This is a genomic window from Autumnicola lenta (assembly GCF_031846515.1).
Lineage (GTDB): Bacteria > Bacteroidota > Bacteroidia > Flavobacteriales > Flavobacteriaceae > Autumnicola > Autumnicola lenta.
The window spans coordinates 115343-173013 of record NZ_JAVRHO010000001.1 but is presented as its reverse complement, the minus strand read 5'-3'; the positions used below and the strand labels follow the sequence as shown (position 1 = coordinate 173013).

The 57671-nt window shown below is 37.9% G+C and carries 46 protein-coding genes, 2 tRNA genes and 1 pseudogene (2 of these 49 running past the window's edge); 28 read left to right on the top strand and 21 right to left on the bottom strand.

All coding sequences use genetic code 11. The features are described from left to right. The 4 genes in view from mutL to RM545_RS00685 are tightly spaced (at most 2 nt apart) and all read left to right on the top strand, a layout consistent with a single transcriptional unit that may run on beyond the window. Window positions 1-370: the 3' end of a DNA mismatch repair endonuclease MutL gene (gene mutL / locus RM545_RS00700; RefSeq protein ID WP_311493342.1), read on the top strand. The gene continues 1484 nt to the left of window position 1, outside the view; 370 of the gene's 1854 nt are visible here — the last part of the coding sequence; the start codon falls outside the window, past its left edge; its stop codon occupies window positions 368-370. Further along, window positions 371-1132 carry a rhomboid family intramembrane serine protease gene (locus RM545_RS00695; protein WP_311493341.1) on the top strand — a complete coding sequence of 254 codons (762 nt, stop codon included), beginning with the start codon at window positions 371-373 and terminating at the stop codon, window positions 1130-1132. Between the two features lie 2 nt (window positions 1133-1134). Then, window positions 1135-2046, top strand: coding sequence for a rhomboid family intramembrane serine protease (locus RM545_RS00690; protein WP_311493340.1), 912 nt, complete (start codon window positions 1135-1137; stop codon window positions 2044-2046). Then, window positions 2047-3093, top strand: a complete 1047-nt coding sequence (locus RM545_RS00685; RefSeq protein WP_311493339.1) for an endonuclease/exonuclease/phosphatase family protein — start codon at window positions 2047-2049, stop codon at window positions 3091-3093. Between the two features lie 7 nt (window positions 3094-3100). On the opposite strand, the gene RM545_RS00680 is transcribed toward RM545_RS00685, so the two are convergent. From RM545_RS00680 to udk, 13 genes are all read right to left on the bottom strand, one after another. Further along, window positions 3101-3736: a WbqC family protein gene (locus tag RM545_RS00680; RefSeq protein ID WP_311493338.1), complete on the bottom strand. Its 636-nt coding sequence runs from the start codon at window positions 3734-3736 to the stop codon at window positions 3101-3103. A gap of 6 nt (window positions 3737-3742) precedes the next feature. Continuing rightward, complete coding sequence (gene lepB, locus RM545_RS00675) at window positions 3743-5311, bottom strand: signal peptidase I (protein WP_311493337.1); 1569 nt, start codon at window positions 5309-5311, stop codon at window positions 3743-3745. Window positions 5312-5367: 56 nt separating this feature from the next. Next, a complete protein-coding gene (gene dapB / locus RM545_RS00670) occupies window positions 5368-6081 on the bottom strand; it encodes a 4-hydroxy-tetrahydrodipicolinate reductase (protein ID WP_311493336.1) in 714 nt (237 codons plus the stop codon). Continuing rightward, a complete protein-coding gene (locus RM545_RS00665) occupies window positions 6081-6665 on the bottom strand; it encodes a DUF5683 domain-containing protein (RefSeq protein WP_311493335.1) in 585 nt (194 codons plus the stop codon). Before RM545_RS00665 ends, dapB begins: the two co-directional genes overlap by 1 nt. Then, the gene (locus RM545_RS00660; protein ID WP_311493334.1) at window positions 6655-7560 is read right to left on the bottom strand and encodes a ParB/RepB/Spo0J family partition protein; all 906 of its coding nucleotides are present in this window, start codon (window positions 7558-7560) and stop codon (window positions 6655-6657) included. Before RM545_RS00660 ends, RM545_RS00665 begins: the two co-directional genes overlap by 11 nt. 3 nt (window positions 7561-7563) lie before the next feature. Next, entirely contained in the window at window positions 7564-8328 is a 765-nt protein-coding gene (locus RM545_RS00655; protein WP_311493333.1) for a ParA family protein, read from the bottom strand. 290 nt (window positions 8329-8618) lie between these two features. Beyond that, window positions 8619-9497 (bottom strand): SDR family oxidoreductase, encoded by an 879-nt coding sequence (locus RM545_RS00650; protein WP_311493331.1) that lies wholly within the window; start codon window positions 9495-9497, stop codon window positions 8619-8621. Between the two features lie 2 nt (window positions 9498-9499). Further along, window positions 9500-10570: a zinc-binding metallopeptidase family protein gene (locus RM545_RS00645; RefSeq protein ID WP_311493330.1), complete on the bottom strand. Its 1071-nt coding sequence runs from the start codon at window positions 10568-10570 to the stop codon at window positions 9500-9502. 304 nt (window positions 10571-10874) lie between these two features. Continuing rightward, window positions 10875-11477 (bottom strand): class I SAM-dependent methyltransferase, encoded by a 603-nt coding sequence (locus RM545_RS00640; RefSeq protein ID WP_311493329.1) that lies wholly within the window; start codon window positions 11475-11477, stop codon window positions 10875-10877. Window positions 11478-11573: 96 nt separating this feature from the next. Continuing rightward, window positions 11574-13703 (bottom strand): methylmalonyl-CoA mutase, encoded by a 2130-nt coding sequence (scpA, locus tag RM545_RS00635; protein ID WP_311493328.1) that lies wholly within the window; start codon window positions 13701-13703, stop codon window positions 11574-11576. Then, entirely contained in the window at window positions 13703-15094 is a 1392-nt protein-coding gene (locus RM545_RS00630) for a methylmalonyl-CoA mutase subunit beta (protein WP_311493327.1), read from the bottom strand. Before RM545_RS00630 ends, scpA begins: the two co-directional genes overlap by 1 nt. 35 nt (window positions 15095-15129) lie before the next feature. Next, window positions 15130-15444, bottom strand: coding sequence for an FtsB family cell division protein (locus RM545_RS00625; protein ID WP_311485456.1), 315 nt, complete (start codon window positions 15442-15444; stop codon window positions 15130-15132). Between the two features lie 18 nt (window positions 15445-15462). After that, window positions 15463-16071, bottom strand: a complete 609-nt coding sequence (udk, locus tag RM545_RS00620) for a uridine kinase (RefSeq protein ID WP_311485457.1) — start codon at window positions 16069-16071, stop codon at window positions 15463-15465. Window positions 16072-16216: 145 nt separating this feature from the next. Here udk and RM545_RS00615 point away from each other — a divergent pair, with 145 nt between their 5' ends. Next, on the top strand, window positions 16217-17365 hold the full coding sequence (locus RM545_RS00615) for a glycosyltransferase family 4 protein (RefSeq protein WP_311493326.1): 1149 nt from the start codon (window positions 16217-16219) through the stop codon (window positions 17363-17365). On the opposite strand, the gene RM545_RS00610 is transcribed toward RM545_RS00615, so the two are convergent. The 5 genes from RM545_RS00610 to RM545_RS00590 form a co-directional block, all read right to left on the bottom strand. Beyond that, a complete protein-coding gene (locus RM545_RS00610; protein WP_311493325.1) occupies window positions 17341-18156 on the bottom strand; it encodes a hypothetical protein in 816 nt (271 codons plus the stop codon). The two genes, RM545_RS00615 and RM545_RS00610, sit on opposite strands and share 25 nt — an antisense overlap. A 118-nt stretch (window positions 18157-18274) precedes the next feature. Then, window positions 18275-19696 carry an MBOAT family O-acyltransferase gene (locus RM545_RS00605; protein WP_311493324.1) on the bottom strand — a complete coding sequence of 474 codons (1422 nt, stop codon included), beginning with the start codon at window positions 19694-19696 and terminating at the stop codon, window positions 18275-18277. A gap of 82 nt (window positions 19697-19778) precedes the next feature. Further along, entirely contained in the window at window positions 19779-20699 is a 921-nt protein-coding gene (locus tag RM545_RS00600) for a hypothetical protein (RefSeq protein ID WP_311493323.1), read from the bottom strand. Between the two features lie 230 nt (window positions 20700-20929). After that, window positions 20930-21388: a c-type cytochrome gene (locus tag RM545_RS00595; RefSeq protein ID WP_311493322.1), complete on the bottom strand. Its 459-nt coding sequence runs from the start codon at window positions 21386-21388 to the stop codon at window positions 20930-20932. Window positions 21389-21393: 5 nt separating this feature from the next. Next, complete coding sequence (locus RM545_RS00590; RefSeq protein WP_311493321.1) at window positions 21394-22578, bottom strand: PQQ-dependent sugar dehydrogenase; 1185 nt, start codon at window positions 22576-22578, stop codon at window positions 21394-21396. 100 nt (window positions 22579-22678) lie between these two features. Between RM545_RS00590 and RM545_RS00585 the strand changes: the two genes are divergently transcribed. The 6 genes from RM545_RS00585 (at window position 22679) to RM545_RS00560 (ending at window position 27674) form a co-directional block, all read left to right on the top strand. Then, window positions 22679-22753 (top strand) — tRNA-Pro (locus RM545_RS00585). Window positions 22754-22950: 197 nt separating this feature from the next. Then, window positions 22951-23160 (top strand): Arm DNA-binding domain-containing protein, encoded by a 210-nt coding sequence (locus RM545_RS00580; protein WP_311493320.1) that lies wholly within the window; start codon window positions 22951-22953, stop codon window positions 23158-23160. A gap of 196 nt (window positions 23161-23356) precedes the next feature. Then, complete coding sequence (locus RM545_RS00575) at window positions 23357-23839, top strand: helix-turn-helix transcriptional regulator (RefSeq protein ID WP_311493319.1); 483 nt, start codon at window positions 23357-23359, stop codon at window positions 23837-23839. A gap of 9 nt (window positions 23840-23848) precedes the next feature. Beyond that, window positions 23849-24505 carry a nucleotidyl transferase AbiEii/AbiGii toxin family protein gene (locus tag RM545_RS00570; RefSeq protein ID WP_311493318.1) on the top strand — a complete coding sequence of 219 codons (657 nt, stop codon included), beginning with the start codon at window positions 23849-23851 and terminating at the stop codon, window positions 24503-24505. Between the two features lie 190 nt (window positions 24506-24695). Then, window positions 24696-25286 (top strand): TOTE conflict system archaeo-eukaryotic primase domain-containing protein, encoded by a 591-nt coding sequence (locus tag RM545_RS00565; protein ID WP_311493317.1) that lies wholly within the window; start codon window positions 24696-24698, stop codon window positions 25284-25286. Between the two features lie 222 nt (window positions 25287-25508). Continuing rightward, window positions 25509-27674, top strand: a complete 2166-nt coding sequence (locus tag RM545_RS00560; protein ID WP_311493316.1) for a DEAD/DEAH box helicase family protein — start codon at window positions 25509-25511, stop codon at window positions 27672-27674. Window positions 27675-27957: 283 nt separating this feature from the next. Here the strand turns inward: RM545_RS00560 and RM545_RS00555 are convergent. After that, a pseudogene (locus RM545_RS00555) lies at window positions 27958-28083 on the bottom strand (ISAon1 family transposase); the annotation flags it as partial. Between the two features lie 267 nt (window positions 28084-28350). Here RM545_RS00555 and RM545_RS00550 point away from each other — a divergent pair. Genes RM545_RS00550 through RM545_RS00540 form a run of 3 tightly spaced genes read left to right on the top strand, consistent with a single transcriptional unit; the run spans window position 28351 to window position 31197 of the window. Beyond that, window positions 28351-28710 carry a response regulator gene (locus tag RM545_RS00550; RefSeq protein WP_311493315.1) on the top strand — a complete coding sequence of 120 codons (360 nt, stop codon included), beginning with the start codon at window positions 28351-28353 and terminating at the stop codon, window positions 28708-28710. After that, entirely contained in the window at window positions 28710-29756 is a 1047-nt protein-coding gene (locus RM545_RS00545; RefSeq protein WP_311493314.1) for a HEAT repeat domain-containing protein, read from the top strand. The genes RM545_RS00550 and RM545_RS00545 overlap by 1 nt, the downstream gene beginning before the upstream one ends. Then, window positions 29746-31197 (top strand): glycosyltransferase family 2 protein, encoded by a 1452-nt coding sequence (locus RM545_RS00540; RefSeq protein ID WP_311493313.1) that lies wholly within the window; start codon window positions 29746-29748, stop codon window positions 31195-31197. The genes RM545_RS00545 and RM545_RS00540 overlap by 11 nt, the downstream gene beginning before the upstream one ends. Here RM545_RS00540 and RM545_RS00535 read toward each other — a convergent pair. Continuing rightward, window positions 31194-32441: a YaiO family outer membrane beta-barrel protein gene (locus tag RM545_RS00535; RefSeq protein ID WP_311493312.1), complete on the bottom strand. Its 1248-nt coding sequence runs from the start codon at window positions 32439-32441 to the stop codon at window positions 31194-31196. The genes RM545_RS00540 and RM545_RS00535 overlap by 4 nt on opposite strands. 188 nt (window positions 32442-32629) lie before the next feature. Here RM545_RS00535 and RM545_RS00530 point away from each other — a divergent pair, with 188 nt between their 5' ends. The 7 genes from RM545_RS00530 (at window position 32630) to RM545_RS00500 (ending at window position 47431) form a co-directional block, all read left to right on the top strand. Further along, window positions 32630-33490 carry an aldo/keto reductase gene (locus RM545_RS00530; protein WP_311493311.1) on the top strand — a complete coding sequence of 287 codons (861 nt, stop codon included), beginning with the start codon at window positions 32630-32632 and terminating at the stop codon, window positions 33488-33490. A gap of 87 nt (window positions 33491-33577) precedes the next feature. After that, window positions 33578-33651: transfer RNA gene (locus tag RM545_RS00525), tRNA-Pro, on the top strand. Between the two features lie 926 nt (window positions 33652-34577). Further along, window positions 34578-37847: a SusC/RagA family TonB-linked outer membrane protein gene (locus tag RM545_RS00520; RefSeq protein ID WP_311493310.1), complete on the top strand. Its 3270-nt coding sequence runs from the start codon at window positions 34578-34580 to the stop codon at window positions 37845-37847. Window positions 37848-37860: 13 nt separating this feature from the next. Continuing rightward, window positions 37861-39654: a RagB/SusD family nutrient uptake outer membrane protein gene (locus tag RM545_RS00515; protein WP_311493309.1), complete on the top strand. Its 1794-nt coding sequence runs from the start codon at window positions 37861-37863 to the stop codon at window positions 39652-39654. A 30-nt stretch (window positions 39655-39684) separates the two neighbouring features. Next, window positions 39685-41241 carry a DUF4957 domain-containing protein gene (locus tag RM545_RS00510; protein WP_311493308.1) on the top strand — a complete coding sequence of 519 codons (1557 nt, stop codon included), beginning with the start codon at window positions 39685-39687 and terminating at the stop codon, window positions 41239-41241. Between the two features lie 140 nt (window positions 41242-41381). Then, the gene (locus RM545_RS00505; protein ID WP_311493307.1) at window positions 41382-45581 is read left to right on the top strand and encodes a T9SS type A sorting domain-containing protein; all 4200 of its coding nucleotides are present in this window, start codon (window positions 41382-41384) and stop codon (window positions 45579-45581) included. Beyond that, a complete protein-coding gene (locus RM545_RS00500; RefSeq protein ID WP_311493306.1) occupies window positions 45578-47431 on the top strand; it encodes a right-handed parallel beta-helix repeat-containing protein in 1854 nt (617 codons plus the stop codon). The genes RM545_RS00505 and RM545_RS00500 overlap by 4 nt, the downstream gene beginning before the upstream one ends. Window positions 47432-48318: 887 nt before the next feature. On the opposite strand, the gene RM545_RS00495 is transcribed toward RM545_RS00500, so the two are convergent. After that, window positions 48319-49359 (bottom strand): LacI family DNA-binding transcriptional regulator, encoded by a 1041-nt coding sequence (locus RM545_RS00495; protein ID WP_311493305.1) that lies wholly within the window; start codon window positions 49357-49359, stop codon window positions 48319-48321. Between the two features lie 153 nt (window positions 49360-49512). Between RM545_RS00495 and RM545_RS00490 the strand changes: the two genes are divergently transcribed. From RM545_RS00490 to RM545_RS00460, 7 genes are all read left to right on the top strand, one after another. Then, entirely contained in the window at window positions 49513-49677 is a 165-nt protein-coding gene (locus tag RM545_RS00490) for a hypothetical protein (RefSeq protein ID WP_311493304.1), read from the top strand. 22 nt (window positions 49678-49699) lie between these two features. Beyond that, window positions 49700-50734 (top strand): pectinesterase family protein, encoded by a 1035-nt coding sequence (locus RM545_RS00485; protein WP_311493303.1) that lies wholly within the window; start codon window positions 49700-49702, stop codon window positions 50732-50734. Window positions 50735-50791: 57 nt separating this feature from the next. Then, window positions 50792-52243 carry a glycoside hydrolase family 28 protein gene (locus RM545_RS00480; RefSeq protein WP_311493302.1) on the top strand — a complete coding sequence of 484 codons (1452 nt, stop codon included), beginning with the start codon at window positions 50792-50794 and terminating at the stop codon, window positions 52241-52243. Window positions 52244-52487: 244 nt separating this feature from the next. Then, window positions 52488-53753 carry a glycoside hydrolase family 88/105 protein gene (locus tag RM545_RS00475; protein ID WP_311493301.1) on the top strand — a complete coding sequence of 422 codons (1266 nt, stop codon included), beginning with the start codon at window positions 52488-52490 and terminating at the stop codon, window positions 53751-53753. Between the two features lie 39 nt (window positions 53754-53792). Next, window positions 53793-54803 carry a DUF4861 family protein gene (locus RM545_RS00470; protein WP_311493300.1) on the top strand — a complete coding sequence of 337 codons (1011 nt, stop codon included), beginning with the start codon at window positions 53793-53795 and terminating at the stop codon, window positions 54801-54803. 41 nt (window positions 54804-54844) lie between these two features. Beyond that, the gene (locus tag RM545_RS00465) at window positions 54845-56059 is read left to right on the top strand and encodes a glycoside hydrolase family 88/105 protein (RefSeq protein ID WP_311493299.1); all 1215 of its coding nucleotides are present in this window, start codon (window positions 54845-54847) and stop codon (window positions 56057-56059) included. A gap of 11 nt (window positions 56060-56070) precedes the next feature. Then, on the top strand, window positions 56071-57671 hold the 5' portion of the coding sequence (locus RM545_RS00460; RefSeq protein WP_311493298.1) for a glycoside hydrolase family 43 protein. It continues 28 nt past the right edge of the window; the window shows 1601 of its 1629 coding nt (coding positions 1-1601); the start codon lies at window positions 56071-56073; its stop codon lies beyond the right edge, outside the window.

Here is a 57671-nt window from a genome sequence, read left to right as displayed (position 1 = left end):
AGAGATGCTTAAAGAGATTAAAGATTCCCTGGAGCAGACAGGATTTATATTTTCAGAAATAGAAAGAGATACTGTTGAAATTTCCGGGATACCGACATTGATTGCTGAAAGTGAAGTAGGGATGTTGCTGGAGCAGTTGTTTTCAGATTTTGAAAATGATGTTCCTGATAACGGATTTTCACAAACAGATCTTTTAGCAAAGTCAATGGCGAAAAGTATGGCGGTGAAGTCGGGAACGGCACTTAATAACAGTGAACAACAACATGTTGCAAACCGTTTATTTGCCTGTAAAGAACCAAGTTTAACGCCATTTAATAAGTCAATCTTTATCACATTGACGGTGGACGAATTAGAGAAAAAATTTACTTAAATGGGAAGAATTACCGAAACTGTAAAAGTATTATTGATTATCAATGTTCTTGTTTTTATTGGTAGTCAATTTCTTGGTAATTATAGTATTCAGCTCTTTGCACTGTGGTTTTTTAAGAATGAAAATTTTGAAGTATGGCAGTTGATTACGCATATGTTTATGCATGGGAGCTTTATGCACATTCTGTTTAATATGTATGCTCTTTGGGCCTTTGGGAGCCCAATTGAACAAATGATGGGACAAAAGAAGTTCCTTTTCTTTTATTTTTCTTCAGGTTTAGGTGCGATCATTCTTCATACGCTGGTAAATTACCTTGCCTATCAAAATGGTTTTAATGAGCTGCTTGATGCCGGCTATAGTGTAGCGGAAGTTAATGATTGGCTTGGCAGTTCGTTTGAAAGTATAATGCGCACAAGCCAGTACGGGATTCCGGAAGGGGTAGACCAAGAATCTATTCAGGCAATGATGCAGGCATATTCAAGTTCTGCTGTTGGAGCTTCTGGCGCTATCTATGGTATTTTGGTAGCCTTTGGAATGATGTTTCCCAATGTAGAGCTGTTCTTGCTTTTTGTTCCGGTTCCTATTAAAGCAAAATATTTTATTCCCGGATTAATTGCACTAGATCTATTTTCCGGTTTTACAGGATATTCTCTCTTTGGAGGAGGAATAGCACATTTTGCACATGTTGGAGGTGCTTTATTTGGATTTATAATGATTTGGTACTGGAGAAAAAATCAGTTTAATCAAAATCGCTGGGATTAATAATGAGACCATCAGATAAGTTTAAATACAAGATCCAGACCGCTACGGTTACAGAAAAGCTTATAGCTGTAAATGTGATTGTCTTTTTGCTTTTCTTTCTATTCAGAACGATTACTTATCTGTTTCAGATACCTTCAGATTTCCTGGTGGAGTGGTTCGCCTTTCCAAAAGATCCAGGTGAGTTCCTGTTTAAGCCATGGTCTATTATTACCTATTCTTTCCTGCATAGCGGTATTTGGCATATCCTGGGGAATATGCTCATTCTTTACTTTTCCGGGGTTTATTTTCTAAATTTTTTCCCCCCAAAGAGGCTTCTTAATTATTACTTCCTGGGCGTTATTGTTGGTGCCCTTATTTACATGCTTAGCTATAACTTATTTCCGGCCTTCCAAGGTACGGGAAAATCCTATTTGATGGGTGCTTCAGCGGGTGTTATGGCAGTTTTAGTAGGGATAGCATCGCATGTTCCCAATATGCGTGTGAGACTGCTTATTCTTGGCAGTATAAAATTCTGGTGGATCGCGGCATTTTTAGTTGCCCTGGATGTTATCCAGATCCCCATGGGTAATGCGGGTGGTCACCTGGCGCATTTAGGTGGTGCAGCACTGGGTTATATTTATACCACCCAGTTGCAGAAAGGCAATGATATTGGAAGTTGGTTTGAAGGTATAATGGATAGTATTGCAAATTTATTTAAGCCTAAAGAAAAGAAAGCCAGAATGAAGACCGTCCACAGAACCACGAAAAAGTCGGCAGGAACATCTTCTTCCTCGCGCAGCCGTTCAGGACGACTTGATAAGGATGAAAAGCAGAAAAGAATTGATGCTATCCTGGACAAGATTAGTAAAAGTGGCTATGACAGCCTTAGCAAAGCAGAAAAAGATTTTCTTTTTCAGGCTGGAAAAGATGATTAAATGAAGAATCTAAATTGGTTTGATAAATTCATTTTTCTTTTAAATTCGCTCCTGGCAGCGGCTTTGCTGTTTTCCTATCTTTTGCCTTTTATTCCTCCCAACAAGTTTGCCCTGCTATCTGTCTTGAGCCTTGGCGTTCCTTTGCTCATTATGATTAATGCGGCTTTTCTGTTTTACTGGTTAGTAAAGCTGAAAAAACAGATCTGGCTGCCAGTGATTACCCTTTTACTCGGCTTTAATCATGTGACTTCCATTTATGAATTTGAAGCTTCTGAAGAGAATGGCGAAGCTGAAGGCCTGGAGGTTTTGAGCTATAACGTCAGGCATTTTAGTCAATACCTCAGTACTCCCGAAGAAAGGGAAACTGTGCCAAAAAAGATCACCTCTTTTATTGCAGGCGAGGATCCTGATATTGTGGCTTTTCAGGAATATTATAACGGAGAGATAGAGGTTGCCAGGCAATTTCCGTATAAATATATTAAACTTAAAACCGAGAGTGCAGAATTTGGATTAGCTGTTTTTTCCAAATATCCGATTATAAATACCGTCTCTCTAAATTTTGACTCTGCCAGTAACAATAATGGAGTTTATGTCGATATTGCGGTTAAAACCGATACGCTGCGTGTAATCAATATTCATCTTCAATCCTTCAGTGTAAAACCAGATATCGGGAATATCGAAAAAGAAAGCTCAAAAAGGGTGTTTTTGGGTATGGGACAAACCTTTGCCATTCAGCAGGAACAGGTAGAACTTGTACTGGAGGTGATAAGAAATACTCCGTATAAGGTCATAGTCATGGGAGACTTCAATAATACGGCTTATTCCTATATCTACCGGGAGCTTCGTTCTGAAGGATCTGGATTAAACGATGCTTATAAAGAAGCAGGTAGCGGCTTCGGAAGAACGTTTGATTTCGATTATTTTCCGTTAAGGATTGATTTTATACTTCCCGATGAGTCTATAGAAGTGCTGTCTTTTAAAACTTCTGAAGTTTTCTTTTCAGATCATTTCCCTATTAAGGCCACATTATCCTTGTCTTCAGAATAATACTTTATTAGTCTTCTTCTTCCAAATATGTGAGACTGTTAGGTCCCTCATTAAACAGTAGGTCGATAATTGCCAAATTTGGAATGAAACCATTTTTAGGTTCAAAAACCTGTGGATAACGGCTATTGCTGAAAGTTGTTCTGGATTTTGCGTCAATAAGATGCCGGTAATCCTGAAGATCTTTTGGATTTAAAATATATTCTGAAGTTTTCTCAATTTTAATGTCCAATTGGAGGCTTTCCAGTACAAAATCGAGGCAGGCATAATTGAAATCCAGTAAATATCTAAATTTTTTGTGGTACAGGGGATATAGATCATCTTCATAAAATTCAAAAAAAGGAGAAGTTTGGTATGACGCTTTTAAAGCTCTCCAGTGCTGCTTCTGCCATTCAAAATCGTTTTCAATAAGAACGTCCCTGTATTTTTGATGTCTGTTATCTTTTGTGTTTAATCCTAAAGAAGAAGAATGTTTTATTGGAATGTTGAGTAGTAGTTTACCGTTGGAATCGTAAATATACATTCTGTTACGGTACGTCTGCTTCTGATAATTATCTTCATTTTCGAAAACCACTCTCTCTGCCCTTACCAGTTGGACATATTGAAAAATTGAACCAAAGTATGCAGGATGCAGAAGAATCTCCATGTTGGTTTAAGAATTTCTTCTTTTTTTAAAATAATTGAAGGCAATTAGCACCACAACGATCATGAGCGCGTACGGAAGATAGGAAATCGGTGTTCCCTGTCCACGAACTGTTGTAAATACCCTGTCCCACCTTATTTTATTCATAATCCCTGAAGCATTCGTATCCCAGCTAAACCAGATAAAAACCGGTTTTCCAACCACATGATTTTCAGGTACAAACCCCCAGTACCTGCTGTCTTCACTGTTGTTTCGGTTATCTCCCATCATCCAGTAATAATTTTGTCTGAATGTATAGGAATTAATTTCTTCTCCATTTAGAAGAACTCTGTTTCCGTTTAAAGTCAGCACATTATCCTCCTCCATCTCATAGCCTTCATAGGTCTCTATAATGCGTTTATAAAAAGGCATTGTCTTTTGATTAATTTCCACAGTAACCCCTTCCTTCGGAATATATATAGGGCCCATGTTGTCAGAATTCCAATTGAGTTTGTTATTGTTGGGAAAAATAGAAGAAAGTTTGGTTCCAGCAGAATCCACATAACGTTCAATAGAAGCAACGTTGGGATGGTTTTTTAATCTTTGGAAACCTTCTTCTGTAAGCGCCCTTATCACAAATCTGTTTGTTGCGGGATCATAGCTATAGCCATCGGTAATGTCCAGTTCCTGATACATGTATTGCGGACTAAATCCCTGGCCTTTGGTTTCTCCAAAATAAGTGTATTGTATTTTTGCCCGGCCAGGAAGTTGTAAACGTTCGCCGTTAATGTGGACCCTTCCATCAATAATACTTAAGGAGTCGCCGGGTACACCAACAGCACGTTTTACATAGTTTGACTTCTTGTCTATCGGCTTATCAAAGTGCTGATTAGAACGGTCAAAGAACTGCCTTACGGTATCAACGGGCCAGTTAAAAACCACAATATCGTTCCTTTCAATTTTTTCGAACCCAGGGAGACGCATATATGGGATCTGCGGATTGTTTAGGTAAGATTTTATTCCGAGAAAAGGAATAGTATCATGGACCATAGGAAAAGCTACAGCCGTTTTTGGTACTCTGGCGCCGTAATGGAACTTGCTAACAAAAAGGAAGTCTCCCACCAGCAATGTCTTTTCCAAAGAGGAAGTAGGAATGGTAAAAGGCTGCATCACGTATGTGTGCACTATAGTCGCGGCAATAACGGCAAAAAGAACAGAACTTATCCATTCGCCAGTTGCTGTTCTCGGTTGCAGGCTTCTGTCTTCAATATAGGAAACATCAGCAGCGTAATTAACATAATAGATATAAAAGCCTAATGTCAATATTGCCAGCCAGGTATCTGCAGTAGAATGGCGACCAAAGCTTCTCACTGTTTCCACCCAAATTACAGGAAACATAATGAGGTTTACAATAGGAATAAAGAGGAGAATAACCCACCACCACGGGCGATTAATAATCTTCATCAATATTACCGCATTGTATATAGGAATTGCGGCTTCCCATGCCTGTCTTCCTGCCTTTTGATAAAGCTTCCATGTACCAAAAAAGTGGATTACCTGGATGAACAGGAAAAACAGAAACCATTCTGTAAACGTCATAATCTAGTTGTTTGCTGTTATAGGTGTACTATTCAACAGAATTGTTACTAAAAATCTTAGAAAAGGCTGGAGAGCACATCCCTCATGGTAAATACACCTTTTTTATCTTTGAGCCATTCAGCAGCAATAACTGCTCCAAGTGCGAAACCCTGTCTCGACTTTGCCATGTGCATAATTTCTATCGTATCAATTTTGGATTCGTAAGAGACTGTATGGGTGCCGGGTACATCTTTTATACGCTTCGCATAAATGGGAATTTCATCCTTATCTGCATGATCCAGCTGCCATCCATTTTTGTTAGGGTTCTCTGCAATTATCTGTTGCGCAAGACTAATTGCAGTGCCACTGGGAGCATCAAGTTTTTCGGTATGATGAATCTCTTCAATTTCAACAGCGTAATCATCCAAACCCTTCATCATGTGGGCCAGCTTTTTGTTCAGTTCAAAAAAAACATTTACCCCAAGGCTAAAGTTGGAGGCGTAAAGGAATGCGGAATCTTCTTCTTTACAAAGTTTCGTTACTTTTTCATAGTCATCAAGCCATCCGGTAGTTCCGCAAACTACGGGAACTTTATGCTTGAAAGCCGTGGTAATATTCTTATAAGCTGCTTTTGGAATACTGAAGTCTATTGCTGCATCTATTTCCAATTCGTCCAGATTGTAAGCTTCTATGTCTTCAGATACCCTTAGCACAATTTCGTGTCCTCTGTTTATAGCAATTTCTTCAATTGCTTTTCCCATTTTTCCGTAACCTAATAGTGCTATTTTCATTAAAATTTGAAATTTAAAGATAATCCGTAATTTGTTTTTCCTGTAAGTGAGTTAAAATCCATATTTGGTTTAAAAGAAAGATCCTCACTCACGTTAAACTGTTGAAGGTGGGCGTCCACATTGGCATCTATGATATTAAGGATGTAGATACCGGCTATCACCAGTATCGAAATTTCTTTATTGCGCTGATAAAATTGTTGTGCATCCACCAGCCTGTCCAGAGAAATTCGGCCTGCAAATTCGTCTACCCTTCCCGCAAGCCGGTCTTTGTAAGCATCTCTGTACCTGTCGTATTGCCTGTCATTATCAATATAAAAATAGATGCCGACTCCCAATCCCGCATACGCAATGGGAATTTTCCAGTAGCGGCCATTATATGCCTGTCCCAAACCCGGTAAAATTGTTGAGTAAAAGGCGGCCTTGGCAGGAGCAAGGGGATTGTAGGGTTCATAATCTCCTGGATCTGGCAGAGGAGCTTCTGTGAGTCCCCTTCGTTCAACAGCAAGTGAATCTTCCTGAGCAAAAGTTATTGCTGAAAAAAGCAGAAAGAAAATTCCTGTTAAAATGAAAGTTTTAATCTTCACTTTGAATAAGCTTTTTGATACGTTCAAAATCTTCTTCAGATTTAAAAGGAATGGTAAGTTTTCCATTTCCTTTTTTAGTAACTTTTACATCTACCTTAGCACCCAGATATTCTGAAAATTCCTTGACTCCTTTTTTGTAGGCGGTAGCGATAGCAGTAGATTGAGGAGCATTTTTACTTTTAGTGTTCCCCTCCTGCATTTCCCTCACCAGCTTTTCGGTATCTCTTACAGATAAAGACTTCTGAAGGATCTTCTCATAAATATTTAATTGAAGTTGCGGATCATCAACATTAATTAAGGCACGTCCATGTCCCATAGATAAAAATCCGTCGCGCATCCCGGTCTGGATAATTGGATCCAGTTTAAGCAACCTCAGATAATTGGCAATTGTCGACCTGTTTTTTCCCACCCGATCGCTAAGTTGCTCCTGGGTAAGACTAATTTCATCCATTAATCTTTGATAGGAAAGTGCGATCTCGATAGGGTCAAGATCCTGACGCTGAATATTTTCTACCAGTGCCATTTCCAGGGATTCCTGATCGTTAGCAATTCTTATATAAGCCGGGACAGTTTCCAGACCAATTAGTTTGGAGGCCCGGTACCTGCGCTCACCAGATACAAGCTGATATTTGTCAAATTCCAGCTTCCTTACGGTTATAGGCTGGATTACGCCAAGTTCTTTTATGGAAGATGCAAGTTCTCGTAATGATTCTTCGTTAAAACTAGTCCTTGGCTGAAATGGATTAACTTCTATTGAAGATAATTCAAGTTCAACAATATGGCCTACTAATTTGTCTGCATTTTTATCTTCTGCAGATCGAATATCATTTTGAGGGTCTTTTAGCAGAGCTGAAAGTCCGCGTCCAAGAGCTTGTTTCTTCGTCGCCTTCGCCATCTTCTAAGAGTTTTTCTTTATAATTTCGTGCGCCAGGCTCAGGTAGTTACTAGCGCCTTTACTAGCGGCATCATAATTAATAATACTTTCACCGTAACTTGGTGCTTCACTTAAACGAACATTACGCTGGATGATTGTATCAAAAACCATTTCATTAAAATGCTTCTGAACTTCTTCTACCACCTGGTTGGATAACCTCAAACGGGAATCATACATTGTTAGCAAAAGACCTTCAATATCCAGTTTGTTGTTATGGATTTTCTGAACACTTTTTATGGTATTGAGTAACTTACCAAGACCTTCCAGTGCAAAATATTCACATTGAATTGGAATAATTACAGAATCTGAAGCGGTAAGTGCATTAAGAGTTAGTAAACCTAGCGAAGGAGCACAGTCTATTAAAATATAATCGTATTTTTCCTTTAACGGGAGAATTGCTTTTTTGAGCATGTATTCTCTTGATTCCTGATCTACCAGTTCAATTTCTATAGCCACCAGATCTATGTGTGCCGGAATAATGTCCAGATTTGGAGATCCTGTTTCCATAATGGCTTTAGAAGCTTCAATAGAATGTTCCAGCAGTTGATAAGTACCCAATTCTACCGCTTCCACGTCGATACCAAGTCCCGAAGTCGCATTTGCCTGGGGATCGGCATCGATAAGTAAAACTTTTTTTTCTAAAACCCCCAGCGATGCCGCCAGGTTTACTGAAGTTGTGGTTTTTCCCACACCTCCTTTTTGGTTAGCGATAGCAATGATTTTGCCCATTAATTATATCCGGTTTTTGAAACGTAAAAATACAATTAATTATAGGTATATAAAATCATTTTGTTAACAGCTTATAAAGGAGTTTTCAGTTCTAAGTTTTCAGTTCTTAGAATTTAATATTTTCGTGTCTGATAGAGGAAAAAGGAAAGGGGAGCGTTGTACGTGTCAAAAAAAATCTTGATTAGTTTAAATGGTTAAAAATTTTTTGCGGGTTCTGAGAAAATATAACTACAACACAAGTCTAAACCACAATTAAAAACTGAAACTTTGAACTTCAAACATTGAACTTTTTAACTCTTTTTAGCTTTAATCATTGCCTCCAGTTGATCCCACATTTCCTCCGGAATAGCTTCAAGCAAATTAAATTGTCCTGCACCTTTCAACCATTCTCCACCATCTATGGTAATAACTTCCCCATTTACATAAGCTGAAAAATCTGAAACAAGATAGGCAGCGAGATTTGCCAATTCCTGATGTTCTCCCACACGTTTAAGCGGAACTTTTTTGGCAAGGTCAAACTTTTCTTTTAAATCTCCGGGCAGCAATCGGTCCCACGCACCTTTGGTAGGGAAGGGGCCGGGAGCAATGGCGTTGGATCTAATCCCGTACTTCGCCCATTCGACTGCCAGAGAACGCGTCATTGCCAGCACGCCGGCTTTTGCTGTAGCGCTGGGTACAACATAAGCAGAACCTGTCCAGGCGTAGGTCGTAACAATGTTTAGAACGGTCTTATTTTCTTCTTTTTTGTCGATCCAATGTTTACCAAAGGCTAAAGTGCAATTTTTGCTGCCTTTAAGGACGATATCAATAATGGTGTCAAAGGCATTGGCACTTAATCTTTCTGTAGGAGAAATAAAATTTCCTGCGGCATTGTTTAGCAGTACATCTGCACTTCCGAATTCTTTAATAATTTCATCCCGCATTTGTTCGACTTCATCATAATTTCTGACATCACATTTGACGGGAAAACATTTTTCGCCGGTTTCATTTTCAAGTTCTTTTGCTGTATTTTTTAGCTTTTCAATATTTCTGGAAGTAATGGCAACATGAGCTCCCAATTCCAGGAAATATCTGGTCATCGCTTTTCCGAGTCCGCTACCACCACCGGTAACTACAATCGTTTTTCCTCTTAAAGCGTCGTCTCTAAGCATTTTATTTTTGTAGTTCATGTTTAAAAAGTTTTACCTTGGTTGTTTAATAGCAGGTTATGTATATAGCCTAATTTACTAATATCTTTGTTATTGAGAATAAACGGATAAATATCAGAGAGGCCCATCCCGCGGTTCAAAGAATTTATGGCTATAGTTAAAGATATGTATTCATTTACAATGGCATCAAAATCGCTTTCTTTGTAAGGATTAATTGTAATACCTGAACTTAAAAGTTGCTTGTCTTTTGAAACCTTCGGTTCTGTTTTTACACCAAAATAGTATGCGGTTTCCACAGTGTCCATGATGTGTAAGTAATGAGCCCAGGTTTCGGCCCAATCTTCCCAGGGATGTGAAGAGGCATATTTTGTAATAAAAAATTCCCGCCAATCTTTGGCAGGTCCTTTCTTGTAATACTCCTGCAGGGCTTCGGAATAATTTTTTCTTTCGTCCCCAAAAATTTCCCTAAACTGACGAAGATTTTCTTGATTTGGCAAAATAATAGCCTCCCAGTAAAAATGCCCGATTTCATGCCTGAAGTGCCCCAGAAGGGTTCTCATTTTCTCTCCCATCTGCATTCGTGCCTTCTCCCTCTTTAAATCATCTGCTTCTTCTACATTTAGGGTTATGACGCCGTTTAGATGTCCTGTTAGTACCTGCTGTCCATTTTTACTGTTAGTGCCGGGTCCTAAAAAACGGAATTGTAATTTTAGATCTTTCCTGTCTTTTTGCTGAAAAACAAATGGTAGTTGCAGCTTATTGAGACTATAAATCAACCTGTGTTTGGCAAATTCTATTAGTCGCCATTCCTCCAATCTTTTTTCATCTCCAATGTTCGGGATAACGCTGTTTAACTGACAGGCTTCGCAGTATTCAAAACCTGAATTCTCTGGTATTAGCCAATTACATGCACTGTGTTCGTGATTTCTGCAATATTTAAGGGTTGTTCTATTTTCACGAAAATCTGTTCCCGGATTTGCGGCTATTATCTTTTCTTCCTCATTACAATATCCCAATAAACTGTTGCAATATCCACAGATATCGTTTTCAAAAAAAATTATATTGTTACAGTTGTTACAGTTGAAAATTTTCATCGAGAAAATATTTAGATAGAAGTAAATCCTGTAACAAATATCCCTTAATTTCTTTGTTTTTGATTGTAAGTATTAGTTAATAATTTGGAATCAAATATTCTAATATTTGTCTTGATTCCGGTTTCTGCTTAAGCGTTTCTTTTGATGTATTTTTTAGCATTTTTCATAGTTTCTGGAAGTAATGGCTACTTTTTGCTCTCAACTCCGGAAGCATCTTGTTATCGCCTCTTCTAGTGTCGGTTACAACAAAAGCTCTCTCAGCACATTCTGTGTCGATGGATCATATTTAAAAAATTCTTAGTAATTACGGAATCTCTTTTTCTAACACTATAGTGTAACCTGTTTTAGAATATTTCTTATAAAATTTTCTCCTTAAGAATGTTAGTGATTTAAGTAAAAACTTGATTACTCCTTTACTTTTATATAACTCCCACTCTGGAAAATCTTCCCTGTACCTGTACTCTAAACGGATTTTTTTAAAATGGCCGGAGATATCTGTACGAGTTAAGTTTTTCTTTTTGGTGTCTCCTAAATATTTCTCAATCACAAGAGGGTTATAAGGTTTTATGTGAGATAAGTCATCATAGAATCCGTCCCAGAAAAGTGGAGTTGATATTACGATTTTTCCTCCTGGTTTACAACATCTTCCAATTTCTTCTAATGTTTTATATGCATCTTCAGGTGCAAGATGCTCAATAACATGACTCATATGGATGAGGTCAAAAAAGTCCTTTTCAAAAGGAAGAATGGGTAGTTTTCCGTAAAAAGTATTTTTATATTTTTCTTTGAGAACAGCGACACTTTCAGGATTACCATCAAATAGAAATATATCTTTTTTCTGACAATAATTAGCAAAGCCACCTTCTCCCGCACCAATATCGAGGACTTTATCTTCCGGTTTAACCAATTCCCTTGCAATTTCAAAGAATGGTTCTCTTTTAAAAGTGACAAATTCCGGTTCTATCATTGGTGCTTTATCTTGAGAAGTTTTACAAAAGAAATACTATTCCTCTTCAATTAATATTTCCAGTAATTTTATTGCAGCGTCACTAATCTTTGTGCCGGGACCAAAAACAGCCACAGCACCGGCATCAAATAAAAACTGGTAGTCCTGTGAAGGAATTACACCTCCCACAATTACCATAATATCCTCCCGGCCATGCTTCTTTAACTCTTCTATTACTTGCGGAACAAGTGTTTTATGACCGGCGGCCAACGAAGAAACCCCTAAAATATGTACATCGTTTTCTATAGCCTGTTTAGCCGCTTCTTTTGGCGTCTGAAAAAGTGGGCCAATATCTACATCAAAACCAAGATCGGCATAGCCGGTGGCAACTACTTTTGCGCCACGATCGTGACCGTCCTGTCCCATTTTCGCAATCATTATTCGAGGCCTGCGGCCATCCTGCTCTGCAAATTTATCGGCTAATTCCCGGGCTTTTTTAAAGGATGAGTTATCTTTCATTTCTTTTGAATAAACACCACTGAAGGATTGAATTTTTGCTTTATACCTTCCGTAAACCTCTTCCAGGGCATCGCTGATTTCTCCAAGAGTTGCTCGGTGTCGGGCCGCTTCTATAGCCAATGCCAATAAATTACCATTTTCATGCTTTGCTGCTGAAGTGAGGTCGGCTAAAGCTTTTTTGACTTTTTCAGGATTTCTTTCCTTTTTTGTTTTTTCCAAGCGGACAAGTTGTTGTTTTCTCACCGTCTGGTTGTCTACTTCCAGCGTTACAAGCGGATCTTCTTTTTCGAGTCTGTATTTGTTATTCCCCACAATAATGTCCGTTCCGCTGTCAATACGAGCCTGCTTTTTTGCTGCAGCTTCTTCAATTCTCATTTTGGGAATTCCTGCCTCTATAGCTTTGGTCATGCCACCTAAATTTTCAACTTCCTGAATTAAACCCCAGGCTCTCTGCGCAATTTCATCTGTAAGGTTTTCAACATAATAACTTCCTGCCCAAGGGTCTACCGTTTTTGTAATTTTGGTTTCCTGTTGCAGGAAAAGCTGCGTATTTCTCGCGATTCTTGCTGAAAAGTCCGTGGGCAAAGCGATTGCTTCATCTAAAGCATTGGTATGTAAACTCTGAGTTCCACCAAAAGCGGCTGCCGCAGCTTCAATACAAGTTCTGGCGACGTTGTTAAACGGATCCTGCTCTGTTAAACTCCAGCCGCTGGTTTGGGAATGGGTTCTTAAAGCAAGGGATTTTGGATTTTTAGGATTAAACTGTTTTACCAGTTTTGCCCAAAGCATACGTGCTGCCCTCATTTTGGCAATTTCCATGAAATGGTTCATCCCGATAGCCCAGAAGAATGATAGCCGCGGAGCAAAACTGTCAATATCCATACCGGCGCCAAGTCCTTTTCGAATATATTCCAGTCCGTCGGCTAGGGTATAAGCCAGTTCAATATCACAGGTGGCTCCGGCTTCCTGCATATGATATCCGGAAATACTGATACTATTAAATTTGGGCATATTTTTAGAAGAATATTCAAAAATATCTGAAATAATCTTCATCGATGGAGTAGGAGGGTAGATGTACGTATTGCGTACCATAAACTCCTTTAAAATATCGTTCTGAATAGTTCCCGAAAGTTCTTCAGGTTTTACACCTTGTTCTTCAGCAGCAACGATATAAAATGCCATTATAGGAAGTACGGCTCCGTTCATGGTCATGGAAACCGACATTTTATTCAGGGGAATCTGGTCGAAAAGTATTTTCATATCTTCAACAGAATCTATGGCCACCCCGGCTTTTCCCACATCTCCAACCACACGTTCGTGATCGCTGTCGTAACCGCGGTGGGTGGGAAGATCGAATGCTACGGAAAGACCTTTTTGCCCCGCCGCCAGATTTCTTCTGTAAAAAGCATTGCTTTCTTCCGCAGTAGAAAATCCGGCGTACTGACGAATTGTCCACGGTCTGCTAACATACATTGTGCTGTACGGGCCCCGCAGGTACGGCGGAATTCCAGCAGCAAAACCAAGATGCTCCAGGTGCTGAATATCTTCTTCGGAATAGGAAGGTTTCAGATTAATTTCTTCCGGAGTCTCGAATTCTTCAGATTTCTGAAGTTGAGGTTTCAGTTCAGGCTCTGTTAATTTTATATGTTGAAGATTTTTTCTTGGCATTACTTTACGGCTTTTTCCTTTTCCAGTTTCTCCTGTTCCATCCTCTCGCCTAAACGCTTTTCGAGAATTGGCGGAATTAGCGTTTTTCTTGGGTTTCTTTTCAGGAATGGATACAATTCCAGGTCATTGAGCATTTTATCTTCAGAGTTTTCAAAAGTATTGGTACCGATAAGCACCAGTTTACCATCGTCAAACATTTTTTGTTCTGCTTCAGCACTTTCTTTGATTTTTCGCTGGATAATCCCTTCTTTTAATTGCTTAAGAAAGCCTCCATTTTTTTCAATTTCTTTAAAAATATCCAGGGCCATTTCAGCAAATTGCCTCGTTATACTCTCGATATAGTACGCACCTTCTGCGGCATTGGAAACTTTGTCCAGGTAAGCTTCATTTTTCATCACCAACAATTGGTTTCGGGCAATCCGGTCTCCAAATTCATTGGTTTTATGAAAAATAGCATCATAAGGCAGGTTGTAAACAGTGTCTGCGCCACCCAAGACAGCGCTCATGCTTTCTGTGGTGGTGCGAAGCATATTCACATTATAGTCGTACAAGGTTTTATTCCTTTTTGAAGGCAAGGCCAAAATATGGCAATTATCGGCAATATTATATTCTTTAACCAATGTAGAATAAAGCCAACGCAGCGCCTTGATCTTAGCGATTTCAAAAAAGTAGTTGGAGCCCGAAGCGACTATAAACTGGACCTGAAGATCTTCTGAATGTCGAAAATTGCCATTTTCGGCATAGCGATTCAAATATTCATTAGCATGAGCCAGGGCATAAGCCAATTGCTGCGGAATTGTAGCGCCGGCATTTTGATAAAGGGTACTATCTACGGAGATTACTGAATTAAAGTCCCCCGAATTTTTAACAATATCGTCCAGTATTTCGTGATCCTGCTTCAGGTTGTAAAACCAATTGCCGGTTTTGGCAAGATTTCCGATAATATCAGTCTGGATAACTATTTTGCTGCTTTTACCGCAGAAAAAATGTCTGAGTTTTTCAACATATTCCGCAGAAAGAAATTCCAGACTTATCAAAATGCGGAAATTCAACTCTAAATCTTTAAAAAGTTCAGAAATTTCAGTTTTCTCATCGGGGATTATAAACCAAAGTGATTCAGCACCTTTTTGAAGCGCATTTTTTGCATTTTTGTTGCTAATCTCTACGGAAGCCACATAAATGCGTTCACAAATATTCCAGTTTTTGGGAGAAGGAGTTGGAACTGCTTTAGAAACATCATCTTTATGATAAAAAGGCTTGACATGAATACCGTCCAGGCTCTTATAGATCAGTTTCTCGTTGTAATCCTCACCTTTTAGATCGACTTGAATTTTTTGCTTCCATTGTCGTGCAGAAACTTCTTCAAATTCCTGAAATAATTTCTCCTTCATCAGTATCATTTTAAAACAGCTGAATTTGAGCTGTTTTATTCTATAGAATCGTATTCGATGATGTAAATATCTTCATCTGCACGCTTCATGTAGTATTTTTGACGTGCGAATTGCTCCAGTTGCACAGAATCCTGCAACTGCTGAATAATTGCTTTATCGTGAGCAATCTGGTTCTGGTAATATTCTTTATTTTCCTTTAGTTCGTTGACTTCCTGGTTAAGTTCATGGTGCACAAACCAGGAATTGCTGTCCAAAAAGAACATCCAGCCTGCAAAGATGAGGCTTAGCAAGACATATTTATTGCTGATAAATCTTACCCAGGGTTTATTGCGTAGCTCTTTCCACTTCATTGCTTTAAATATACAAAATTAGCTTAAGCGATCCTTAATGATTGTTTGTACAATATCAACAGCTACTGTATTATACTTGTTTGTGGGAATTATAATGTCTGCAAACTCTTTTGTAGGTTCTATAAATTGCTGGTGCATTGGCTTAAGGGTTGTTTGGTACCGCCACAACACCTCGTCCAGATCCCTGCCGCGCTCGTTAATATCACGTTTTAACCTTCTAATTAGGCGTTCATCGCTGTCGGCATGCACATATATTTTAATATCGAACAATTTACGAATGTCGGGATGAGTAAGGATCAAAATTCCTTCGACAATTAAAACTTTCCTGGGATGGATGGTGCGGGTTTCGCCAGTGCGGTTATGTTCCTTAAACGAGTAAAGTGGTTCTTCTATAGATTCACCGGATTTTAGCGCTTTAAGATGGTTCACCAACAGGTCGAAATCAATAGATTTTGGATGATCAAAGTTGATCTTCACCCGTTCTTCGTAGCTCAAGTGGGAAGTATCCTGGTAATAAGAGTCCTGGGATATGATATCTACTTCATCGTTTCTAAGTTCTTCTATAATTTGATTTACCACGGTTGTTTTTCCGCTCCCGGTACCTCCTGCAATTCCGATAATCAGCATAAAATAATTTTACAAGCAAATTTAGTTATTCCTTTTTAAAACCAAACCCAAGCCGAAAGATTAAAAATAAAATTGCCTGTAGCTTTGTGAAAGTTTTATATTTGACTTTTCAGGAGGGGCTGTTTTATTTTTACCTACTTAAGATATGAGGATTTTATTTTATGCGCATTCTTCTACATTGTATGGAGCGAACAGATCTTTAATGGAATTAATTTTGGGGATGAGGGAATGTGATCCAAACTTGGATGTTATGTTAATTATACCCGAAAAAGGTATTATTGAATCTGAATTGATCAGGGGAAACATTCCTTATAAGATAATTAAACATTACAACTGGTTTTACAACAAAGCTTTTGGAGATAAGTGGAAAAAGAAATCTCCTGTTTTATTTAAATTATGGATGTGGAGAAATAAATGGATGAAATTATTTCACAATAGAGTGGCTGTTAGAAAACACCTAAAATATGCAAAACAATTTTCTCCTGGTTTTATTTACGTAAATTCTTCTTTAAACCCAATGGGGCTTCTAGTAGCAGACCGACTAAATATTAAGAGTGCGTGGCATCACAGAGAAACTTTAAGCGATGAGATAAATGGTTTTTGCCTGGAGGACGAAAAGAAGTTTTTGAAATATTACCGTTCCACTAATCTACATTTTTTTCCGTCTCAATTTCTCGCAAAGAATTATTTAAGAAAATTTGAGAAGGTAGAATCGAAAGTCGTTTATAATAGCATTTTACTTGATGAAACAACTTCTTCTGTGCGAAAGCTAAAAAGGCCTTTACGCTTTGGTATTGTGGGAAGGATAAACGATCAAAAAAATCAGAAAGAAATAATTCGATTATTTAAAACTCCTGAAGTTGAAAGATTAAGTGTGGAGTTACATATTATAGGACATGGAGATGAACAGTTTCAGGAGTGGCTTCGGAAGCAACAAATCCCGAATGTTATCTTTCATGATTTTCTGGATAGAAGGGAGATATATGAAAAGTTTGATTTTCTTATATCGAATGCACGTTATGAAGCATTTGGAAGAACGGTTGCAGAGGCTAATTGTGCAGGAATACCAGTAATAGTTCGTTCTTCGGGAGCGCTTCCGGAATTGGTTCAGGAAGGTTATAACGGCTATATTTATAAGGATTTATCTGAATTAAAATCTATTATAAATAAGTTAAACGTTCTAGAAGACGAAGAATATCAAGAATTATCTGAAAAAAGTATTCTTTATGCTAATAAAAAATACAATTATCTTTCCATTGCAGGGAAAGTTTATGGTGAACTGAAATTTTTGTAAAGGTATTTATTGAACTCCTTAGTAGCTATTTCAGCACCGTCAGGGTTTAAATGGTTTGCATTATAAAAATACCGGGCTTCAAAATTCAGGGAATCTTGTCGGTAAATTTTTATATGTGGATAAGATCTTTTCAATCTGCTAATCAAGCGATCTCTACTATCAACAATTTCTGGATTTCGTAGCTTTTGATACCTATAATGGGCGGGTGGCACGTAAAGGAGGACTTGCAAGCCCCTCTTTAAGGAAAATTGAATCATATGCTCAAGTAGTTCGAAATTTTTTTTAAAGCTTAAAGTGTCTTCAATATTTTCAATGAAAATGTCTTCATTTTTGATGAGGCTGTCTTTATGACCCACAGCCTGATAGGATCCATAATATTTATTTTCGTCAAATCCATATTCATTCAATTGTATACCAGATTCGTCAAAAATATGATCCTGAAGTCTTTTTGAAAAGTATCCCTGATTACTAAAGAATAAAAAATTATCCTGAAATTTTACATCTCTCTGAAAAGTATTAATGGAATAAAAAGCCAGGTTTTTATGATCTATTACTTTAGAAGTGTGGTTTTTGCTCCTATGGGCCCGATCGTACGAAACCTCGATAACCACCATTTCTAAATTTGGAAGTTTATCCGTAAAAGCTTTAAGTAATTTGAAATCTTCATAGAATCTTTGGCTCGAATTTGCCAGATTAATAGATTCGAAGTTAAGATAACGCGGATTTATTGCACGCTGAGTTTCCGATGATCCGAGAAATAGAACTTGAATATCTTCTTTATGCTCTAGCATATAGGCATGTCTAACCTTTTCAGCAAAAGGAATTTGTCTAAGTTTAAATTCTACCAATACCAATAAAAGTAATATGGGTAAAACGAAAATAATCCAGGAGCGGAAAAGTTTTCTAATCTTAGAATTGGAAGTAAATGAATGATTCTTTTGGTCCTCCATATCGAAGTATAAAATAAACAAAAATGTAATATATGCACCACCTTCCTATCTTAGGAATATGCATTTGCAGGTTTTGGAATGGATATTCCTTATTTCTTAAAACCAATTCCAGTAGCAACATAAGAGGAAGAAATAACAGGTTCATCCCGATAAGAGTTTCAAAATCATTATCTGGAAGCATACTAAAAATCCTACTTAATATATTCCAGGCAATGGAGATGGTTGGGGCTCTAAAGAAAACTATAGATAATACTACTAAAATGAAAGTAATACCTATAGATAGTACCCGGGGAGTTCCCGTTTTAAGTTTGTTTGCTCTAAGGTAATCTGTTTTTATTCTATTTCCTATCATGTAAGCAGCGTGGATAACTCCAAAGGCTATAAAAGTCCAGTTAGCTCCATGCCATAATCCAATCAAAAAAAACGTAACGAAAAGTCCAGCGCTATTGGTATAGATATTTCTTTTGCGGTTTTTTAGAAGAGGAATGTGCACATAATCTCTAAACCATCTGCTGAGGGTGATATTCCATTTTCTCCAAAAATCCGGAATACTTTCAGCAAAATGAGGTAAATTAAAATTGATGCTTAACCTAAACCCAAGAAGTTTTGCTGTGCCAATCGCCACATCGGCATATCCTGAAAAATCACAGTAAATCTGGAAATAGAAAAGCACCAAGCCGTAAAAAAGTTCCAAACTTTGAAAGGATTCCGGATTGGCAAAAATTTCGTTGACAGCTAACGCGAGGTTATCTGCTATAACCATTTTCTTAAATAGTCCCCAGAGGACTTGCCTTAATCCTTCCTTTGCGAGCAGCGTATCAAATTTCCTTTCTTTAAAAAATTGAGGCAATAAGAAAGAAGCCCTTTCTATTGGTCCCGCTACAAGCTGGGGAAAGAAACTTACAAAGCACAAAAACTCCAATAACTTATGAGTGGGTTTTATTTTTCCGCGATAAACATCTATAGTATAGCTAAGGGTTTGAAAAGTATAAAAGCTCAGTCCTACAGGAAGAATAATTTGAAAGCTGGTATACAGGCTGGATTGAGGATCCAATTCCAAAAGCTGGCCGAGGCTTTCGATAAAAAAATTATAATACTTAAAAATAAAGAGTACTCCAAGATTCCAAACGATGCTAAGCCAGAGAATAATTTTTTTCTTTAAGTGAGATGAAGATTTATCAATAATAATTCCCGCGTAGTAATCTATTAAGGAACTTAAAAGAATAAGGATTAGAAATCTCGAGTCCCATGCACCATAGAAGAAGTAGCTACCGATTAGAATTAGAACATTCTGCCAACGAATATTTTGGCCACCTATTATCCAGTAAAGGAGAAAAATTATTGGAAGAAAAAGAGCAAATTCAAAGGAATTAAACAGCAATTTTCAGGAGTTTATATCTTTTAAAGATTAAAAAACCCGGGAATTTTCCCGGGTCTTGTTTAAATATAAATTATTTTTAAATTTATCTTCTTTCATTGCAGTCCCCACCGTCAGCAACAGCATCATCGGTAATGATTGATATGGTAGAACGCCCGAATAGAGAAGATCGATAGATACCTGTTCCATAGTAGGATGAACATGCGATTCCAGTCCCATCTGAGGCGTACTCATGAAAAAGTAAACTAGTATCTGGATTGTCTAAGCTACGAAATCTAATAGGACCTGTGTTACCCCGTAAATTTGGTTCAGCAAAAAGCTCACAAGTGATTAGATTTCCAAAGATTCCTGCATCACAACTTGCTTGCAGTACATCACCAGTGTAAGTTCTACTATTTAAAACATATTGCATAAAGATAGGAGAATCTCCCTCTGTACCTTGTAACATAAAATTGAATGTTTGAAGAGCACCAGGAGCTCCCAGTTCTGGATGCGGAACAGTATCATCATCATCTCCAAAACAACCTGATTCACAAGTGTAAGTACCAGTTTTAGTTTGTACTGGAGCTTTAGATGTTTCCTTCAGAATCATTACATCACCTTTTTGTCCCATATAAGTAACATCTGAAACAACTGGATCTGCACCGTCAGCATCAACATTAAAGTCAAAGCTAAAATTTTCACCTTCAAATCTCAAACTTCCAGCTTGTGACTTATCAACATTATTTTGAGCGCGAAAAGCCTCAAAATTTCCATCAGGAAAATTAAAGGAGGCTACAGGATTATTTTTTCCGTCTAACTCAATTAAAACTGTAGCTCTGTTTTTACCATCAGCAGTAGTAAAAAGTCCTTTGTAAATTCCCAAATTTGAATTGTCATAAAGACCTTCAGAAACTTGTGTTTCAAGATCTACAGCTGTTTCCGGCTCGTTGATCTCATTAATTTCATCATTGGAACATGAAGTAATCATGGCGCCAACGAACAAAAAAGTAAATAATTTTTTCATAGGTTTAAATTTAATTGATTTAAAAAACTTTTGTCAAAGAAAGTAAATTTGACAGTGCAATAATAATGTTTTTAGTTAAACGTTTCTCAAAAATTGTGAAATTTGTAAGAAAAAATAAAGACTTTAATGTCATCATTGTCAGCGCTTCGCACTATATAGCCCCCTATATGCTTCTATATGAGAAGAAATTGGACCAAGAGTAATATTTATCGATAAACTGCATTTTTTGGTTATTCCTGTACTGCAGCAACTTCTTCAGCAGTTACCATTTCTCCAGCATTATTGCTCCACGAATTCATTGTATAATTTAAGGCATCTGCTACTTCCTGGTCACTTAATCCCATTGGAGGCATCAAATTATCGTAAATTTCTCCGTTCACCGTTATTTCTCCTTTTAAACCGAATTTAACACCATGGATGCTTTCTTCGCGTTTTTCAGTGAGCCAGTTGGATCCATCAAGAGGAGGATAAGTTCCTGGAATGCCTTTTCCTGTTGGGAGGTGGCATGTAGAGCATAAATCAGAATAAAGTTCTTTTCCTCTTGCCACGCTTTCTTCTAAAGGTGATTGTGAACCTGACTTTTCTGAAGATGGGATGACATAGGAATCTTCCTCTTTCTGGCCTTTCTTTTTGTCAGATTTGCAGGCGAACATGGTAAATGCCAAAACAATCAATAAAATTTTCTTCATTTGTACTATTCTTCTTTTGTTAATTTTATTATTCCTGTTCCTTCTATTGCTGCGAAAATATCTCCGTTAGGACCTTGTCGTACGTCTCTTACTCTGCCAATTTCTTCAAGAATTTTTTCGCGTTTCTCAATTTTATTTCCATCCAGGGTAAGATGTTCAATGTATTGGAACTTAAGAGAACCCACTAAAAGATCCCCTTTTAGTTCTGGAAATTTTTCTGAAGTAATGTATGCCATACCACTCGGTGCAATGGAAGGAAGCCAATAGAAAATAGGATCTTCCATTTCTGGATTAGAAGTTTCATCTGTTATCGCACCACCGCCATAATTTTCACCATAAGTTACTTCTGGCCAGCCATAATTTTCTCCTTTTTTTATAACATTTATTTCATCTCCTCCCTGCGGGCCATGTTCATGTAACCATACTTCACCTGTTCCGGGATGTAGAATCATTCCCTGCGGATTCCTGTGGCCGTAGGAGAAAATTGCCTTTTTTGCATTTTCATTTTCTGTAAACGGATTACTCTCAGGAATAGTACCATCATCATTTAACCTGTAAACTTTACCATTGTCCCGGGTTATATCTTGTGGATTTTCATCCCTGGCACCGCGTTCTCCTGCCGTGAAGTACAAGTAGCCTTCATTATCAAAGACTATACGTGAACCGAAGTGCTGTCCTTTTGTGGTATTAGGACTGGCTTTATAAAGTACTTCTTTGTTTGTGAAACTTCCATTTTCGAGCTTACCACGCATGACAGCAGTGTTTCCTCCTTCTTCCGATCCTTCAGGTGAAGCATACGAAATATAAATCCATCCGGTCTCTTCGTAATTGGGATGTAGCACAATGTCAAGAAGACCACCTTGTCCACGATCATAAACTTCAGGAACTCCTTTTATTTGTTGTTTTGTACCATCTTTAAAATGAATAATCTCACCACTTTTTTCAGTAATGAGCATAGATCCATCTGGCATGAAGGTAAAGCCCCATGGAATTTGCATATCGGACACAACCACTTCATAGGAATAACTTTCAGAGGTTGATTCCGCAGGGATAGGCTCTGGAACACTGGTTTCAGTGGTGATTTCTTCTGCACTATCTTGGGCTGCAGTGGCAGTGTCAGTACTTTTACCGTTTTCTCCACATGCATGTAGAGTAATTATGGCAACTAGTATAAGGAGTAATTTTTTCATAAATTCTTTTTTGAAAAACGAAGATATAAAAATAAAAAAAATTATTGCAGGGTGGAGAGAATTATTATATTTGCATCCGCTTAAGGAATTATTAAGCCTTCGGGGTGTAGCGTAGCCCGGTTATCGCGCCTGCTTTGGGAGCAGGAGGCCGCAGGTTCGAATCCTGCCACCCCGACGAACCTTATCTCAAAAGGACACAAAACACTGTTAATCGGATGATTTTCAGTGTTTTTTGTTTTTACTGATATCACTCTGTTTAGTGAATGATTCGGTGAATACATTATTTCCACTAATTCACTATCTTAGAAGAACATTGCGGTTGATTTGACCTTCGTCTTTAGAAATTTACTATTTCACTTAAAGACGCTTGAAATGCCTGATTTTACTACATTCTCCGTCCTTTTCTTTACCAGAAAACTGAACCGGAACACCAAAGATTTGTCCATTAACGCCAGAATTACCGTAAATGGAAAATGCTCTGAAATGAGCCTCAAAAGAAAGATTTCAGTGAATGAGTGGGATATTTCCAAAGGAAGATTTAAAGGGACTACTCCCAGAATTAAAAAACTACTAAGGCAGTAGCTTTTCTTTTCAGTAGTTATATTTCTTCTATTAGAAGTACCTCTAAGCAATCCAAGGAAAATGGACGGGTAAAAAAAGTAAATGTTTTTATTTCTTGCTTGACTACCAACTGTTTTTAAATATTGAGTAGCTAAGGCAGAAATGAGCCATCAGGAACTTGTTCAATAGTGTAAACAAAATTGCTTATATTTGTGTTATGGATAACTTCTTAAAATACAAGGGCATTCACCCGGGAATTGTTATTAAGCGTGAATTAAAAAAGCGTTCTATAAAACAGCGTCCCTTTGCTATTTCCATAAAAGAACATCCGCAAACCTTGAACGCTATTACAAATGGGAAAAGAAACCTTAATACAGCCCTGGCACTAAAAGTTGAGGATAAACTGGGTTTGGAAGAAGGTACGTTGGCAATCCTACAGACTTATTACGAGATAGATAAGGAAAAAGAAAAGCTAGAATCAAAAAAGCCAACTTTATCCTTACTTAGAAAGTCCTTGTTTTGGGATACCGATATAGATCAGATCGATTGGCAGAAGCAAAGTAAGGCAGTTATAAGAAGGGTTTTTGAGCGGGGCAGCGAAACAGAGAAGAACGAGATCCGTCGTTTTTATGGCAGGCAAAAAGTAAATGCCATACTTGGTTCAGTTCCTAGAGAACCATATACTGTTTCAACCAAATAACCACCCAAGATGCTTTATTACGATACGGTGAATAATTTGCTTCGTGACAGTTTGTTTCATCTTATGGCTGCGAAGGAATTCAGTATGTTCAGATTGGTTGGTGGCACTGCATTGAGCCTGCAGATTGGTCATCGGCAGTCGGTGGATATTGACCTTTTTAGTGATGTTAAGTATGGAACCATTGATTTCGATGTTTTAACTAAATATCTCGAAGTGAATTTTCCATATGTGGATCACCTGTCGATGGGGCCAGCCATGGGAAAATGTTATTTTATTGGAGAAAATGTGGATAAAGCTATAAAACTGGATATTTTCTATACAGATACCTTCATTCAACCAGCACTAGTAGAAGATACTATCCGAATGGCTAGCCTTGAAGAAATCATCGCTATGAAAGTTGATGTAGTACAACGTGGAGGACGTAAGAAAGACTTTTGGGATCTACATGCGCTCTTTAATTCATATAATATGGAACAAATGTTAGAACTGCACGGAAAGCGGTATCCATATAGTCACGACAAAAAGCTAATACTTCAAAATTTTACTGATTTTACTGAGGCGGATGATGATTTTGATCCTATTTGTTTAAAGGGAAAATACTGGGAATTTATTAAGGAAGACATAGAGGGCATTGTTTCCAGCTATATCCGTAGCGGTAAGCCATAGTACAATTATTTCTAAAATTTACCCTTGACATTTTTTAATACTGGAAAGAAAAATTAATCTTCGATTTTTCATATTAGTAAATCCTGATGTATATTCTCTAAGAGTTTATTTTACTAACCTCTATATATTGAGAAGTATGTTTTTAAACCGAAAATTTTCTGGTTCATAGATAAAAGCGAAAGCCTGGTCAATGGAAATAAATTTTATAAATTCAATTTTTAAAGGACGAACAGATGTATTCGCCATTCATTGGCAGAAAGGAAAAAAGAGTGGCTATATACCAGCTTATAGTTATGACCCTTATATGTACCGGCTTCATAAAATGAAAGGAGGTTCCTTCAAGGATTATAAAGATAAAAAATACCTCCCGTTAAATGATAATCAAATTCAAAAGCATCTAAGCGGTCAACAATTAATGGGCATTTATCCGTTGCTTAGAGATAATACTTCCTGGTTTATTGCTGCTGATTTTGATAAACAAAACTGGCTCGAAGAATGTCGAAAATTAATTGATATTTGTACAGAAAAAGGCATACCTGCATATCTGGAAAGATCTCGTTCCGGTAATGGTGGGCACGTATGGATATTTTTTAACGAGCCTTATCCAGCCATTAAGAGTAGAAGAATTATAATTGGATTAATGGAACAGGTTCAATTATTTTCTCTTTTTGATAAAGGTTCTAGTTTTGACCGGTTATTTCCAAATCAAGATTATCTCTCCGGTAAAGGCCTGGGAAACCTTATTGCCCTGCCTTTTTATAAACCTGCGGTTGAAAAATGAAATAGCTGTTTTGTTGACCTGTCATCGAAAGAAATAGAACCTTTTCCCGATCAGGAGAAGTTTTTAACTTCAGTTCAAAAGACTTCCGTTCAGCATCTTGACAAATTGTATAATTCATTAGGTATTAGGACCGAAAATAAAAGATATATAAATAATGCGTCAAAACTTCATATAAGCTTAAGTAATACCTTGCATTTAAACAGGACAGGAATAAATTCTACTTTGATTGGATTTTTAAGAGAAGAACTCAATTTTGCCAACTCTGAATTTTATATTAAAAAGAAATCGAATAAAAATACGTGGGGAACACAGCCTTATTTCAATTGTATAGAAGATACAGAAGAAGGAATATTTATACCTAGAGGATTCGTTGGAAAACTACTTCGATACTGTAATAGCCAAAAGTTTATTTATGACTTTTATGATAAAAGACAAAAACAAGCACTCGTTGAATTCTCGTGTGAAGTAAACCTTCGCACACACCAGCATCTGGCAATTGAAGCGGCTTCAAAGAAAGATTTTGGAATTATTTCTGCGCCACCAGGTTCAGGAAAAACTGTTATGGCTCTCAAGATAATTGCTACTAAAGCACAACCGGCTCTTATTATTGTCCACAGGAAGCAACTAATGCTGCAATGGATTGAACGAATTCAAGGTTTCCTCGGCATTCCTAAGAATGAAATCGGCAAAATTGGCCAGGGCAAGGCTAAAGAGGGGAAAAGAATTACCGTTGCTATGATCCAAAGTTTATCCAGATACCTTGAAAAGCAAGAGAAAGAAGAATTTACCCAAGCTTTTGGAATCCTAATTATTGATGAATGTCATCATATACCGGCCAAAACCTACAGGAATACGATATCAAAATTTTCATCATATTATCAATACGGGTTTACTGCTACCCCTTTTCGAAAAGGAAATGACGAAAAGCTAATCTTCGTATACTTAGGAGAGAATATTGCCGAAATAAAACCTGCTGATATAGAGGAGTATAAGCGACCAAGGATTGTGATTAGGAACACTTCCCTGAATATTCCATTCAATTCCAAAACAGATGCTTTTGAAACTTTATCAAAAATCCTGGTACACGATTCTTCCAGGAATAGGTTAATCCTACAGGATGTAGAAGCCGAACTAAATTTAGATAAAAAGGCAGTTATTATAACTGAGCGAAAGGAACATATTGATTCCTTAAACCAATATCTCAAACAATCTTTTGAATCGATTACCTTAAGTGGAGAAGATTCGGAAGCAAACCGTAAAACGAAATGGAAATTACTAAATGAAGGACATTATCAGGTTTTAATTACTACGGGTCAGCTTTTTGGGGAGGGTAGTGATCTTCAGAATGCTTCTTGCCTTTTCCTCGCTTATCCTTTCTCATTCAAAGGCAAGTTGATTCAATATATAGGGCGTGTTCAACGCTCAGAGCTTACACCGGTGATTTATGATTACCGTGATTATCAAATCGATTATCTGAATCGCCTTTTTCTCAAAAGGAATAGACATTACAGGCACTTTGACAAGCAAGCTACCCTATTTGATGAAGATATGAAAGCACCTTCTTCTTTTCAGCTTTTAACTATCGACAAAAAAATTAGAATAGCAATTGCTGATTTGGATTTTCGCTATGGAGCGGTAGCTTTTAAATATCAGGCACAGGAAATGGAGAATCCTCTTGAATTTGAAGTTGAAAACGATGAATTTCGACCGGAATTTGATGTATTAAAAACTTATTTTTCCAAAGCCTTAAAATCAAAATATGTGGAAATTGAAATTTATGTTGAAATAGAAAATAAGGTACTAGCGGCTCAATCTGCTTACTCGAAGGATTTAGAGAGCATTAACCAGGAACTTATTGAAAGTGTAAGATTTCGGTTTGTGGAAAAAGATATTCTAAGAAAAGCACCTTCCTCTGAAGCTGATAAAAATCTATTAGATATAGAAAAATTACAGGGTCAAAATAATAAACCTTTATATAATTCCGAAGAGGATTTAATAAATGAGCTTTTAAAGAATAAAAATGTAAAACATTTTCGGCAAATTCAGTATTTGGCTTCTAAACACGAGAGAGAAATTCTGAGGCTTCGTTTTGTATTGCAACCATTTTCTTTTGTTTTCCTGATTTCAGGAAAAGATGCGTTTCATTTAATTCTAGAAACGTTAGACACTGAAGAAGCAACATATATCTGGCATTTCGATAAGAAGTTAAACAACCTAAAGCGTAATATTAAATTGGTTGATGATGATTTGAACCTAATTCGTGCCAAAGGAAGGCAGAACTTTTTACAAAATCCTGTAAATAATTTCAGTCGAATTGTACACGATTATTCAGACCAGCGAAAAGGTTTTGTCGTTTGGAAAAGTGCATTAGAAGAACGGCTTTTCTAAGACATTAATAATTTTCGTACATTTATGGTATCAAAGGCAATCAAATATAATTAGTCTTATAGTTCTTTCTATTTTAGTGAATGATTCAGTGAATATATTCACTTGATAAAGTATAGAGTGGCTCATAGTAAGCTCTCCGAATGGAACAGAGTTTCCTGCCACCCCGACGAACCTTATCGAAAAAGTATATAGAACACTCTTAATCGGATGATTTTCAGTGTTTTTTGTTTTTACTGATGTCAGATGATATCATTTGACAGGGATCAAGAGTAAATGTTGTGGGTTAGGCAAAAATATTACTTAATCTGTACAGAAAGAATTCGATTTTCTTTACTCCTCTAAATTGACTTCTGAAGGCTTTAATTTTTGCATTGAATGACTCGGCGGAAGTATTGGTGCTACGATTTTTAAAGTAGTTTAGGGATCAAGCCTACTTGTTGTGTTTAGACAAAAATTATAGTTAATATATAAAGGAAGAATAGCCGGAATCTTTCGGCAGGTGGGCGAGTAGTAATAAATATTCAGGATATATTTAAATTTAGTCCAAGATATTGGAAAATGAAATGAGGAACAGAAGACTTTATATTCGAATTTCAATACTTTCCATACTTTTACCTATAGACTGTCAGATGTTTAGAAATAGTAGTATATTTCAGCGCTCCAAATTATTATCTTATTGAAACCTAGACAAGCTCTTGTAATACAGGAAGATATTATTATTCTAAAGATCCTTGAGCGCCTTGCAACTTCCAATTCCTTTCGTTGCAAAGCAATTTCTTCTTTAGGGCATTTGGATATTGAAGATCAGAACACCAATTTTGACGTCATCATTTCTGATATTTTGTTTGATGGCATCGCTCCCCTGGAATTTGTTTCTCAGGTTCAGGAGGTTATTCTACACCGGCATTTGCTCATTGTTTCCAATATGGGGCAGGACAAAATAAAAGAAGAAACTATGGCTTTAGAGGGTATAGCCGGATTCTTTGAAATTCCTTTTGATTTGGATGAGATTGAGAAATTAATAAAATCTTATTAATGGATATAGCAGTACTCATTCTAATTCTCAAGGTAGGCCTTTTGATACTGATTCTTCTTTGGATCAGTATTAGTTTTACTATGGTTTACAGAAGAAGGAGGTCTCGTAAATTACGCTTAATAGAAAATACTTTTGCAGAAGTAGTGAGCAATTATCTATATCCAGATAAAGAGAACCCTGTTTCCCTTGTAGAAATTCAGCGGCTCATGAGGAAAATCGGGATCAGGGAATCCAGGATGAAGAATGTGCAGTATCTTATAGCGCTAATGATAAGAACTCAAAGATCGATATTGGGCAAAAATCACGATAGACTTAAACAGCTTTACGGACAGATACCACCATTTCGTGCTTCCATTTCAAAGGTACGAACCTATGGGTGGTACAACAAAGCCTGCGGTATAAGAGAGATATATGAGATGAACCAGACTCAATACCTCCAGGAAATTATCCCGTTAAGAAACCATAAAAACCTTTATGTCCGTCGTGAAGCTCAAATTGCATTAGTCGTTTTTTTGGGCTGGGAAAGTTTACGGTTTATACCCTATTTAAAGAAGAAAGTTACACGTTGGCAGCAGATTAAAATTGTGGAGAAATTGTATGACCTTTACAGGGAACCACAAGTTGAATCCCTAAGGAAAATCTATGGGTCTGACAGGGTTTTTGCAAAACAGTTGATAATGCGTATTATCAGGAAATATGGGCTCGAAAGTGAAATTGATTATATCTTGTCCCACCTGGATCATTCCAACTATGAAGTAAGGGAAGCAGCTATATATTGTCTCAACAGTTTTAAAGTGACAACAAAGATTGAAGAGATTAAAAACTTTTTTCACAGAATTCCTGTAGTGAGTCAGCAAAGGCAGTTAATAGACTACATTTTTGAGAATTCGCAAATTGATTTGGATTTTTATATGGATCTGTTAAGAACCTCCAATGATGAAATTAAACTAAAAGCGGCTGAGATCCTTTGGAATAGCGGTTACAAAGAAAAGGTTCAGGAATTTTATCTTCAGCAATACTCAAATACCGGGGTCTATGCAGAATGATCTGTTTAACATTTCCTGGGGAGATATCGTTTTCTGGTCTGTAAATTATTTTTTCTTCTTTTACGGACTCGTCCTTATGAGCATATATTTTACGGGAATAATTCTGGCAAACAGGGCGATTAGAAGAACAAAGAAACGTTCTGTTTTTTTAAATGTTAAGGACATTGTGGGGGCGACAGATATTCCTTCTGTAACACTGGTTGCACCGGCTTATAATGAAGGTTTAACTATAGTAGAAAATGTAAAGTCCCTTCTGTCTATCCAGTATCCTTATTATGATTTTATTTTAGTTAACGATGGCAGTAAAGACGACTCCCTGGAGAAGCTCATTAAAGAGTTTGAGCTTGAACCAGGAGATGCAACGTTTATAACCCAACCTATTCCAACCGCTTCCGTTAATTACATTTATAAAAGCAGGAATAAAAAATATACCCACCTTACCGTAATAGATAAAAATAACGGGGGTAAGGCAGACGCCTTAAATGCGGGAATGAATTTTGCCAATAGTGAACTGGTTATTTGTACAGATGCCGATTGTATAATTGAACAGGACGCTTTAATAAAGATGGTAAGGCCGTATCTTGAAGAAGATGATAAAGAAATTATTGCCTGTGGAGCAGGTATAGGAGTAGTCAATGATTCTGTAGTGAAAAATGGTGTTCTAAAGGAATTAAGGTTACCTAATAATCTTGTGCCAATGGTTCAGGTTGTAGAGTGTATAAGAGCTTTTCTATTGGGGCGTATGGCATGGGGGGAAATTAATGGTTTAATGTTGGTCTCTGGTGCTTTTGGAATGTACCCCTTAAAAAGGGTTATTGAAGTAGGGGGCTTTGACGTAAAAATGGTAGGGGAGGATCTTGAGTTATGTGTTAGATTAAGAACACATATGGAAGATCTACAATTACCTTATAAAGTTGTTTATTTGCCGGAAACCCTTTGCTGGACAGAAGCGCCTCCAACATACCAGGTACTAATCAACCAACGGGACAGGTGGTCCAGGGGCTTGTGGGAAACTATAAGCATACATAAACATCTTCTTTTTAACAGGAAGTACGGGAAAATGGGATTAATTTATTTCCCTTACTGGGTCATTTTTGAATTTGGAGCGCCTCTGGTGGAGTTTTTAGGTATTATCGCGCTTTTTGTTTTTGCCGTACTGGGGCTTATCAACTGGCCATATGCTATCCTTATCTATTCATTTATTTATCTCCTGGGTTGTCTCTTTTCTACGGCTGCTGTTTTTATGTATGTAAAAAGTTTTAACCATTATACCAAACCCCGGCAGGTCATAGAGTTGCTCCTGGCATCTTATCTTGAGCCTTTTTTGTATCACCCGGTTTTACTGTATGGTCAAATGAAGGGGTACTACAAGAAGTTGTTTAAAATCAAGTCTGGGTGGGGAGTGATGACCAGAAAAGGTTTTAAAATCTCTGAAGACTAAAATCTATAGCGATACATGATGTTCGCAAGAAGTTGATTTCCCTTTGTTTCCGTATTTACATCTTCAAAAAGGTAACCTCCTCCCAATTGTATAATATGGTGTACGCCCAAAGATTTATTTATACCAACATTAAAATAATAAGCTTCCAGACCAGGATTGTTTTGTACCGAGGTGTATATTACCCTTTCATCGGGAGAGATACCACTTCCCAGTCTGCCAAAGAAGAAATTATCTGCATTGCCAAAGTAATATCGAATGTTAAACTGATAATTTTGGACCAGTTGATTTAACCTTTCAGGCCCAAGAAAAGTTCGGGCATTAAGATAGAAACTACCCTGATAAGCAGTTAGTCCTAAAATACCTGTAAAAAAACTGCTATCGGAGAATCCAAGCAGCCTGCCGCCAATTTCGGCTTCAAAGATTTGAGCAAAATTATAGAAAAACGAAGCACTTCCGCGGTAATTAGGAAAAAGTGTACCATCAGAAACACCTGCATTTACAAAACCATACATTCTGTCATTAAACACGGGATAAGCCTCCAGCTCGTATAGCGTTCCCTGGTCATAAGCCCTGTCAGTATAATTTACCCTTCCAATTATTGCGGTGCGGTTTATATTATGCTGAAAATCTGCACTTATCGTATGCCATGGCTCCCGCTCATAAACATCGCTAAAATTGTTTAGCTGATAATTTACGGCAACTTCATTAGATACTGTTCTATTTAAGATAATTTGAAGTACATATCGATCAGCTCCTGAAATTTCTGAATCTTCTATAGTTTTCAGGGCTATTTCCCTCGCCTCTTTTCTTCTTCTTAAACTCAGCAGGAGCTGTGCTTTTTGAATTTTCAGGGAAGTATCGTTAGTATAAATATTTTCCAGTTCAGCTATAAACTGAAGAGCGCCTTTTTTAGCATTATACTTTCCAATACGCTGCAAAGCAAGGGGTTTTGTGTCTACATAATGTGGAGCTTCTTTCAGTAAAAGATTTAAATCCTGATCAGCTTGATCTGGCTGATTGAGAGCCCAGTAATTCCTTATCTGCAGAATTCTGATATCATGATATTCTGGTGCAATTTCCAGAGCACGATTAGTAAGTTTTAATGACTCGCCATATTCCTTTCCTTTGTACAAATCAAGTGCATTGTAGTAAAGTGAGTCGGTATTCTTTTCTGTAGTCTCCTGCGCTTGTGTAGTTAAGGGAGTAAAGCTCAGTAAAATAAGGGCAATTAAGAGGTTCTTCATATCTGGGGATAGTGCAAATTTTCTTCAAAAATATAGTTTTACAGCAAACAAACCTTTTTTTCTTGTAAGATTTTCAGAATGAGTAAATAAACCCTGTGCACTCGCTATACACCCTATCTCTAATTAAAAGTTTTCGGATGTTCAATTTTTCAGTCTATTTTTGGAATCCAATCATAAAATTAGGGCGTATGGATTTAACCGATATTAGAGGAACTATAAGCTTAAGAAACGGCGTTGATATGCCATACTTAGGACTAGGAGTGTACAAGTCAAATAATGGAGATGAAGTTATAAAAGCAGTCCATTCCGCACTAGAAATTGGGTATAGGCACATTGACACTGCCAGTATGTATAAGAATGAAGAAGGCGTGGGAGAAGCTATTAGATCCAGCGGAGTTTTGAGAGATGAAATATTTGTGACAACAAAGGTTTGGAACGATGACGAGGGGTATGAAAGCACTTTGAAAGCATTCGAAAAATCTCTTAAAAGCTTACAAATTAAGTATATTGATTTATATCTAATTCATTGGCCTACCGCAAAATATATTGATACCTGGAGGGCTCTTGAAAAATTATATCGCGATGGGAAAGCAAAAGCCATTGGAGTGTGTAATTGCATGGAGCACCATTTGGAAGAGCTAAAGAATAAATCTGAAGTTATTCCCATGGTTCTTCAAAATGAATTCCATCCAAGGCTTGTTCAGCGAGATTTAATTGATTACTGCAAAAAAAATAATATTCAGTATGAGGCGTGGTCACCATTAATGCGTGGTAAAGTAATGCAAATTGAAGAATTAAAGCAGCTCGCCAGGAAGTATGATAAAAGCGTAGCACAATTAGTGATTCGCTGGAGTCTTCAGAAAGGCGTATTGACTATACCAAAAAGCGTGCATAAGCAAAGAATTTTGGAAAATTCGCAGGTATTTGATTTTCAAATATTATTGGAGGATATGGCTCGTATTGATATGTTGGACAGAGAAGAAAGAACAGGAGCACATCCTGATAATTTTATGAGTCATTTTGCAGCAAAAGAGCGAAACAAAAAGTAATAATTCTTTTGAAATATGTAAATAACCTATTTTATTTGCACTTCTTTTAAGGGAGGTTCATTTTCTTTTGTTAATGCAGTAAAGATTCGGGATGTGGCGCAGTCTGGTAGCGTATACGTCTGGGGGGCGTAGGGTCGCAGGTTCAAATCCTGTCATCCCGACAAAAGCCGCTGATTATCAGCGGCTTTATTTCTTTTGGACACATTGCTGACAGATTTTCTCTTTTTCATCCGTTTTATAAAATAAGGTAAATGAGATTAAGTTAAGTTGATTTCATCTATTTTTATATTTGATTCTTCGAAAGGAATAATTAAGAGCATTATCATTAGTACAACCTGAAGATTACTTAACTCCTGAATTATTTTTATTCCTCTTTTTTATTTTTTTAAATATCTTATCAAAGTCGGATTTTATTTTCTGAGTTTTGTTGAACTTATCGTACTCTGAACACAACAATTAGGCTTGATCCTGAATATGCTTTATTTTCTGCCTGTTTTTTAAACCTTTCGCCTAAGTCGTTCTTTGATAGCTTCCAAAGCTACTCTGGCTTTAAATCGTACCCTAAATTTCTTCTGGATATCTCCATAGGTTTGGTGAATTTAATAAATTATTTAACTCAACCTATGGTCTGAATATTGGGAGTATTACAAGCTATATAGTAAGTGGATACTGAATAGATGTACAAATAAGATATCAGATTTCAAGAATAAGCAACGGTTACTACTCTTCCGGAAAACAAACAACAATGATAGAAAATTAGACCTATTTTCAGAAAGCTACCGACTGTTGTGTTTCCTAAATTCTTAACACTAATCCCGGTTTAATGCGTGGCAGGTAATGAATAAGGCGAAAAGAGAATTAAAATTTTTTATAAATAATTTTGTAATTGGAAATATATGGATATATTTACGTAATCGATTACATTGTTAAAGGTTTATAAATTTATTTCTATTTACTTAGTAAAAGGCTGGTGTTATAGAGATGTGTTAAAATTTATTTAGCATTTCACGATATCGTTTTCGATAACTCATACAACAGCAAAAGACTTTGACTAAAACGAATTCACATTTATTTAAATGCATTATTTATGATGAAAAAATTACACTACAAATTATGTTGTCTTTGTAGGACTACATTTTCGGAAGGGAAGCATAACGGTATACCCTTGGTGATCTTACTTGTATTTTTTCTTATAGGTTCAGGTAATCCCCTTTTTGCTCAAACTAACGCGATAACGGGAACAGTAATCGCTGGAGATGATGGAAGCCCCCTGCCCGGGGTTACGGTTTTAGAACAAGGAACTTCTAACGGAACTGTTACAGATTTTGATGGTGAATATTCTCTGGAGGTTTCAAATGAAGATGCTGTTTTAGTTTTTAGTTATGTTGGATTTCAAACTCTTGAAGTTGGTTTAAGTGGGAGAAGTACCATTGATGTGTCATTGGAAGTAGATTCAAATTCTCTGGATGAGGTTGTGGTGGTAGGTTATGGTACTACCAGAAAATCGGACCTAACAGGGTCGGTGGTTTCTATCTCAGGGAATGACTTGACCGAGCAGGCAAAATCCAGCGTTGCAGAGACCCTGACGGGGAGACTTGCTGGTGTGCAAGTGCTTTCCACTGAAGGTTCACCAGATGCTGAAATCAATATTAGGATACGGGGTAATGGTTCTCTGACTCAGGATGGCTCACCTCTAATAATTGTAGATGGTTTTCCTGTGGGCAGTATGAGTGATATAAGTCCTACTGATATTGCAAGCATTTCTGTATTAAAAGATGCTTCCTCTACAGCAATTTACGGTTCAAGAGGAGCGAATGGAGTTATTATCATTACAACCAAGGATGGGGTGGATGGTAAGATAAGTGTGAATGTGAATTCATTTTATGGCTTTCAGAAAATAGCAAATACCATTGATGTCCTTTCACCGGAAGATTTTGTAAAATGGCAATATGAGTATGCATTATTGGATGATCCTGAAAATTTAGATTCTTATGAAAGATATTTTGGATTATGGCAGGATTACGATCTATATGCCGGTCAGGAAGGCAATAACTGGCAAAAACAAATTTATGGTAATATGGGAGAAGTTCAGAGCCATGATATGGCAATAAGAGGTGGTTCTGAAAAGGCAAATTTTAATTTTAATTATGCACATTATGATGTGAATACTATCATGGTTGGCTCAGATTTCAAAAGAGATAACCTGTCTTTGGCTCTAAAGAGTCAGGCGGGTGAGAAGGTAGATTTATCCTTCACTATTAGATTTTCTGAAACTGAAATTAATGGAGGAGGTGCCAATGAACAAAATGAAATTTCTTCTGCTGATTCAAGATTGAAATATAGTGTTCAATACTCCCCAATTCCAATCTCCGGTCTTACTACAACTAGGGCAGATACGGAAGGGGCTGTAGCAAGTTATTTGATAAATCCATTTGTGGCTACAGATGATAACCAAAGACAGCAGCTTAGAAGGAATTATAATATGTTAGGAAGCTTTGGCTGGGATATAATTGATAATTTAAGATTTCAATCAGATTTTGGTTTGGATTATAGAATCGAGCAGGATTATAGATATTATGGCCGATCTACCTATTATTCCAATAACAGACCATCTGCAAATAATCAGGGGTTGCCATCACTTGTTTATAGCGATAGAAAGCGTGAAAGTTTTAGGAATGCCAATACAATCAATTACGATTTTAATAATTTTCTTAATGAAGATCACAACATTAAGTTGCTTTTAGGTCAAGAGATTATTATCACTCAGGATAATGTTGAGGTTGCAGAAATTCAAGGTTTTCCAAGGGATTTCGATTTTGAGACTACCAGAAGATTAACGACTCAGGGTACTCCTCAAACTGTCGATAATTTTTATCGTCCAGATGATAAGCTATTATCATTTTTTGGCAGGGTGAATTATGACTTCATGAATAAGTATTTAGTTACAGCGACCTACCGTGCAGATGGATCTAGTAAATTTCTGGGGGATAACCGCTGGGGGTATTTCCCTTCCGCCGCAGTAGCATGGAAAATGAAAGAAGAAAATTTTCTAAAAGATGTGGAATGGCTGGATGCTTTGAAATTGAGATTAAGTTACGGTGAAGCCGGTAATAACAATATTCCAGCAGGACAAACAATACAAACTTTTCAGTCTAATACTACTACTTATTTAAATAATATCCCAACATATTGGTCAGCCTCAAGAGTTCTGGCTAATCCAGACCTTAAATGGGAAACTACAGTAACTCAAAATGCTGGAATTGACTTTGATATGTTCAATGGAGTATTAAGTGGTACTGTAGAAGCTTATAAAAATACTACTACCGATCTACTGCTTGCTTTTCGTACACCAGGTTCTGGATACGAATTTCAATACAGAAACCTTGGTGAGATCCAAAATACAGGAGTTGAGGGCTCATTAAATATTAACGCAATTACCAAGGAAGACTATGGAATAAGTTTTTCCCTAAATGCATCGGCGAATAAGAATAAGATTAATTCACTAGGGTCTTTAGAAGATTATCAGGAGTATTCAGGTTGGGCATCATCTCAAATTGGTAGTGATTACGCTGTATGGGAAGGTCAACCGGTAGGAGCAATGTACGGCTATCAAAATGATGGACGTTATGAAGTATCTGATTTTGATTATGATTCTTCAACAAATACATATACACTAAAACCTGATGTGGTAGACAATAGTGATGTAGTAGGGGAAGTAATGCCAGGATCTTTAAAATTAAAAGATATTACTGGGGACGGAGTAGTGAATATTGATGACAACTCTATAATTGGGGATGCTAATCCAGATGTTACGGGTGGATTTGTGATTAATTCGTATGCATATGGATTTGATTTTTCTGCAGCCTTTAATTACAGTATTGGTAATGATGTTTATAATGCTAATAAAGTTCAATTTACTACAGCTAACGAAAATAGCCAGTATCGTAATTTGAGTTCTGTTATGGAAGATGGAAGGAGATGGACTAATCTTAATCCTGAAACGGGTGAGCTTATAACTGATCCTGATGCGTTGGCAGCTGCAAATGAAAACACCACAATGTGGTCTCCATATATGCGTAGCTATGTGTTTAGTGATTGGGCTGTTGAAGATGGTTCTTTTCTCCGCCTAAATACCCTTACTTTAGGATATACCTTGCCTAATTCGCTTGTTTCTAAATATAATATCACTAAACTAAGATTTTATGCAACAGCAAATAATGTATTTGTTTTAACCGATTATTCAGGCCTTGATCCTGAGGTGTCTACCAGAAGAAGTACTCCTCTTACGCCAGGAGTTGATTATTCTCCGTTTCCTAGAAACAGACAAATAGTATTTGGTTTAAACCTTAATTTTTAAAATTTAGATGAAAATGAAAAATTTAATAAAAATCTGTTTGGCATTTCTTTTAATATGCCTGGTAGTATCATGCGAGGAGGACTTTGTAGATGAAGATTTTTTAGATGCTCCTGCCAAATCAAGTCTTGATGAATCGACTATTTTTTCAACGGTAGGTTTAGCGAGAGGAGCAGTAGATGGAATACTGGAACCTATAGGACAAACAAATTCTTATAGAGGACGTTTTATTCCTTATTATGGGTTTAATACAGATGTTGAATATAATTACAGTGCTGGAGACGAAGGTTCAGATGCAGATTTGGTATACTATGATGCTAAGCCGAGTAATTCTCGAATGAATACCGATAATAACGCCTGGGCTTTAATGTATCAGGGTATAGAACGAGCAAATATAGTTATTAGAGGAATAAGAACTTATGGTAGTCCTGAACCAGGAACAGAGTTTGGTCAACTTTTAGGGGCAGCACTCACTTATAGGGCAATCTACTATGCAGATCTTATGAAGGCATGGGGAGATGTACCTGCTCGCTTTGAACCTATTACTTCCGAGACGCTGTATTTACCTAAAACCAGCCGTGATACAATCTACAAAAGACTAATTTCAGACTTAGGAGAGGCATCTACATTGGTAGCTTGGCCTAATGCAAGTCCTGCAACCACAACTGTTGAGCGTATTAATAAGGCCTTTGTTAAAGGTTTTAGAGCCCGCTTGGCAATGGTAGCTAGTGGATTTCAGCAGTATCCTGACGGTGTAAGAAGAAGTAATGATCCTGATCTTTCTGTTCAGCAGATGTATCAGTTAGCATTGGAGGAGTGCAGATCTGTTATCAATAGTGGAACCGCTTCACTTGAACCGTCTTTTGAAGGTTTCTGGAGAAGGTACAATGAGGAAAATATAAATGCCGGTGGAGAATCTTTATGGGAGATCCCATTCGCAGATGGTCGTGGACGTGTTTTATTTTCTTTTGCCGTTCGTCACAGAAGTGCAGACCAATTCACCGGTCAGCCTAGAGGTGGTACGGCCGGACCAACACCTACTGTTTATTACGATTTTGATGAGGAGGATACACGAAGAGATGTAACCGCTGTTCCTTATGAATGGGGAGCTGCAATAGATGGAATTGCTCAGCAAGAGCTGGTGGGTATTGATACATGGTATTTTGGAAAATATAGATATGAATGGATGAATCGTTATGTAACTTCAACAAATGATGACGGAGTTAACTTGATTTATATGAGATATGCTGAAATTCTTTTAACTGCTGCAGAGGCGGCTAACGAATTAGAAGGGCCTGGAGCTGCAGCACCTTACCTTAAAGAAATCCGCCAAAGAGCATTTCCGTCCGATCAGCATAGCGAGAAAGTTGATGCTTATGTAAATGCGCTTTCTTCCAAAGAGCAAATGTTCAATGCAATTGTAGAAGAATATAAATATGAGTTTACAGGAGAAATGGACAGAAAAATGGATCTTATTCGGTGGAATCTACTTAGCGAGAAATTAGATGAAGAGAAACAGGAGTTGTCAGATTTAAACAATAGAACAGGGGACTATGCTAATGTGCCTACCACGCTTTATTTTAAATATGAAGAGGATGGGTATACTTTAGATATATATGGTTTGGAAAGAGGTGAAACCTCAAATCCTGGTCCTGAGTATTCAGCTTTTACCTGGGATCAGCCACTGGATGAAATAATTAATACCATTTATAAACCGGGAGTAGATCCAGATAACAGACAATTCTGGCCGATCTGGCAGGTATTTATTGATGCCAGTAATGGCCAATTAGTAAACGACTACGGTTACTAGAATCTAAAAAACAGAATTAATTAATAAGTTATGAAAGTAAAATACATCTTTAAGAGTTTACTGATAGCTATTCTACTCGTGGCTACTGTTACGAGTTGTGACTATGATGAAGAACTTGTCGAAGAGCTTCCTGTAGACAGAGAATTCGCTCCGGTAAATCTAACAGCCTTTGTAAGAAACCAGGTTAATGTAGAACTGAACTGGACGGTCAACGACAATGCGAATAGCTATATTGTTGAGTTTGCAAATGATTCATTACAATTCAACAATATTGTAAGAACGGTTGAGGTGAATCCTGATGAGGTACCAGTTCTGGTACCTCTTGAAAGTGAAACTTTATATTCTATAAGAGTTAAAGCTATTAGTGAGAGGGGAATTGATGACTCCTCCTGGGCGACCACAACAGCCCGAACTTTAACCGAGCAGATCTTTATCGAAGGCGAAGATGGCGATATCAAGTCTGGTGAGGCAATCCTGAGATGGGTGCCTGGCAGTGAGGTTACTGAAATAAGCCTAAGCCCGGGAGATATTACCTATACTATTACCGCTGACGATAGAGCTGCCGGGATCGCTACTGTGACCGGTCTTAGCTCAGAAACAGATTACACGGCCACTTTACTTAATGGTTCGCAAATAAGAGGCGTTAAGGAGTTTACTACAGGAATCGATATTGGTGATGGTAAATTATTAACTCCGGAGGACGACCTGTTACAAATGATTGCAGATGCAGTTGCAGGCGATATTTTTGTGTTGGAACCGGGGGATTATACCGATCAAACCGGAACGATAACGCTTGATAAATCTTTAACCATTAGAGGTTTGAGAAGCTTTGATAAGCCACTTCTTCAATTGAATTTTGAAATTGTTGCAGGGGCTGAAGATGTGGAATTGATCGATCTGGACCTGCAGGGTCTTGGTGAAGGATCATCAGATCTCTCAGATTTTGTGAGGTATACTGGTCCAGGAAATTTCAATTCTCTGTTGATAAGCGGCTGTAACATCCATGATTATGGACGTTCCTTTATTGCCGGTAACGAAACTGATGCCATTTTACAAACACTTACCGTTGAAAATAGTATTGTGTACGACATCTTTACTTCAGGAGGGGACTTTATAGATTTTAGAAATTCAGACGTACTTAATATAAACCTTCTAAACAATACCTTTTATAATGTTGCTCCAGACAGGGACTTTATAAGAATGGATGCGAGTGGAACCTCTAATGATGCGGGCTTGACTTCGAACGTACTTATTGATAGTAATACACTTTACGCCGTTTCGAATAATGAAAGCAGTAGGCTGCTATATATACGTTTTGTGTCAAATGATGTGACAGTGAGGAATACACTGATCGTAAATACAGAATCTGAAGGTTATGCAGATAGAGAAGGAATAGATGAATCTCCGTCTTTTAGTAATAATAATTACTTTAATGCACCTGGATTCTATGATACGGCGCAGTATATTTTTGATGACACTAGTTATTTTAATCTGGATCCAGGATTTGTTGACCCATCTACTGGAGACTTTACAGTTACAAATCAAACACTTATTGACAATCAGATAGGCGATCCTCGCTGGAGATAATATGATGTTTAAACTTTAAATAATAAAAGGGTATGCATTGTAAAGATGTATACCCTTTTGTTATTTACTCGAATAATAAAGGCAGTAAAAAAATAGAATGCTAGGATAGAACATATTTAATTAAACTAAATCTTTATGGAATGATGAAACAACTACAATTATTAGCTCTTTTTCTCTTGCTGGGGATTTCACAGGGCTTTTCACAAGACGAACCTGGTCTTCCAGATGTGTGGGATTTTGGTGCCACACAACTAGATGAATCTGAGTACAACAATCAATTGTCGGTAGATATTATCAACTCTTGGTATGATGCATCCATAACCCCGGGAACCTCGGACATTAATTTAACTGATTTCAAGGTTGGAGATCTTAGCTTTACAGGAGGTGGAAGTGACGGCCTGAGAACCAGTAATACGAATCTTACCCGTTATGATGATGATATTGATGAATATGAAGATTTTAAAGGAAGGGTTTATATTAATTCATCGGGAGCTACAGGCAGATTTTTCAGTCTGGAATTGACTGAAGGTGATGAAGTGACAATTTGGGCTCTTTCCCAGGAAGGTGACAGCAATATTCATTTTGAAAATGCTGCAGATTCAGAACTTCAGAATGATGTAATTGCCGTAGGGGAAGAAATTACCGAATTAAAATTTACGGCAGAAACTTCCGGTACTTATAATATCTATGATGATACCGGAAAACCAAGTTATTTTAGAATCGTACGTGAAAGTAATACGATGAGTTCAGAATCAGGCAGTGATCTTACCGATGCTTGGGATTTTGGTGCCACACAACTAGATGAAACTGAATACAACAATCAATTGTCGGTAGATATTATCAATTCCTGGTATGATGCATCCATAACCCTGGGAACCCCAGATATTAATTTACCAAATTTCACGGTTGGTGATCTTAGCTTTACCGGAGGGGGGAGTGACCGCCTGCGAACCAGCAATGTGAATCTTACCCGTTATGATGATGATATTGATGAATATGAAGATTTTAAAGGAAGGGTTTATATCAATTCATCGGGAGCTACAGGAAGGTTTTTCAGTCTGGACTTGACTGAAGGTGATGAAGTAACAATCTGGGCTCTTTCGCAGGAAGGGGACAGTAATATTCATTTTGAAAATACTTCAGATTCAGAACTTCAGAATGATGTAGTTGCTGTTGGAGAAGAAATTACCGAATTAAATTTTACGGCAGAAACTTCCGGAATCTATAAGATCTATGACGATACGGGGAAACCCAGCTATTTCAGGATTTTTCGGAAAAGCGCTAACAATGCTACCGTAAGCGGTAATGTAGATGTTACTGCAGCCTCAGATATTCCTGGCAATTATAGTATAGTTTTCACCAATGAAAGTGGTGATTCCTGGAGTTCTTCAGTTTCTGAAGATACTTATACGGTAGACCTGCCTGCAGGTGATACTTATGACATTTCTCTTGAAGGTGCTGATGGTTTTTCAATCACCGGCAGTACTAACATAGAAATTACAGAAAACACCGCCCTGAATTTATTGATTCAAAAGGATGGAGCGGCAGGCAATGGTCTTGCAGATGTGTGGGATTTTGGAGCAACACAGCTTGATGAAGCACAATTCAACAATCAACTAACTGAAGAGGTGATCAACTCGTGGTATGATTCATCTATCACCCCGGGAACCTCAGATATTAATTTACCAGATTTCACGGTTGGAGATCTAAGCTTTACCGGAGGTGGAAGTGACCGCCTGCGAACTAGTAATACGAATCTTACCCGTTTTGATGATGATATTGATGAATACGAAGATTTTAAGGGAAGAGTATATATAAATTCATCGGGTGCTACCGGCAGGTATTTTAGCCTTGAACTAAATGAAGATGATGAAATTAGCCTTTGGACACTTACCCAAAATGGCAATGGTAATATTCATTTTGAATATGTAGCAGATCCGGAACTTCAAAATGATGTAGTTGCTGTAGGGGAAGAGCTTACAGAAGTAAACTTTATGGCAAAAGCCGCAGGTACGTATCGAATTTATGATGATACCGATAAACCAAGTTATTTCAGGATTATACGTAAAAGTGCTACTTATACTACCGTAACAGGAAGTGTGGATGTGGCAGAAGCCGAAGGCATTCCTTCAGATTACAGTATTGTATTCAAAAACGAACTTGGTAAGACATGGAAGCTTTCTTTGGCAGATGGAGGATCGTATAGTATAGTTCTTCCTATTGGCTATCAATATGAAGTTTCCTTAGAAGGAGCTGAAGGCTATTCTATTAGCAGTAATGCCAGCCTGGAAGTAACAGAAGATACTTCTCCATTTGACATCAGTATAACTAAAGATTTGATTTATGTAGAAGGCCTGGCCGATGTATGGGATTTTGGAGCAACCCAACTGGACGAGTCTCAGTATAACAATATGCTGAATGAATCTAGAATAAATTCCTGGTATGATGAATCTATTACCCCTGGAACTTCAGGCATAAATTTGCCAGATTTTACAGCTGGTGATCTTAGTTTTACCGGAGGTGGAAGTGATAGGTTAAGAACAACCAATTTGAATCTTACCCGATATGATGATGATATTGATGAATATGAAGATTTTAAAGGAAGGGTTTACATCAATTCCCGAGGCGCTACCAACCGTTTTATGAGTTTGGATCTAAATGAAGATGATAAAGTAACTCTCTGGGTGCTCGGCCAGGATGGAAATGGTGAGCTTCATTTTGAAAATACAGCAAATCCTGAACTGCAGAATGACGTGGTAAATGTGGGTGGTGAGCTTCAGGAAGTTAGTTTTGTGGCAAAGGCAAACGGAACTTATCACATCTACGACACGGCCGATAAGCCAAGCTATTTCAGGATTATTAGAAAACCTGCCACTTATGGGCAATTATCTGGAAACTTAGATCTTACTGATGCTCCAGGAATTCCTGAAGACTATTCGATAGTATTTTCTATTGAAGAAGGAAAAACCTGGAATGTAATACCAACCGATGGTTCCTACCAGGTTGAACTGCCAATAGACTTTGACTACAATATTTCTCTTGAAGGAGCTGATGGATATGTAATTTCAGATGGTGCTTCGGTAACTATAACTGAAAGTGCAGCTACCCATGATATAACTATAGAAAAAGTCGAAATTTATTCCGTTATAGGATCAATTATTGGTCTGGATGAAAATATTGAAGATTTAGCCTTAACATTTACTCCAGATCCGGGTGCTGATGCACTTTATGTTCCGAAGCCAATGATTGATACAGATGCGGGAACATATTCAGTAAAACTTGAACCAAATGTTCAGTATACCATAGAAAATGAGGGTGTAGATGGTTATTATATTCCGGAAAATACGCTGGAAATAACAGGTGAAACCACAAGCGACATTGTTTTTGAGGCTGAACCCGATGGGCCATTTGGAGATATTGACGGAGACGGAATTCTGAATGCAGAAGATAACTGTATCTCAACTCCTAATCCAGACCAGGCAGATGTTAATGAAAATGGGGTTGGAGATGTATGTGATGACGATGATGGTGACGGGATCATCAATTTTGAGGATAACTGCCCTGATTCTACAGAAGGAGCGACTGTTGATGTTTTTGGTTGTGAGGTTTTTGATCTTGCGGCAGATAATTTTAATATATCTGTATATGACGTAAGTTGTAGCGGAAACGGTGACGGTTACATTAGCATTAGTGCTGCAGATACCAATTATACGTATAATGTAGCCGTATCTGGTACAGGAACCGGTGCAGCTACTTTATCATCTTCCAATGAGTTTTCAGCTAATATTGAAAATCTTACGGCAGGAAATTATGATATATGTGTGACCGTTGACGGGCAGGATGGATATGAGCAGTGTTTCAATGTAACTGTAGAAGGGCCAACTCCACTGGCAGCTTATTCCTCTGTAAATTATGCGAATAGCACAGTTACTTTCTCTCTTGATGGAGCTACGGAGTATAAGATAGAACATAATGGCAATATCACCACTACCTCGCAATCCAGGATAGTACTGAACCTTGAAAAGGGTCGAAATACATTTAAACTCTCTACAGATTCAGATTGTCAGGGTACTTTCAATAAGGAAGTTTTACTTTCTGAAGAGGTTGTACTGTTTCCTAATCCAACCCAGGGAGATTTGAAGGTGTATATTAATGGAACAGATACTGCTATAGATGTATCTCTTTTAAACCTTAGCGGGCAGGTACATATCTCAGAAAAAATGGAAATTCCGTCAGACCGTGTGATTCACCTGGACCTTACCAATTACAGGAATGGGGTATATTTTCTTCAATTGAAATCAGCCACGGTAAATAAAACTTTAAAAGTTATTAAATCATGAAAAACTCTATAAATATACCTTATTACAAAGCGCTCATGATCTTTGTCATGGCTGTATTAATGGTGTCATGTTCCAGCGATGATGATGCCCAGGTTGTTAATGATGTAGTCCCGGGAGCGGCCAGTCTTGTACTTCCGCAGGATAATACAGAATGTGAAATAGGTGATGTCGTGGCCAATATGGCTGAAGTAGCTTTTGAATGGAGTGAAGCCAGTGATGCCGATACCTACGATCTCATAATTACAAATCTGAATACCCAGGAAGTTACGCAGCGGCCTAATTTGAATGCTACTGCGATTGTAGTTAGACTGGAAAGAGGAAATCCTTATACCTGGAGGGTAGTTTCAAAAAATAACGGAGAAGAAACTACCGCTTCAGAACCTTACCGGTTTTATGTAGCCGGCGAGCCTGGATCTAATAATGTTCCTTTTCCTGCCTCTCTTATGGCGCCGGCTTCCGGAGCTATGGTGACCTCTGTAGATGGTAAAGTTACTTTAGAATGGGAAGCTGCTGAAACTGATACAGATGGTGATGCGTTGACTTATACTTTATTTGCCGATACGGTGGATGGCGATCAGGAACCCCCAGAAGAATGGAAAGGTCTTACTGAGACCTCCCTGGAGATTCAGGTAGATCCTAATAGCGTTTATTACTGGCATGTGGAAACAACAGATAGTAAGAATACAGCTATAAGCAATACCTACTCCTTCAGAACAGGTGAAAACACCTCTTCTGTACAAGGGGAAATAGTGAGTACTTCTCAGGAAATTTTAGATGCTATTGCAGCGGCTGTTCCGGGAGAAAACATCTATATCCGCGGCGGAGATTATATGTTTGATTCCACTATAGAAATTAGTACCAGTGGTAGTGAGGGCAATATGATTTCCTTATTGGCACATCCTGAAGATGAAACCAGACCAAGATTCGATTTTTCCTCGATGGCAGAGAATTCATCTAACCGCGGAATAGAATTAAATGCTGATTACTGGCATATAAAAGGGATCGATGTATATAAAGCTGGCGATAACGGGATGTTTATTGAAGGCCATGAAAACCTGATTGAATTCTGTACCTTTTCTGAATGTTCAGATACCGGTCTTCAGCTAGATAATGGTGCCGCTAACAACACTATCCTGAATTGCGATTCTTTCTTTAATGCAGATTCCACACTTGAAAACGCCGATGGTTTTGCAGCTAAACTAAACGTAGGTACAGGAAATAAATTTGTAGGCTGCAGAGCATGGCAAAACCTGGATGATGGATGGGATGGCTATTTAAGAGGAGCTGATAATGTAACTACCACTTATGAAAATTGCTGGGCTATCCAAAATGGCTATTTAGAGGATGGCTCCCCAAGTGGAGGTGATGGTAACGGTTTTAAAACCGGTGGAAGCGATGACAAAGATCTAAAGCATAATGCAGTTTATATGGATTGTATCGCAGTAGGAAACGCAGCTGATGGCTTTGATCATAACAGTAACAGGGGAGATGTGACCCTATATAACTGTTCCGCCTATGATAATGGAAACAATTATGGTTTTGGTAGTACAAATCCTCTTGAGAAACTCGTCATCAAAAACAGCAATGTGCTTGGAGAAGTGGGTAGTGTTAATGCTACAACACTAGATGTTACTAACAATAGTTGGGATACGGAAGGATTGGAAAGTTCAGTGGATGACTATGTAAGTATAGATTATTCTGAACTAACAGCACCAAGAAAAGCCGATGGAAGCCTTCCGGATGTAAGCTTTTTTCACCTTAAATCTGATAGCGATTTGATTGATGCAGGAGTAGATGTAGGTTTACCTTTTAACGGTTCAGCACCAGATCTCGGAGCATTTGAATTTTAATTGACATCAATTGAAAATAAAAATTTTAATACTCTTATGAGTTAGAACCATATTTCGTTTTTAATCAGGCGCCGTCTTGTGAATCTTTAATAGCTCACAAGACGGCGTCTTTTAGTTCAAGAAGTTTATTGCGTGTTGGGTTATATACTACTTAGTTAAAACTTTAAATGAACTATCTAATTGTATCAAGGAAGGCTAAAAGGATAGAGTCGAGACCTTCAAGACCATCACTGCATAATAACAATATGAATGAAGCAACAATCCATTTCGCGTTCCGTGAAGAAGGATTATAATGGATTGTCTCTATTTTCTTCTGACCTATAAAGCCACCTGGCTAAATTACCATCATTTTTTGAATCTTTATTTATAATAATAATTCACGGGTGCGAAATTCATATAATATCACTTTTTAGCTAAAAAGTTTTGTACTTGATAATTTATAAATATATTTACGTAATCGATTACATTGTTAAAAATTTTACAAGTTAAAGAGCCTCTCTTCGGTACTGCTTATTTTTATAGAGAAGGAGATCATTATCGGAAATCTTTGGTCTACATTAATATGAATAAAGAAGCTACAGAATGAATGTAGTGATAGAAAGATATAAATATAGTAAAGTGAAAAATGTAAATCTTCCAAAGGTCGCTATAAAAGGGATAAATATTACTACTAATAAACGCTTAATGTATTTTAAAACAAGTAATTACGGAGAATAAACGAGAATTTCAGGTCAAGACAATAACAGGGGAAATTTGTCACATTTTGACCTGCGCTATGGTAATTCCGAAATAGTTAGATTTAAGATTAAAAAGGAGAGCCGGTAAAACGGCTCTCCTTTTATTGAAAAACAGCGGTTACATTAGCTGTAAAGAAGCTAATCAAGCGGTTAATTGTTAATTTTTACGCTCCTATCTGAAGAATCTCTCACAAACAACTCAGGAGGGAGTACCACTTTCTTCTCAATAGTTAAAGTTTGATCTTCCTGTACCTGTTCTAAAAATACCTGTGCAGCAATCTTTCCCATAAGCTGCGGAGTTTGATCTATAGAGGTTATCGGTAACTCCATATATTTAGTAAAAGGTTCGTTACTAAAACCTGCAACACACACATCTTCAGGGACTCGTATTTTTCGGTTTTTAAGTTCCTGAATAGCACCAAGGGCAACATAGTCACCGGCAGCAAAAACGGCATCCGGTTTGATGTCCAGACTCCACAATTGCTCTACAGCCTCTATTCCAGATTCGATTTTACTGTTAGCCTTAATTACATACTCCGGAACATATTTTAGTCCGTGCTCTTTAAGTGCGGCACAGTAACCTTCGTGCCGATATTTGTAAATTTCGAGGTTGCTCTCTCCAGATAAGTGAGCAATACGTGTGCAGCCCTGCTGGATGAGATGTTCTGTGACCATATATCCTGCCTTAAAATCATCTATAACTACAGAGCTTACCCCGGATATTTCCATTTTCCTGTCAAAAAATACAAGAGGCGTATTTTCTTCAAGCACTTTCTTTATGTGATCTGAATTTTGGGTAGTTTTCGACACAGACATGAAAATTCCATCAATTTGAGTATTTAAAAGAGTGTTTATTTGTTCCACCTCATTACTAGCTTCTTCATGAGACTGGCAAATAATAACGTGATATCCGTGTGGTCGAAGTTCTTCTTCAATTCCTCTGATTACAGAGGAAAAGAAACTACGGTTAATATAGGGAACGATCACGCCTATGTTATTTGTTCTGCCACTTTTTAGAGCCTGTGCAAGCCGGTTCTGTTTATAGTTCATTTCCGCTGCAGTCTTGGCGACCAATTCCCGTGTTTTTAAACTTATTTTTGGATTCTGGTTCAGCGCCCTTGATACCGTTGCGGCACTTACATTCAATTTTTTCGAAATATCGTATATAGTAACTTTTTCTTTTCCGCTCATTATTTTGTTAAGGTTGAAATAGATTTACTTCTTTTAGACAGCTGGAGAATATTTATCAGCTTGATAGTATTTAGATAATTACCTCGCCCGTACTAGAATTACCTTCGGTTAGTAAAACATAATTTGTTTAAAAATAAGGAAATTTTTGTGTTAATGAGCAAAAACATATATATTAACGCAATCGATTACAAAAATTATATTTTCGGCGGTATTGAGATGAATCTTGAGAACGATGCGAAGATAATGAAAGATTTTGGTTGTCAGTTGGAAAACATAGTCGATCATTTTGCAGAAAACGATCTAATTCGAAAGTTCTAATAAAAAAATTTATTTAAAACGTATGATGAAAAAAACCTTAGTATTTTTTTTCCTGATTGTAAATGTGGCTTTATTTGTTTTTGCCGGTGTTCGGACTAATGATAACTGGTTGGGCAGTAAAAAACTTCAATTTGATAACATTCCTAAAAATGAATTCCACTTTTTAGTAGCTAAAGATGGTTCTGGAGATTTCACTACTGTTCAGGAGGCAATAAATGCTGTTCCTGATTTTAGAAAAAGTACAACCACCATATATATTAAAGAAGGAGTTTATAAAGAAAAGCTCATTCTCCCCGCATCCAAAACAAATGTTACTTTTATAGGAGAAGATAAAGAAACAACTATTCTTACTTATGATGATTACTCAAAAAAACTCAATAGGTTCGGGGAGGAAATGGGCACAACTGGGTCTTCTTCCTTTTTTGTTTTTGGCAGCGACTTCACAGCCCGGAATCTTACATTTGAAAATTCTTCTGGTCCCGTGGGCCAGGCCGTAGCAGTTCGGGTGGACGGGGATCGGGTAATGTTCGAAAATTGTCGCTTTTTGGGATTTCAGGATACATTGTATCCGCACGGGCGGAACAGTCGGCAATATTACAAAAACTGTTATATAGAAGGTACTACCGATTTTATTTTTGGCTGGTCCACGGCAGTTTTTAAAGACTGTGAAATCTACTCCAAAGAAGGAGGTCACTACATTACGGCTGCTTCAACAGAGAAAGACTCTCCTTTTGGATTTGTTTTTATAAACTGCAAACTCACTGGCGATGCTCCCAAAGAAGAAGTTTACCTGGGTAGACCCTGGCGTGAATATGCGCAAACTGTTTTCATTAATACCACAATGGGAGATCACATCAAAAAGGATGGCTGGCACAACTGGAATAAACCTGAAGCTGAAAACACCGCTTTTTATGCCGAATTTGCTTCCGAAGGACCTGGGGCAGCTGCGGAGGAGAGAGTGGAATGGGCACATCAACTTAGACAGCAACAAGCCGAAAGATATTCAGCAGAAAATATTTTAAAAGGGGAGGATAACTGGATTCCCAATGAGAGGTAAGGAATAAAACAACTAAAGCTTTTAATAAAAATTCACCTAAAAATTATTAAATCAACTATGAATCTAATCAAATTTAATTACAAGGTATTAATTATATGCCTGCTCCTGGGAGGCTTTTATTCCTGTAAAAACAATTCAGAAGAAAAAGAAACTGCAGCTGTCGAAAATTCCGAAATAACAGATCCCTGGGATGAGGCAGATGGGATCATTAAGAATATTACCGTCCCCACGTTTCCTGACACTAACTTTAATGTACAGGATTATGGTGCGGTAGCAGATGGGACTACAAACAACTCTCAGGCTTTTGCAGATGCTATTGCTGCATGTAGTGAAGATGGGGGCGGGAAAGTTATTGTTCCTTCAGGAAAGTACCTAACAGGTCCTATTCATCTTAAAAGCAATGTAAATTTTCACTTAGAAGACGGTGCAGAAATCCTGTTCTCCACCAACAAAAGTGATTATTTACCTGTGGTACATACTTCCTATGAAGGGATGGAAATGATGGATTATTCTCCCCTTATTTACGCTTATCAGCAGGAAAACATAGCCGTTACTGGTAAAGGAACATTTAATGGCCAGGCAGGGAATGATAATTGGTGGCCATGGAGTGGCGCAGAACGCTATGGTTATAAAGAAGGGGACCAAAATCAGCGTGATGAGCATAATTTGCCCAGGCTGAGCAAAATGGTAGAAGACGGAGTTGCTGTTGAGGACAGGATTTTCGGGGAAGGTCATCAGTTCAGGCCTACATTTTTTGAACCTTTTGAATGTAGTAATGTTCTAATTAAAGATGTAAAATTCATTAATGCGCCGTTTTGGGTGATGCATCCAATAAAATCCAATAATGTTACTGTAGATGGAGTGACCGTGGAGAGCCACGGGCCTAATAATGATGGTTGCAACCCGGAATACAGTAAAAATGTGCATATCAAAAATTGCCTTTTTGACACGGGTGATGATTGTATTGCCATAAAATCCGGACGTGATAATGACGGAAGACGAGTTGGAATTAAAAGTGAAAATATCATTGTTGAAGATTGTATTATGAAAGACGGACATGGCGGAGTGGTAATGGGAAGCGAAATTTCCGGTGGCGTGAGTAATGTTTTTGTTAGAAACTGCGAAATGAACAGCCCAAATCTCGATCGTGCTATCAGGATTAAAACCAATACCAGGCGTGGAGGAACTATAGAAAATATTTATGTAAAAAATATCGAAGTTGGACAGGTAAAAGAAGCTGTTCTAAAAATAAATACTCATTATGCCATTTACGACAATCAGGAAGGGGAATTTATGCCGGTAATCAGGAATATTTATCTTGAAGATATTAATGTCGAGAATGGGGGAGAATATGGGATCCTGATAAGAGGAAGGGAAGAATCACCTGTTGCAAATGTGAATCTTACTAATGTTCATATTAAAAATGCTGAAACTCCTTTGTTAGTTGAAAATGCTGAGGAAATTTCTTTTGAAAATGTCACGATAAATGGAAAGAAAATAACTAATTAATTCGAACAGGGATAGATAGAGGATCCTGATTGCAAAATCCAGCTATTTCCATCTTAAGAAGTGGAATTCCGGATCGTTTATCTTTTTTAGCAAATCTTTTGCTTTAAATAGCCTAATAGTGTATGTTTGTGTAATCGATTACATTACGTTCAGTTGTAATTTTATCGCAAACGATATAGCTTTAGTATTGATTTCGCCCTAAACCAGCGGACGTTATATGTACAATTTTTTAATATCTTATGTTATGATAACAAATAAAATCATCCCCTCAATTTGGCAATTATCGGCCTTATTAATTATATTAATCTGCTCCGGTACTACCTTTGGGTGGAAGAGTAAAGAAGATGCTTCAGATAAAGCAGAATTAAAGGAATCAGCAATGGGTGCAGAGGATCAGAAAAGATACTCCACCTGGATGGCAGATTCAGAAATTAAAAGAAATCCTGAAGGTTGGACGCTGGACTTTAATGAGAAACCTAAATGGGAATATACACATGGTCTTATTATGACTTCCATGGAGAAGGTTCATGAAGAAACAGGTGATGAAAAATACCTGGATTACATCAAGAATTTTGCTGATTTTATGGTAGAAGAAGATGGAGACATTAAAACCTACAAAAAATCTGATTATAATATCGACCGCGTGCAAGGCGGAAGATTCCTGATTGGGCTTTACGAAGAAACCGATAAAGAGAAATACAGGCTTGCAATTGAAGAATTAAGGGATCAAATGCGGGAACATCCCCGCACCTCTGAAGGCGGATTCTGGCATAAGAAAATTTATCCTTATCAGATGTGGCTGGATGGTTTGTATATGGGATCCACCTTCCTGGCCCGTTATGCAGAAGAATTTGACGAACCTAAACTTTTTGATGATGTTGCCAACCAGTTTTACCTCATAGATAAATACACCTATACTGAAGATACAGGGCTTTATCATCACGCCTGGGACGAAAGCAAAGAGCAGCGATGGTCAGATCCTGAAACCGGTCTTTCCTCAAATTACTGGGGAAGAAGTATTGGCTGGTTAAGTATGGCTGTGGTAGATGTTCTTGACTATATGCCGGAGGATCATCCAAAAAGGGATGAACTGGTTGAAATAGCTCAGAAAATTGCGGATGGGATCGTAAGATATCAGGATGAAGATACCGGCGTCTGGTACCAGGTGCTGGATCAGGGAAACAGAGAAGGAAATTACCTCGAAGCTTCTGCATCTAGTATGTACGCTTACTTTTTGCTAAAAGGAGTTGACGAAGGTTATCTCGATCAAAAGTACAGGGAAGATGGTATTGAAGCTTACGAAGGTATTGTGGAGCAGTTTATTAGAAAAGATGATGATGGAGGTATTAGTTTAACCGATATAAATGGTGTTGCTGGTTTAGGAGGTGATCCTTATCGTGATGGTTCTTACGATTATTACGTGAATGAAATTATCAGAGACAATGATCCTAAGGGAGTAGGTCCATTTATTCTTGCATCTCTTGAATATGAAGACCTGGAACAGGAGTAAATTTTTTATCTTAACAAGAATCGCCAAAATATAAATAATATGAAATTTAAAAATGGAATTTTACTAATGGCTATCACTTCTGTAATGGCCCTTTCCTGTAAAGACAACAAGGAGCAGCCGGGAACAGAAGCCCAGGAGGAAGCTGTTAAAGAAGCTGATCATGAAACATATGCTGAACTTTCTGTTAAAACAGGAGGTCAATGGGAAGGAAGAGAATACAAAGGAGGGAGATTTGAAAATGTTCAGGAAGTAACACTACCCGAGGATCATACCGACCATTCGTACTACATCCGTTATGAAGGGCCGGGATGGGAAAATAGTCAGGTAGGTTATAGATTATATCTGGATTGGAGAAACGCCATTGATATCTTTGGGAAAAAGGTGGATTCCCTGGTATTGCCTTATGTTGGACAGGATAATTTTGATTCTTATCATGAAGAAGCAACTTGGGGACAGGATATTCTAAAGGCTGGTAAATCCCTGGGAATTGGTGGTTATGGAAGGTATATGAATGATACCGTGGCACATTTCAGAAATGTACAAAGTACCCATGCGGAGGTAAGTAATTCATCGAATAGCTCTTCTGTAGATATAACTTATGAAGGTTGGCAAACCGGTGACAAAACAATCGACCTGGATGCGAAACTGACTATTTATCCTGAAGGCCGTTACACCCGGGTGGAACTATCTCCTTCCGAAGAAATTGAAGGTTTAACTACCGGCATTGTGAAATTTGAAGATGTTCCATTGATGCATAAAGAAAGCGAAGGGGGCAACTGGGCTTACATTGCCACTTACGGAACCCAAACCCTGGTTAACGATGAAGATAAACTGGGAATGGCCATTTTCTATAAAAAGGATCAGTTGGAGCAACAAATAGAAGGGCCGGACGATCATTTGCTGGTTTTCAACCCCACATCAAATAAAGTGACTTATTACCTTCTTGGAGCCTGGGAACAGGAAAAAGGAGGAATTACAAGTGAAGAAACATTTGTTGCTAACCTCGATGAACTGCTGAACGATTTGGATTCCAACGATAATTTGCAATAAGAATGATGGAATTTCAGAAGAATCAATTTCGGTTTTTAATAATGTTTTTCGCTTTAACAACTATAATTAGTTGTAAAAATGCTGAAGAAGAGAAAGCTGATGAAATAGCTTCTGCAGAGCAGGAAAAAATTGTTTCTGAAGACTTAAAATGGTCCGAGAGAATGATGCAATCTGAAATACATCGCTTTCCCGAAGCTTCCAAACTGGACTTTCGTGAAGAACCACAATGGAGTTATACCAATGGTCTTGTTTTAAAGGCAGCCAAAGAAGTCTATGAGAAGACCAATGACGAAAGATACTATGATTACATCTACGACTATGCTGATACTATGGTCACAGATGAAGGCGATATCAGAACCTATGATCTAACAGACCAGAACCTGGACATGCTTAATTCGGGGAATACGTTGCTTTTTCTTTATCCTAAAACCAAAGAAGAACGTTTTCTGGAAGCCTTGAAATTATTACGAAGCCAGATAGAAACTCAGCCACGCACAAAAGAAGGTGGTTTTTGGCATAAAGAGCGCTATACGCAGCAAATGTGGCTGGATGGTCTTTATATGGCCCATCCTTTTTACGCCCACTATACGCAAATGTTTAACGAAGGGGAAAAGGCTGAAGAAGCCTATGATGATATTGTGCACCAGTTTGATCTTGTTCAGGAGCATATGAAAGATGAAGAAACTGGTTTGCTTTATCATGGCTGGGATTCCAGTAAACAACAAAAATGGGCAGACAAAAAAACAGGGACTTCTCCTAATTTCTGGTCCCGTGCAATGGGCTGGTACGGTATGGCCATGGTAGATGTGCTGGATTATCTTCCGGAAGATCATGAAGGCCGTCACAGGATCATTGAATACTTGAACCAGTTCGCGGAAGCTATTATAAAAGTTCAGCATAAAGAATCCGGACTTTGGTACCAGGTGCTGGATCAGGGTGACCGTGAAGGGAATTACCTCGAAGCTTCAGGCTCTTCCATGTTTAGTTATACTCTGGCTAAGGCTGCGAAGAATGATTATATCGCTGAAAAATATATGGAGGTGGCTGAAAAAGCTTATGAAGGAATTCTTAATAACCTTATCACTGTGGAGGAAAATGGAGTGGTTAATCTAAATCAGGTTTGTGCTGTGGCAGGTTTGGGTGGGGATCCATATCGCGATGCTTCTTATGAATATTATATTAATGAAGAAATAAGGAGCAACGATCCAAAAGGAACAGGGCCTTTCATCCTGGCCAGCCTTCAGTTAAACAGATAATAGTAATAACAATGAAATTATTTTCAGTACTTACTTTTTTACTAATCACGCTAAATATATTAGCTCAGAATTCCGATACCTATAGATCGGAGGTCTGGGTTTCAGACAACCAGGATGGGACCTATACCAACCCAATTCTTTATGCCGATTATTCTGATCCGGACGTGGTAAGGGTAGGTGACGACTATTACATGACGGCTTCAAGTTTTAATGCCGCACCGGGTTTACCTATTCTGCATTCCAAAGACATGATTAACTTGAAACTCATTAATTATGCTCTACCAAAGCAGGTGCCGGAAGAGACTTTTGCTGTTCCGCAGCATGGGAATGGAGTGTGGGCACCAAGCATCCGGTCTCACAACAATGAGCTGTACATTTACTGGGGAGATCCCGATCATGGCATTTATATGGTCAAAACCGACGACCCATACAGAAATTGGGAAGAGCCGGTACTGGTTATGGAAGGTAAAGGACTTATAGATCCTTCCCCGCTTTGGGATGATGATGAAAAGGCATATCTGGTTCATGCTTATGCAGGGAGCCGTGCGGGAGTGAAAAGTCTGCTTTCTGTAAATAAAATGAATGCTGAAGGAACCAAAGTCCTTGATGCCGGTCGGCATGTGTTCGATGGTCACGATGATCAACCTACAGTAGAAGGAACCAAATTTTATAAAAGAAACGGTTACTATTACATCTTTGCCCCTGCCGGCGGAGTTTCCACAGGATGGCAACTTATACTGAGATCAAAAAATATTTACGGCCCCTATGAAAAAAAAATAGTATTGGAACAAGGTAGTACCGATATTAATGGTCCGCACCAGGGCGCCTGGGTTCAAACGCCGGAAGAAGAAGATTGGTTTTACCATTTTCAGGATGTGGAAGCCTATGGGCGCATAGTGCACCTACAACCTATGAGCTGGGAAAATGACTGGCCGGTAATGGGCGAAGACAAAGATGGTAATGGAATAGGAGAGCCGGTGAAAACTTTTAAAAAGCCAAACGTTGGCAAAAGTTTCTCTGTAGTAACTCCTGTTGAAAGTACCGAATTTGAAGAAGATAGTCTGGGCATGCAATGGCAGTGGCAGGCAAACCCTGAAGTGGTATGGCATGCTAAACTAACCGGTAATGATTACCTCAGGTTATTTTCCATTAAAACTCCTGAAGATTCACCAAATCTCTGGATGACACCAAACCTTTTACTGCAAAAGTTTCCTGCTCCGGACTTTACAGCAACAACTAAAATCAGTCTTTTTCCGCAGGAAGCTGAGCAAGGAAAAAGAGCCGGACTTATAGTGATGGGAATGGATTATGCCACGCTAACACTTACTCATGATGAGGAAGGTTTTATTATAAGACAAACTCAGGCTATTGATGCTATAGATGGAGAGGAAGAAGTTACCATTACTGAAAAACGTATTCCCTCGAACGAAGTTGTTTTTCGGGTGGAGGTAAATGCGCCCGATGCTATGTGCAGATTCAGTTATAGCGAAGACGGGAAAAGTTTTATACAAATTGGGGATGCGTTTAAAGCGCAGCCCGGCAAATGGATTGGAGCAAAAGTTGGTTTGTTTAATGTAAGTACCCAGGAAGCTAAAAGGGGCGGTTATGCCGA

Bases quoted from the DNA above. Each gene is read 5' to 3' on its own strand.
- RM545_RS00695 (WP_311493341.1), top strand. From the start codon at position 371: ATGGGAAGAATTACCGAAACTGTAAAAGTATTATTGATTATCAATGTT.
- RM545_RS00690 (WP_311493340.1), top strand. From the start codon at position 1,135: ATGAGACCATCAGATAAGTTTAAATACAAGATCCAGACCGCTACGGTT.
- RM545_RS00685 (WP_311493339.1), top strand. From the start codon at position 2,047: ATGAAGAATCTAAATTGGTTTGATAAATTCATTTTTCTTTTAAATTCG.
- RM545_RS00680 (WP_311493338.1), bottom strand. From the start codon at position 3,736: ATGGAGATTCTTCTGCATCCTGCATACTTTGGTTCAATTTTTCAATAT.
- lepB (WP_311493337.1), bottom strand. From the start codon at position 5,311: ATGACGTTTACAGAATGGTTTCTGTTTTTCCTGTTCATCCAGGTAATC.
- dapB (WP_311493336.1), bottom strand. From the start codon at position 6,081: ATGAAAATAGCACTATTAGGTTACGGAAAAATGGGAAAAGCAATTGAA.
- RM545_RS00660 (WP_311493334.1), bottom strand. From the start codon at position 7,560: ATGGCGAAGGCGACGAAGAAACAAGCTCTTGGACGCGGACTTTCAGCT.
- RM545_RS00655 (WP_311493333.1), bottom strand. From the start codon at position 8,328: ATGGGCAAAATCATTGCTATCGCTAACCAAAAAGGAGGTGTGGGAAAA.
- RM545_RS00650 (WP_311493331.1), bottom strand. From the start codon at position 9,497: ATGAACTACAAAAATAAAATGCTTAGAGACGACGCTTTAAGAGGAAAA.
- RM545_RS00645 (WP_311493330.1), bottom strand. From the start codon at position 10,570: ATGAAAATTTTCAACTGTAACAACTGTAACAATATAATTTTTTTTGAA.
- scpA (WP_311493328.1), bottom strand. From the start codon at position 13,703: ATGCCAAGAAAAAATCTTCAACATATAAAATTAACAGAGCCTGAACTG.
- RM545_RS00630 (WP_311493327.1), bottom strand. From the start codon at position 15,094: ATGAAGGAGAAATTATTTCAGGAATTTGAAGAAGTTTCTGCACGACAA.
- RM545_RS00625 (WP_311485456.1), bottom strand. From the start codon at position 15,444: ATGAAGTGGAAAGAGCTACGCAATAAACCCTGGGTAAGATTTATCAGC.
- udk (WP_311485457.1), bottom strand. From the start codon at position 16,071: ATGCTGATTATCGGAATTGCAGGAGGTACCGGGAGCGGAAAAACAACC.
- RM545_RS00615 (WP_311493326.1), top strand. From the start codon at position 16,217: ATGAGGATTTTATTTTATGCGCATTCTTCTACATTGTATGGAGCGAAC.
- RM545_RS00610 (WP_311493325.1), bottom strand. From the start codon at position 18,156: ATGCTAGAGCATAAAGAAGATATTCAAGTTCTATTTCTCGGATCATCG.
- RM545_RS00600 (WP_311493323.1), bottom strand. From the start codon at position 20,699: ATGAAAAAATTATTTACTTTTTTGTTCGTTGGCGCCATGATTACTTCA.
- RM545_RS00595 (WP_311493322.1), bottom strand. From the start codon at position 21,388: ATGAAGAAAATTTTATTGATTGTTTTGGCATTTACCATGTTCGCCTGC.
- RM545_RS00590 (WP_311493321.1), bottom strand. From the start codon at position 22,578: ATGAAAAAATTACTCCTTATACTAGTTGCCATAATTACTCTACATGCA.
- RM545_RS00580 (WP_311493320.1), top strand. From the start codon at position 22,951: ATGCCTGATTTTACTACATTCTCCGTCCTTTTCTTTACCAGAAAACTG.
- RM545_RS00575 (WP_311493319.1), top strand. From the start codon at position 23,357: ATGGATAACTTCTTAAAATACAAGGGCATTCACCCGGGAATTGTTATT.
- RM545_RS00570 (WP_311493318.1), top strand. From the start codon at position 23,849: ATGCTTTATTACGATACGGTGAATAATTTGCTTCGTGACAGTTTGTTT.
- RM545_RS00565 (WP_311493317.1), top strand. From the start codon at position 24,696: ATGGAAATAAATTTTATAAATTCAATTTTTAAAGGACGAACAGATGTA.
- RM545_RS00545 (WP_311493314.1), top strand. From the start codon at position 28,710: ATGGATATAGCAGTACTCATTCTAATTCTCAAGGTAGGCCTTTTGATA.
- RM545_RS00540 (WP_311493313.1), top strand. From the start codon at position 29,746: ATGCAGAATGATCTGTTTAACATTTCCTGGGGAGATATCGTTTTCTGG.
- RM545_RS00535 (WP_311493312.1), bottom strand. From the start codon at position 32,441: ATGAAGAACCTCTTAATTGCCCTTATTTTACTGAGCTTTACTCCCTTA.
- RM545_RS00530 (WP_311493311.1), top strand. From the start codon at position 32,630: ATGGATTTAACCGATATTAGAGGAACTATAAGCTTAAGAAACGGCGTT.
- RM545_RS00520 (WP_311493310.1), top strand. From the start codon at position 34,578: ATGATGAAAAAATTACACTACAAATTATGTTGTCTTTGTAGGACTACA.
- RM545_RS00515 (WP_311493309.1), top strand. From the start codon at position 37,861: ATGAAAAATTTAATAAAAATCTGTTTGGCATTTCTTTTAATATGCCTG.
- RM545_RS00510 (WP_311493308.1), top strand. From the start codon at position 39,685: ATGAAAGTAAAATACATCTTTAAGAGTTTACTGATAGCTATTCTACTC.
- RM545_RS00505 (WP_311493307.1), top strand. From the start codon at position 41,382: ATGATGAAACAACTACAATTATTAGCTCTTTTTCTCTTGCTGGGGATT.
- RM545_RS00500 (WP_311493306.1), top strand. From the start codon at position 45,578: ATGAAAAACTCTATAAATATACCTTATTACAAAGCGCTCATGATCTTT.
- RM545_RS00495 (WP_311493305.1), bottom strand. From the start codon at position 49,359: ATGAGCGGAAAAGAAAAAGTTACTATATACGATATTTCGAAAAAATTG.
- RM545_RS00490 (WP_311493304.1), top strand. From the start codon at position 49,513: ATGAGCAAAAACATATATATTAACGCAATCGATTACAAAAATTATATT.
- RM545_RS00485 (WP_311493303.1), top strand. From the start codon at position 49,700: ATGATGAAAAAAACCTTAGTATTTTTTTTCCTGATTGTAAATGTGGCT.
- RM545_RS00480 (WP_311493302.1), top strand. From the start codon at position 50,792: ATGAATCTAATCAAATTTAATTACAAGGTATTAATTATATGCCTGCTC.
- RM545_RS00475 (WP_311493301.1), top strand. From the start codon at position 52,488: ATGATAACAAATAAAATCATCCCCTCAATTTGGCAATTATCGGCCTTA.
- RM545_RS00470 (WP_311493300.1), top strand. From the start codon at position 53,793: ATGAAATTTAAAAATGGAATTTTACTAATGGCTATCACTTCTGTAATG.
- RM545_RS00465 (WP_311493299.1), top strand. From the start codon at position 54,845: ATGTTTTTCGCTTTAACAACTATAATTAGTTGTAAAAATGCTGAAGAA.